This is a genomic window from Actinacidiphila glaucinigra (assembly GCF_900188405.1).
GTDB classification, from domain to species: Bacteria; Actinomycetota; Actinomycetes; order Streptomycetales; family Streptomycetaceae; genus Actinacidiphila; species Actinacidiphila glaucinigra.
In genome coordinates this window covers 1-56,869 of sequence record NZ_FZOF01000035.1, presented here as the reverse complement: position 1 = coordinate 56,869, position 56,869 = coordinate 1, and the positions used below count along the sequence as shown (strand labels likewise).

General features: G+C 69.2%; 54 protein-coding genes, 1 tRNA gene and 2 pseudogenes (1 of these 57 cut by a window edge). 27 read left to right on the top strand and 30 right to left on the bottom strand.

What is annotated here, in order from left to right:
• Positions 1-19: the 5' portion of a type II toxin -antitoxin system TacA 1-like antitoxin gene (locus CHF15_RS39040; protein ID WP_245939297.1), read on the bottom strand. It extends 305 nt beyond the left edge of the window; only the first 19 of its 324 coding nucleotides appear in the window; the start codon lies at positions 17-19; its stop codon lies off the left edge, out of view.
• 1,023 nt (positions 20-1,042) lie between these two features.
• On the opposite strand from CHF15_RS39040, the gene CHF15_RS39035 reads away from it, so the two are divergent.
• The 6 genes from CHF15_RS39035 to alsS all read left to right on the top strand — a co-directional run bounded on the left by CHF15_RS39035 (position 1,043) and on the right by alsS (position 6,059).
• Positions 1,043-1,120 (top strand) — tRNA-Met (locus tag CHF15_RS39035).
• Positions 1,121-1,600: 480 nt separating this feature from the next.
• Positions 1,601-1,789: a hypothetical protein gene (locus CHF15_RS44585; RefSeq protein WP_143681737.1), complete on the top strand. Its 189-nt coding sequence runs from the start codon at positions 1,601-1,603 to the stop codon at positions 1,787-1,789.
• Positions 1,789-2,370 (top strand): RNA polymerase sigma factor, encoded by a 582-nt coding sequence (locus CHF15_RS39030; protein WP_089228677.1) that lies wholly within the window; start codon positions 1,789-1,791, stop codon positions 2,368-2,370. The genes CHF15_RS44585 and CHF15_RS39030 overlap by 1 nt, the downstream gene beginning before the upstream one ends.
• Positions 2,370-3,188 (top strand): hypothetical protein, encoded by an 819-nt coding sequence (locus CHF15_RS39025; protein ID WP_089228676.1) that lies wholly within the window; start codon positions 2,370-2,372, stop codon positions 3,186-3,188. The genes CHF15_RS39030 and CHF15_RS39025 overlap by 1 nt, the downstream gene beginning before the upstream one ends.
• Positions 3,189-3,563: 375 nt before the next feature.
• Positions 3,564-4,331: an acetolactate decarboxylase gene (budA, locus tag CHF15_RS39020; protein WP_220093386.1), complete on the top strand. Its 768-nt coding sequence runs from the start codon at positions 3,564-3,566 to the stop codon at positions 4,329-4,331.
• A 42-nt stretch (positions 4,332-4,373) separates the two neighbouring features.
• Positions 4,374-6,059, top strand: a complete 1,686-nt coding sequence (gene alsS, locus CHF15_RS39015; RefSeq protein WP_089228674.1) for an acetolactate synthase AlsS — start codon at positions 4,374-4,376, stop codon at positions 6,057-6,059.
• Between the two features lie 122 nt (positions 6,060-6,181).
• On the opposite strand, the gene CHF15_RS44580 is transcribed toward alsS, so the two are convergent.
• From CHF15_RS44580 to CHF15_RS39005, 3 genes are all read right to left on the bottom strand, one after another.
• Complete coding sequence (locus CHF15_RS44580; protein WP_143681736.1) at positions 6,182-6,448, bottom strand: hypothetical protein; 267 nt, start codon at positions 6,446-6,448, stop codon at positions 6,182-6,184.
• Positions 6,449-6,694: 246 nt separating this feature from the next.
• Positions 6,695-7,186: a peptidoglycan-binding domain-containing protein gene (locus CHF15_RS39010; protein WP_089228673.1), complete on the bottom strand. Its 492-nt coding sequence runs from the start codon at positions 7,184-7,186 to the stop codon at positions 6,695-6,697.
• Between the two features lie 47 nt (positions 7,187-7,233).
• Positions 7,234-7,668, bottom strand: a complete 435-nt coding sequence (locus CHF15_RS39005; RefSeq protein ID WP_179280169.1) for a peptidoglycan-binding domain-containing protein — start codon at positions 7,666-7,668, stop codon at positions 7,234-7,236.
• Between the two features lie 340 nt (positions 7,669-8,008).
• On the opposite strand from CHF15_RS39005, the gene CHF15_RS39000 reads away from it, so the two are divergent.
• From CHF15_RS39000 to CHF15_RS46145, 7 genes are all read left to right on the top strand, one after another.
• Complete coding sequence (locus tag CHF15_RS39000) at positions 8,009-8,980, top strand: AraC-like ligand-binding domain-containing protein (RefSeq protein ID WP_089228672.1); 972 nt, start codon at positions 8,009-8,011, stop codon at positions 8,978-8,980.
• Between the two features lie 784 nt (positions 8,981-9,764).
• Positions 9,765-9,968, top strand: a complete 204-nt coding sequence (locus CHF15_RS38995) for a cold-shock protein (protein WP_004986771.1) — start codon at positions 9,765-9,767, stop codon at positions 9,966-9,968.
• A 382-nt stretch (positions 9,969-10,350) separates the two neighbouring features.
• Positions 10,351-11,850 (top strand): DEAD/DEAH box helicase, encoded by a 1,500-nt coding sequence (locus tag CHF15_RS38990; protein WP_089228671.1) that lies wholly within the window; start codon positions 10,351-10,353, stop codon positions 11,848-11,850.
• Positions 11,851-11,895: 45 nt separating this feature from the next.
• The gene (locus tag CHF15_RS38985) at positions 11,896-12,294 is read left to right on the top strand and encodes a CBS domain-containing protein (RefSeq protein WP_375816730.1); all 399 of its coding nucleotides are present in this window, start codon (positions 11,896-11,898) and stop codon (positions 12,292-12,294) included.
• A gap of 47 nt (positions 12,295-12,341) precedes the next feature.
• Positions 12,342-12,650 (top strand): SCO5918 family protein, encoded by a 309-nt coding sequence (locus CHF15_RS38980; protein ID WP_089228670.1) that lies wholly within the window; start codon positions 12,342-12,344, stop codon positions 12,648-12,650.
• A 161-nt stretch (positions 12,651-12,811) separates the two neighbouring features.
• Positions 12,812-13,018, top strand: a complete 207-nt coding sequence (locus CHF15_RS46155) for a hypothetical protein (RefSeq protein ID WP_245939296.1) — start codon at positions 12,812-12,814, stop codon at positions 13,016-13,018.
• Positions 13,019-13,353: 335 nt separating this feature from the next.
• Complete coding sequence (locus CHF15_RS46145) at positions 13,354-13,812, top strand: hypothetical protein (RefSeq protein ID WP_245939295.1); 459 nt, start codon at positions 13,354-13,356, stop codon at positions 13,810-13,812.
• A gap of 981 nt (positions 13,813-14,793) precedes the next feature.
• On the opposite strand, the gene CHF15_RS38965 is transcribed toward CHF15_RS46145, so the two are convergent.
• From CHF15_RS38965 to CHF15_RS38930, 8 genes are all read right to left on the bottom strand, one after another.
• A complete protein-coding gene (locus tag CHF15_RS38965; RefSeq protein WP_089228669.1) occupies positions 14,794-17,163 on the bottom strand; it encodes a discoidin domain-containing protein in 2,370 nt (789 codons plus the stop codon).
• The gene (locus CHF15_RS38960) at positions 17,160-18,188 is read right to left on the bottom strand and encodes a peptidylprolyl isomerase (RefSeq protein ID WP_143681735.1); all 1,029 of its coding nucleotides are present in this window, start codon (positions 18,186-18,188) and stop codon (positions 17,160-17,162) included. Before CHF15_RS38960 ends, CHF15_RS38965 begins: the two co-directional genes overlap by 4 nt.
• A gap of 128 nt (positions 18,189-18,316) precedes the next feature.
• A complete protein-coding gene (locus CHF15_RS38955) occupies positions 18,317-19,735 on the bottom strand; it encodes an alpha-L-fucosidase (protein ID WP_245939294.1) in 1,419 nt (472 codons plus the stop codon).
• Positions 19,732-19,911 carry a DUF6903 family protein gene (locus tag CHF15_RS38950; protein ID WP_089228667.1) on the bottom strand — a complete coding sequence of 60 codons (180 nt, stop codon included), beginning with the start codon at positions 19,909-19,911 and terminating at the stop codon, positions 19,732-19,734. The genes CHF15_RS38955 and CHF15_RS38950 overlap by 4 nt, the downstream gene beginning before the upstream one ends.
• Positions 19,912-19,953: 42 nt before the next feature.
• Positions 19,954-20,892 carry a carbohydrate ABC transporter permease gene (locus CHF15_RS38945; RefSeq protein ID WP_245939293.1) on the bottom strand — a complete coding sequence of 313 codons (939 nt, stop codon included), beginning with the start codon at positions 20,890-20,892 and terminating at the stop codon, positions 19,954-19,956.
• 1 nt (position 20,893) lies between these two features.
• The gene (locus CHF15_RS38940) at positions 20,894-21,880 is read right to left on the bottom strand and encodes a carbohydrate ABC transporter permease (protein WP_220093385.1); all 987 of its coding nucleotides are present in this window, start codon (positions 21,878-21,880) and stop codon (positions 20,894-20,896) included.
• A 107-nt stretch (positions 21,881-21,987) separates the two neighbouring features.
• Complete coding sequence (locus CHF15_RS38935; protein ID WP_089228666.1) at positions 21,988-23,313, bottom strand: carbohydrate ABC transporter substrate-binding protein; 1,326 nt, start codon at positions 23,311-23,313, stop codon at positions 21,988-21,990.
• Between the two features lie 263 nt (positions 23,314-23,576).
• Positions 23,577-24,593, bottom strand: coding sequence for a LacI family DNA-binding transcriptional regulator (locus CHF15_RS38930; protein ID WP_089228665.1), 1,017 nt, complete (start codon positions 24,591-24,593; stop codon positions 23,577-23,579).
• A 49-nt stretch (positions 24,594-24,642) separates the two neighbouring features.
• On the opposite strand from CHF15_RS38930, the gene CHF15_RS38925 reads away from it, so the two are divergent.
• Positions 24,643-26,568, top strand: coding sequence for a glycoside hydrolase family 35 protein (locus tag CHF15_RS38925; protein ID WP_089228664.1), 1,926 nt, complete (start codon positions 24,643-24,645; stop codon positions 26,566-26,568).
• Between the two features lie 281 nt (positions 26,569-26,849).
• Here CHF15_RS38925 and CHF15_RS38920 read toward each other — a convergent pair whose 3' ends face one another.
• The 3 genes from CHF15_RS38920 to CHF15_RS38905 all read right to left on the bottom strand — a co-directional run bounded on the left by CHF15_RS38920 (position 26,850) and on the right by CHF15_RS38905 (position 28,413).
• Positions 26,850-27,122, bottom strand: coding sequence for a hypothetical protein (locus CHF15_RS38920; protein ID WP_179280168.1), 273 nt, complete (start codon positions 27,120-27,122; stop codon positions 26,850-26,852).
• Between the two features lie 683 nt (positions 27,123-27,805).
• Positions 27,806-28,102, bottom strand: a complete 297-nt coding sequence (locus CHF15_RS38910) for a DUF7336 domain-containing protein (RefSeq protein WP_089228662.1) — start codon at positions 28,100-28,102, stop codon at positions 27,806-27,808.
• Entirely contained in the window at positions 28,102-28,413 is a 312-nt protein-coding gene (locus CHF15_RS38905) for a hypothetical protein (RefSeq protein ID WP_089228661.1), read from the bottom strand. Before CHF15_RS38905 ends, CHF15_RS38910 begins: the two co-directional genes overlap by 1 nt.
• A gap of 442 nt (positions 28,414-28,855) precedes the next feature.
• Here CHF15_RS38905 and CHF15_RS38900 point away from each other — a divergent pair, with 442 nt between their 5' ends.
• The gene (locus CHF15_RS38900; RefSeq protein ID WP_089228660.1) at positions 28,856-30,445 is read left to right on the top strand and encodes an MFS transporter; all 1,590 of its coding nucleotides are present in this window, start codon (positions 28,856-28,858) and stop codon (positions 30,443-30,445) included.
• A 392-nt stretch (positions 30,446-30,837) separates the two neighbouring features.
• Here the strand turns inward: CHF15_RS38900 and pdxR are convergent, their stop codons facing one another.
• Positions 30,838-32,397, bottom strand: a complete 1,560-nt coding sequence (gene pdxR, locus CHF15_RS38895; protein WP_410169687.1) for a MocR-like pyridoxine biosynthesis transcription factor PdxR — start codon at positions 32,395-32,397, stop codon at positions 30,838-30,840.
• A 30-nt stretch (positions 32,398-32,427) separates the two neighbouring features.
• Between pdxR and CHF15_RS38890 the strand changes: the two genes are divergently transcribed.
• The 3 genes from CHF15_RS38890 (at position 32,428) to CHF15_RS38880 (ending at position 35,503) form a co-directional block, all read left to right on the top strand.
• Positions 32,428-33,354 carry a DMT family transporter gene (locus tag CHF15_RS38890; RefSeq protein ID WP_089228658.1) on the top strand — a complete coding sequence of 309 codons (927 nt, stop codon included), beginning with the start codon at positions 32,428-32,430 and terminating at the stop codon, positions 33,352-33,354.
• Between the two features lie 648 nt (positions 33,355-34,002).
• The gene (locus tag CHF15_RS38885; protein WP_245939292.1) at positions 34,003-34,941 is read left to right on the top strand and encodes a hypothetical protein; all 939 of its coding nucleotides are present in this window, start codon (positions 34,003-34,005) and stop codon (positions 34,939-34,941) included.
• Positions 34,942-35,056: 115 nt separating this feature from the next.
• Positions 35,057-35,503: a hypothetical protein gene (locus CHF15_RS38880; protein WP_089228656.1), complete on the top strand. Its 447-nt coding sequence runs from the start codon at positions 35,057-35,059 to the stop codon at positions 35,501-35,503.
• A 113-nt stretch (positions 35,504-35,616) separates the two neighbouring features.
• Here the strand turns inward: CHF15_RS38880 and CHF15_RS46510 are convergent, their stop codons facing one another.
• Together CHF15_RS46510 and CHF15_RS45300 are read right to left on the bottom strand one after the other, a co-directional pair.
• On the bottom strand, positions 35,617-35,748 hold the full coding sequence (locus CHF15_RS46510; protein WP_265737426.1) for a hypothetical protein: 132 nt from the start codon (positions 35,746-35,748) through the stop codon (positions 35,617-35,619).
• 327 nt (positions 35,749-36,075) lie between these two features.
• Positions 36,076-36,384, bottom strand: a complete 309-nt coding sequence (locus CHF15_RS45300; RefSeq protein ID WP_179280166.1) for a hypothetical protein — start codon at positions 36,382-36,384, stop codon at positions 36,076-36,078.
• 221 nt (positions 36,385-36,605) lie between these two features.
• Between CHF15_RS45300 and CHF15_RS45295 the strand changes: the two genes are divergently transcribed.
• Complete coding sequence (locus CHF15_RS45295; protein ID WP_179280165.1) at positions 36,606-36,746, top strand: hypothetical protein; 141 nt, start codon at positions 36,606-36,608, stop codon at positions 36,744-36,746.
• 153 nt (positions 36,747-36,899) lie between these two features.
• Entirely contained in the window at positions 36,900-37,784 is an 885-nt protein-coding gene (locus CHF15_RS38870; protein ID WP_089228655.1) for a C40 family peptidase, read from the top strand.
• Between the two features lie 335 nt (positions 37,785-38,119).
• Here CHF15_RS38870 and CHF15_RS46140 read toward each other — a convergent pair whose 3' ends face one another.
• The 5 genes and pseudogenes from CHF15_RS46140 to CHF15_RS38850 all read right to left on the bottom strand — a co-directional run bounded on the left by CHF15_RS46140 (position 38,120) and on the right by CHF15_RS38850 (position 41,602).
• Entirely contained in the window at positions 38,120-38,455 is a 336-nt protein-coding gene (locus tag CHF15_RS46140; protein ID WP_245939291.1) for a BBE domain-containing protein, read from the bottom strand.
• A 2-nt stretch (positions 38,456-38,457) separates the two neighbouring features.
• The gene (locus CHF15_RS38865; protein WP_245939290.1) at positions 38,458-39,402 is read right to left on the bottom strand and encodes an FAD-binding oxidoreductase; all 945 of its coding nucleotides are present in this window, start codon (positions 39,400-39,402) and stop codon (positions 38,458-38,460) included.
• Between the two features lie 762 nt (positions 39,403-40,164).
• Complete coding sequence (locus CHF15_RS38860) at positions 40,165-40,602, bottom strand: HflX-like GTP-binding protein (protein WP_245939289.1); 438 nt, start codon at positions 40,600-40,602, stop codon at positions 40,165-40,167.
• Between the two features lie 3 nt (positions 40,603-40,605).
• Positions 40,606-40,884 (bottom strand): annotated as a pseudogene (locus CHF15_RS38855) (hypothetical protein); the annotation flags it as partial.
• Between the two features lies 1 nt (position 40,885).
• Positions 40,886-41,602 carry a hypothetical protein gene (locus CHF15_RS38850; protein WP_089228654.1) on the bottom strand — a complete coding sequence of 239 codons (717 nt, stop codon included), beginning with the start codon at positions 41,600-41,602 and terminating at the stop codon, positions 40,886-40,888.
• 648 nt (positions 41,603-42,250) lie between these two features.
• Between CHF15_RS38850 and CHF15_RS38845 the strand changes: the two genes are divergently transcribed.
• Complete coding sequence (locus CHF15_RS38845) at positions 42,251-42,985, top strand: D-Ala-D-Ala carboxypeptidase family metallohydrolase (RefSeq protein ID WP_089228653.1); 735 nt, start codon at positions 42,251-42,253, stop codon at positions 42,983-42,985.
• A 213-nt stretch (positions 42,986-43,198) separates the two neighbouring features.
• Here the strand turns inward: CHF15_RS38845 and CHF15_RS38840 are convergent, their stop codons facing one another.
• A complete protein-coding gene (locus tag CHF15_RS38840; protein ID WP_089228652.1) occupies positions 43,199-43,867 on the bottom strand; it encodes a Type 1 glutamine amidotransferase-like domain-containing protein in 669 nt (222 codons plus the stop codon).
• A gap of 309 nt (positions 43,868-44,176) precedes the next feature.
• On the opposite strand from CHF15_RS38840, the gene CHF15_RS38835 reads away from it, so the two are divergent.
• The 4 genes from CHF15_RS38835 to CHF15_RS38820 all read left to right on the top strand — a co-directional run bounded on the left by CHF15_RS38835 (position 44,177) and on the right by CHF15_RS38820 (position 49,781).
• Positions 44,177-44,911 carry a polyamine aminopropyltransferase gene (locus tag CHF15_RS38835; protein WP_089228651.1) on the top strand — a complete coding sequence of 245 codons (735 nt, stop codon included), beginning with the start codon at positions 44,177-44,179 and terminating at the stop codon, positions 44,909-44,911.
• A 542-nt stretch (positions 44,912-45,453) separates the two neighbouring features.
• Positions 45,454-46,083, top strand: a complete 630-nt coding sequence (locus CHF15_RS38830; RefSeq protein WP_089228650.1) for a PadR family transcriptional regulator — start codon at positions 45,454-45,456, stop codon at positions 46,081-46,083.
• A gap of 99 nt (positions 46,084-46,182) precedes the next feature.
• On the top strand, positions 46,183-46,920 hold the full coding sequence (locus CHF15_RS38825; protein ID WP_089228649.1) for an ABC transporter ATP-binding protein: 738 nt from the start codon (positions 46,183-46,185) through the stop codon (positions 46,918-46,920).
• A complete protein-coding gene (locus CHF15_RS38820; RefSeq protein WP_089228648.1) occupies positions 46,917-49,781 on the top strand; it encodes an FtsX-like permease family protein in 2,865 nt (954 codons plus the stop codon). The genes CHF15_RS38825 and CHF15_RS38820 overlap by 4 nt, the downstream gene beginning before the upstream one ends.
• A 260-nt stretch (positions 49,782-50,041) precedes the next feature.
• Here CHF15_RS38820 and CHF15_RS38815 read toward each other — a convergent pair whose 3' ends face one another.
• The 4 genes from CHF15_RS38815 to CHF15_RS38800 all read right to left on the bottom strand — a co-directional run bounded on the left by CHF15_RS38815 (position 50,042) and on the right by CHF15_RS38800 (position 53,197).
• On the bottom strand, positions 50,042-50,497 hold the full coding sequence (locus CHF15_RS38815) for an NUDIX domain-containing protein (RefSeq protein WP_089228647.1): 456 nt from the start codon (positions 50,495-50,497) through the stop codon (positions 50,042-50,044).
• A gap of 278 nt (positions 50,498-50,775) precedes the next feature.
• Complete coding sequence (locus tag CHF15_RS38810) at positions 50,776-51,219, bottom strand: transposase (RefSeq protein WP_245939302.1); 444 nt, start codon at positions 51,217-51,219, stop codon at positions 50,776-50,778.
• A 162-nt stretch (positions 51,220-51,381) separates the two neighbouring features.
• Positions 51,382-51,927 carry a hypothetical protein gene (locus CHF15_RS45290; protein WP_089228706.1) on the bottom strand — a complete coding sequence of 182 codons (546 nt, stop codon included), beginning with the start codon at positions 51,925-51,927 and terminating at the stop codon, positions 51,382-51,384.
• Between the two features lie 748 nt (positions 51,928-52,675).
• On the bottom strand, positions 52,676-53,197 hold the full coding sequence (locus CHF15_RS38800; RefSeq protein ID WP_089228646.1) for a serine hydrolase family protein: 522 nt from the start codon (positions 53,195-53,197) through the stop codon (positions 52,676-52,678).
• 235 nt (positions 53,198-53,432) lie between these two features.
• Here CHF15_RS38800 and CHF15_RS38795 point away from each other — a divergent pair, with 235 nt between their 5' ends.
• Both CHF15_RS38795 and CHF15_RS38785 read left to right on the top strand, forming a co-directional pair.
• The gene (locus CHF15_RS38795; protein WP_089228645.1) at positions 53,433-54,821 is read left to right on the top strand and encodes a helix-turn-helix domain-containing protein; all 1,389 of its coding nucleotides are present in this window, start codon (positions 53,433-53,435) and stop codon (positions 54,819-54,821) included.
• Between the two features lie 773 nt (positions 54,822-55,594).
• Positions 55,595-55,735 (top strand): annotated as a pseudogene (locus CHF15_RS38785) (IS5/IS1182 family transposase); the annotation flags it as partial.
• On the opposite strand, the gene CHF15_RS44570 reads toward CHF15_RS38785, so the two are convergent.
• A complete protein-coding gene (locus CHF15_RS44570; protein ID WP_143681734.1) occupies positions 55,736-56,341 on the bottom strand; it encodes a hypothetical protein in 606 nt (201 codons plus the stop codon).
• Between the two features lie 254 nt (positions 56,342-56,595).
• The coding region (locus tag CHF15_RS38780) for a zinc ribbon domain-containing protein (RefSeq protein ID WP_143681733.1) at positions 56,596-56,869 on the bottom strand (274 nt) is incomplete at its 5' end.

Here is a 56,869-nt window from a genome sequence, read left to right as displayed (position 1 = left end):
TCTTCTCAGATGCCTTCATGGTGGCAACGGTACCACTGGTGTCATCCATCTGGAGAGGGAATCCGGCGGACCGACTTGCCGGTCCCGTTTCGCGCCCCGGCCGCCACCGGGCCGCACCCGTCCGCCGGCACCCGCCGCCCAGTGCGGTTGATGTTCGTTAGTTGAAGTTCTTCTAGTTACTGCGCTACAGGTCAGTCGAGACTTGCGCTCTACCGCAAGTCGCCCTCGCTTCCGGGCGGCAAAACCGCAGGTAACAGGGCTTTCGTCAGGTCACCGGAAGACAAACGCGCGTCGGCCGACAGCTCGCGGGAGCCCGGCCTGTCCTCACCGCGGGACAAGCCCAGGCCGGCTGGCGATGCCCCGGCACAGGCCCCCACGGCGCGGCATGCCGCGGCTCCCACCCGTCTCGAGCAGTGCGAGTGGAGAGGCGCAGCCACCGCGGGTCGCCACCTCGCGGGCATAGCCAGTCCGGACACCAGACGCCGGAACAGCCAGCCGGACGGTCACCCCCAGGCCGACGAAAAGAACTGGGACCGGCTTCCCCGGCTGGCTGCCCGCGGCATGTCCCAGCCCAACGGGCCACTCCTCGGCCCGCGCGCCGCGAGCATCTTGCTGCTCGGAGTCCGGGCCGCACTCGGCGCCGGCATCCGGCGGCAACCCCGCCAGTGCCTTTCTGGCCGACGGTGCGGTCTTCGCCGGAGTCGTGGCCATCTTCAACTCCCTCATCAACTGACGAACCGGCCCAGGCCTGATGGCCGGCCGCCAAGCATCCCCATCCCGAAAGGTCGCTCTCCACGGCCGGACGGTGACGCCGTCCAGCCCGACGCGGGGTGGTCTCGCTCGTCTCGGCCCCCCACCTTGGCGCGGTCGACCGGCGCACTGCTGAGATTGCTGTTCTTGTGAGGCGGACATGGCTTCCCTGTAGGTGACACGACGGGGCTGAAGTGGCTGGCAGTGTCAGCAAAAGCGCGGCGCGCGCTATCGAACGTCCGTGGTAAATGCCTGCGCAGTCAGCCCAAGAGACGTAAGCTGACTGCACCGACGCGGGGTGGAGCAGCTCGGTAGCTCGCTGGGCTCATAACCCAGAGGTCGCGTGGTTCGAATCCCGCCCCCGCTACCAACATCCGGCTTCTGCCCGACGTCCCGTCAGGCAGGGGCCGGAGCCGTATGCATGAGGTATCCCCCTGTCCGACGACCTGAGCGCGGGGTTCCTCGCCTCACGAGCCCCAAAGATCACCAGGTGCTGCCACGGGCGGAGTGGGGACATCGATGAGGACGCGTACCTGCAGCAGGGGAATGTCAGTCGTGGCACCTGACGCCTGACACCTGCGCACGACCTGGACTACAAGTGCGAGCAGTGCGCATAGGCGGCGTGTGACCGGGCAGCAGTCCGTGCCGTTGGCGCTTTGGGAGGCGTCAGGCGCGCGTGGGCGCAGCGGGGGCGCGCGCGTGATCGTGTGCGCACGCCCGGTGAAATTGGTGGGGTTCGGCGTGCACACTTGCGGGTCTCGTTCGCTTGGCTGGGAGCAAGGCAAAAGCGCTCGGTGCCGAGCGGGGGCTGCATCGGCCGACGAAAGGACTCCAGCCAGTGGATCTCGATATGGCTGCTCATGTGATGACGGGGGCGGTCGCGCTCCGGGTCTTCGCGGGAGACATCCGCGCCCTGGGAACACGCCTGCTCAGTGCCGGCGTGCGGGTCGGCGCCGCCCAGCTGGCCTCGCAGCACCGGCGCGGGGAGACAGCTGCCCCGAGCAAGGGCACCGACGTGCTGCCGCTGGAGCGCGACTGATGAGCGGCCACCAACCGAATCCGTGGGCCGACCAGGCCGTGCGCGACGATCTGACCGCGGTACTGCCGGACACCTTCACCGCGTTCTACTGCCTGCACCACCAGGCCTACCTGCGCTACGCGCACCTGCAGCTGGACAGCCGACCCGCAGCCGAACAGGTCGTCGAGGACGTGTTCGTGCAGCTGGCCACGATGTGGCCGCACGTGCTGAAGCAGCCGAACGTGGACACTTACGCCTGGGCGGCACTGAAGGAAGAGGTCGCCCGGCGCCTGGAAATACAAGGGCGCGCCCCCGCCTTGGTGGAGACCGCCGCGTTCGAGCAGATCCGGCGCACGAGCCGCAAATCCTTCGCCGTGCTGGAGTCCAGCCTCGGGCTGTACACGGCGATCGCCCGGCTTCCGGAGCGCCAGTACGACGTGATCGTGCTGCGGTTCGTGCTCGGCTACCCGATGCGGCAGGTGGCCGAACTCATGGGCGTGTCCTATGGGACGGTCCGCAGCCACGTGCGCGGTGCCCGCCGGCGGCTGGCCCGGGATCTGGGGATCGAATGGGCCACCGAAGAGATGAACGAGGAGGATTGATGAACCGGGGGAACAAGCGCACCGATCGCATCGACCAGGTGCTGGCCGGCGCGGAAGTCCTAGCCGACGTGTACACCGACTTCGACGAACGAGCGGCACTGGACCGCATCGCCCGGCGGGTCGTGTGGCACAGGGCCGAGTCGATGGAAAGCCGCGCCCGGTGGATCCGCACCGCATCCGGCGCGTACACCCGCCCGGCCGACGCGCACGACGGCCTCCCGGCCGCCCTGCACGAGCAGGCCGCCACCGAACTGGGCCTGCTGTCCTCACAGGTGGTCCGGGACCCGCAGGCGATCGCGGCCATGGCGCTACTGGTCGACGACCGTGCCACCATCGAACCCACCGGCGCGCTCGCGTTCGCCTGCCTGCTGTACCTGGCAGACCGTCACGAAGCCGCCCAGTTCTGGTGGCAGTTCGCCGCCGGCGCCGACTCCCCCACCGCAGCCCACTGCCTGTCCCTCCACCACCTGCAGCACAGCGAACTACGCGACGCACAGCACTGGCGCAAGCAGGCCCTTCTGCTGCGGCAACTGGGCCAGGACCCCATGGCGCACACCGCGTGGTCGCAGGCGACAACCGATCGGGCCCTGACCCACTGGCTATGGGGACCGTCGGCGTCCCAGGCGGCGACAGTGCCCCAGGTGGTCACGGTCGATATCGTCCACCGGGCATGCCGGCCCGCCTCGTCCCTCCCGCTGTCGAAATCGATCACCAAGGCCGTCCAGCGCCTCGAGGCACAGCCCGACGAGGACTACGGCACCATCCCCAAGCCCGACCCCGAACTCGCGGCCGAGCTCGTGGACTGTGCGGCCTCATGATGATCGTGTACGTCCTCGTGGCAGAAGTGGCGGGAGCCGTTCGCCTCCGAGTCCGCTTGCGCTGAGCGGCGGGCCGGGCTCAAGGATCGCCCCGCGCGCCTTGCGCCGCCGGTGCCGCGCTGGCTCCGCAGGCCCGCACCAGGATTCGATGACCGGTCTCCCACTCCAGCGGCGGCCCCCGGTTGCGCGTCCTACAGGGGGCGACCAGCATGATTCGCGAGGTGGACCATGGTCGCCCGGGTATGCGCGCGCCCGGCGGTGACTACTGCGTCTCTATCTGCGCACACGTCGGATCGAGCGCCGCCCGGCAATGGGAGACGAGGCATGTCCGTAGAGGAAAGCCCTAGGGACGCCTTTCGAAGGTTTGTCCGAACAGTGCTGTCGCACTGGAACGGCAGAAGCGGTTCCCGTCACGACGCTGACCAGGCCAGGGAGGTCTACCAGAGCTCCACCATGGGTGCGCTCATCGACGGCGTGTACGAGGGGGACGTGTCGGTCGGTGAGCTACTCCGGCACGGCGACTTCGGACTCGGCACGTTCAACCAGCTCGACGGCGAGATGCTCGTCCTTGACGGCGTTTGCTATCACCTGCGTGCCGACGGCTCGGTTCAGATCGCCACCCCGGGTGATCTGTCGCCCTTCGCCGCCATGACGTGGTTCGGCCCCGACTCGGTGGATGCGTTGAAGGACGTGACGTCCCCGATGTCCCGGAGCGAAGTGACAACCGCCATCGATGACATGGGGCGCAGTCCCAACCTCCTGTACGCCATCAAGATCACCGGCCACTTCAGCGAGGTCCGGACACGAACCGTACGCAAGCAGGAACCGCCCTACCCGTCGTTGACCGAGGCAGCCGAAGGGCAGGCCGAGACAGCTTTCCACGACATCTCGGGCACGCTGGCGGGCTATCGCACCCCTGACTACGAGCAGGGGATCTCGGTGGCCGGCTATCACCTGCACTTCCTCGACGACACGCACCATCACGGGGGTCACTGTCTCGACTTCCGGCTCGATCACGGCACCATCTCCATCGGCGAGCGGTCCGAACTGCATCTCAGCCTGCCGACGACGCAGCAGTTCCTCAGTTCCGATCTGACCCCCTCCGGCCTTGGAGACCAAATCCGCCAGGCAGAGGGTGGCTGAACACGCTCCCTCCTTCCACAGCAATGAGGAGTTCGAATCCGCATGACCGAGTCAGGAGTGCGTGCCGCCCAGCGAGCGGTGGAGGTGCTGTCGGCGTACGGCGTCAGCCACATCTTCGGAGTCCCCGGCGCGAAGATCGACGCCATCTACGACGCGCTGGTGGACGGCGGCCCCCAACTGGTCGTATGCCGCCACGAGCAGAACGCCGCGTTCATGGCGGCCGCCGTCGGCCGACTGACCGGCGTCCCCGGCGCCATCGTGGTGACCTCGGGACCGGGCACGTCCAACAGCGCGACCGGGCTCCTCACAGCGAACACCGAGCAGGATCCCGTGGTCGCCCTGTGCGGCGCCGTGCCGCGCGCGGACCGCCTCAAGCGCAGCCACCAGTCCATGGACGCCACGGCCGCCCTCAAGCCGTTCACCAAGTACACCGGCGAGGTCAACGACGCCGACAACGTGCCCGAGGCCGTCGCCAATGCCCTTCGAGCGGCTGTCACAGAGCCGCGAGGCGCTGCCGCGGTCGTGCTGCCCTCCGACGTGCTCATGACCCCCACCAGCGCCGACATCTCCGAAGCCGTTCCCGTCCCCGAACAAGGTGCGGCGCCGGGTGACCGCGTGGAGCAGGCGGCCCGGCTCATCCGTGAGGCAAAGCGCCCGGTGCTCTTGGTCGGCCTTCGGGGGGCGGGTACGGAAGCATGTGCCGAACTCCGCGCCCTCCTCGAGGTCACGGACCTGCCGGTGGTGGAAACGTTCCAGGCCGCCGGTGTCGTCTCCCGGAAACTGGAAGACCACTACGTCGGCCGCATCGGCCTGTTCCGCAACCAGCCCGGCGACATCGCCATCTCCCACGCCGACCTGCTCGTGACCGTGGGATTCGACGCCGTCGAGTACGACCCGAAGCTATGGAACACCGATCCGGGCCGCACCGTCGTTCACATCGACGCCCTGCCCGCGGACATCGACAACCACTACCGACCCGCCATCGAACTGCGGGGGGACATCCCGGCAACCCTCCGGGCCCTGACGGGACACCTGTCCGGGCTGAAGCTGGAGACGGAAGTCCTCGCCGAGTTCGCCGAACAGCGACGCGCCCTGAAGGACGCCGACGACGCGGCACGGTCGGCGAACCACACCGAGACCGGCCTCAACCCCGTCGAAGTCATCCTCACGCTGCGCGACATGATCGACGACGACGCCACCGTCACCTGCGACATCGGCTCCCACTACATCTACATGGCGCGTCACTTCCGCGCCTACGAACCGCGGCACCTGCTGTTCTCCAACGGCCAGCAAACGCTCGGCGTGGCCCTGCCGTGGGCCATGGCCGCCTGCATCGTCCGTCCCGGCAAGCAGGTCGTGTCCGTCTCCGGCGACGGCGGCTTCTTGTTCAGCGCCCAGGAACTGGAGACGGCCACACGCCTCGGCCTGCACTTCACCCACGTGATCCTCAGGGACAACAGCTACGACATGGTCCGCTTCCAGGAGAAGCTGAAGTACGGGCGGACCTCCGGCGTCCTGCTCGGCGACTACGACATCGCCCAATACGCCGGCGCATTCGGCGCCCACGGCTACCGGGTCGAGACCGAAGAGCAGTTCGCAAAGGTCCTCGGCGAGGCCCTGTCGCGCGAGGCCCGGGTCCAGCCCGGCGTCACCATCATCGACGTCCCCGTCGACTACACCCGCAACACAGAACTCTTCGCCGAACTCCACGAAGGCGTCCTCGAATAACGCGCACGCCTTGGCGGGATCGCCTGCGCCTCGATGACGGCCAGCAGGTTGTCCGTGAAGCCGACGGGGGCCGGCCCGCAGGTCCAGGGCTCGTCCCCGCTCACCAACCGACGTTGAGGCGCTCATACGGCGACTGAAAGCATACGAATCGCAGACTGCTCGGGTCGGGGCCGGATATCGTCTCGCCGGGTCGTTGGTGTACTCAAGCGGCTGAGATCCTCGTAGAACATCGACGCATCAGACCACCATTGCGGCGGCTGCGGCCAGCGAGTTCCCTGCAACTGGCGGACCGGTGACTGCGGCACGTCGTCTTCACCCGCCTGCGGCAGGCGGATCGAGGAGAGCCGGTCGATGCTGCAGCAGGCCACCCCTTGGATCAGCAGGGGCATCCTCTGTCCCGGGTGCAGATGGACCTGGTGGACGAGGCGCGGCGCTACCTGGACCGCTTCCGGCCGACCAGGCAGGTCACTCGAGCAGGCAAGCGCAAGGGCCGGAGCGCCGCGTCGGGCCGGGAGGCAGGCGCCGCAGGGCGGCAGCGCGACCGCCAGCGGGGACGCGAGGCGTCGCCGCTCCGGCCGGGGGTCCGGCCGGAGCGGCGAGGGACGGCCAGTGCCGTCAGGAGCCGAATCGCGGTGTCACAGGCGGGCGCAGCCCAGCGTGGAACTGTAGTGCTTCATGCTGTCACGGGTGTTCGGGCCGTAGACGCCGTCCGCGCCGAGCCCATAGTCCTCCTGGAGCAACTCGACGGCGGTCATCGTCTCCAGGCCGTAGTAGCCATCGATGGTGAGGTAGCCGTAGCTCTCGCAATTCTTCAGGCTCCGCTGCAGCGCCGTCACGGCCGGGTTTTGTGTGCCCCTGTCGAATACCAGATTGCAGGTCAGGGTCTTGCCGCTGCCGCTGTTGTAGGCGGGAACTGTGACGGAGTGACCCGAGCTGATGGAAACAGCCTTGGTGGTGTTGCAGGTCGGGTATATACCGGCCGCGCTCGCGGAGGGGGAGACGGCGACACCGCAGGCGAGTACCGCTGCCAGGGTGCCCAGGGCAGCAAGGGCGCGCGGCTTGTTGCGGGGCGTGCGTGAAGACATCATGCTCCTCATGGGAAGTATCGGGCAGGCGTGCTTGATCACGCTGTGAGATCAGTAGGTCGGGTGACCTGCGAGGTTGAACGTCGCGCTCAGACGCAGTCGTACTTGGCGCCGGTTTCGTTGCTGTAGCGGGCCCACTTCATCTTGGTCAGGGTCTCCCGGCCGTAGACGCCGTCGACCGCCGCGCCGATCCTGCTCTGGACGTCACGCAGTGCATTCCTGGTGTCCGACCCGAAGATGCCGTCGAGTTCCAGCTTCTTGCCGTAACAGCTGTTCATGTTCTTCTGCAGGGCCCTGACTCCGGGACCAGTGTGCCCGGACTGCAGGTAGCAGTAGATGGTGTTGTTGGCGACGTTGATGGGGTACACGAAGTGCCGGCCCGTCGATCCGTTCGGCACCGAGGCCGCTCCCGTGCACACCCCGTCCGCCGCGTGGGCCGGGACGGCGGCGGACGCCACTCCCATCAGGGCCCCCAGCAAGGTCCCGGTCGCCAGAAGTGCCCTGTTCCTGCCTGTCCTGCGCATGCCTGTCGTTCCTCTCCGTGCGAGAAGCACTGTCGTTTCCGTGGCAGCCCGAGGACGGATCGCAGCGCTGTCCCGGGGCTCGGCCATGGACACTAATGGCGGCGTGGGACCCGGCCTTTGTCATATGTGCAGGGTTCTTTGTCCGTCGTGCACCGTCTCCGGAGAGGGTGTCGGAGGAGGGCGGTGATGCCTTTGTGCGCGCCTGTCGAATTGGCTGCACGTCGTATCACAAGTCCGTCAAACTGAGGTCCGGGGGATCGTGCGAAGGGTGACGCGTGGGGAAACGGGGCAGGCCGGCGTCAGGCCGGCCGGGTGACGGACGCGGGCAGAGGTGCGGCGTATGAGCCCGGTTCTCGACACCGCGTTCACGGCACCGCAGGACCGGGAGGAAGTTGTCCGGAACGCGGTGCGGGATTCCATCGTGGCGGTCGACATCGATCACGGTCCGCCGACCGACGGCATCTCCGTCCGCCTGGGTCTCGGCACGGTCGGCCCCCTCCGGATCTGTTCGGCGCGTGCGACCTCCGTCGCCATCCACCGGACGGAACGGCTGGCCCGGGAGGACAAGGAGCCGGCCGTCTTCCTCGGCGTGCAGATGACGGGGACCAGTCTGGTGGTGCAGAACGGCCGCGAGTGCGTGCTGCGACCGGGCGAGTGCGCCGTCTACGAGTCCGTCGCCCCGTACACACTTCTCTTCGACGAGGGAGTCGACCACCACTTCCTGCGTTTCCCCCGTGCCGCACTGGCGCTGCCCGAGCGGCTGTTGAGGGATGTGGCGGCGGTCGCCCTGGGGCCCGGCAATCCCGTCGCGCGGCTCGCCTTCACCTACTTCTCACAGTTGGCCGTCAGCGACGAGATCCATCAGGGTGATCGGGACGCCGAGTCCGTCGTCACCCCCAGCATCGAACTGCTCCGCGCCGTCCTGGCAACCCAGCACGGCGACTCCGGCCTGGCCAAGGCGCCGTTGGAGGCGACGCTCACCCAGCGGGTCACTCAGTACGTTCAGGCGCATCTGGCTGACCCCGATCTGTCGGCCGCACGGATCGCCGCCGTCCACGGCGTCTCCGTGCGACACCTCTACGCCGTGCTGGCCCGCTCGGGCATCACCCTCGGCGACTGGATCCGTACACGCCGGCTGGCCGAGTGCAAGCGGGATCTGGCCGGCCCGCACGGGCCCCTGCGCACCATCGCGGCGACCGGACGGCGCTGGGGTTTCGTGGACGCGTCCCACTTCAGCAAGGTGTTCAGGCAGACTTACGGAATGTCGCCCCGGGACTGGCGCGACCTGAACCACCCCCGCTCATCCATGTGACAGCCTGCCCGCGGCCGGGTCCCGCGTGGCCGGACGCGGCGAGATCGCGCGTCGGGTCGGCGTCACCGTGCAGCTCTTCTACCCAGGGCAGGGTGCGCGACATCGACGTCGGGTCGAAGTCGTGGCGCATCAAGGCACGTCGCTCCTCGGTGAGGTCGCAGCGCAGCGCCACCGCGAAGCGGATGCCGTCCCTGCGGGTCCGGCGCCAGCACGGCGACACCGTGAGCGCCCAAGCCCCCCGTCACCGGCGACGTCGCCCGCGGCGCTTTCACCGCATTCGGCGCCCGTACACCGTACCTACGCGGCGTCATCCGCGGCTGGCCTTCGGAGCGCTGGCCGCCCCCGTCATCGCGGTTCTGTCCCCATGCCCCCGTCCAGTTCCCATCGGCGCCCGGCGGCGGACGGGTTGCGTCCTGGCCCATGTCGCCGGGGCCGGACGCGGTTGGGCCACGAGGCGCGGCCGACCTCGTCGGCGTCGCACCGGGGGAACGGCGCAGTCCGCGACGCCCGATATTTGGCTCGCGAAGGAAGTGAGATTTAGTGCAACGCGCGATGAGGTATCTCACGTGATGGACGGGGTGTGGTTATCAACCGTGCACGGCCGATCGCGCCGTGCTACTCTCGAATAAGTTGCAGTTGTGGTTCCCAAGAAAATTGCCCCCACTGGCTCATGCCGATGGGAGTATTTCTTGATTCCGGTCATCCACTGGCGGGGTAATCATTGCGGCGACGCGGGGTCCGTACAGTACAGGCTCCGGGCTGTGCCCCGAAGGAGATGCAACACATGGCTACTGGCACCGTGAAGTGGTTCAACGCGGAAAAGGGCTTCGGCTTCATCGAGCAGGACGGTGGCGGCGCTGACGTGTTCGCCCACTACTCGAACATCGCCGCCCAGGGCTTTCGCGAACTGCTCGAGGGCCAAAAGGTGAGCTTCGACATCGCGCAGGGCCAGAAGGGCCCGACGGCCGAGAACATCGTTCCGGCCTGACGCGGACACGCATAGATCGCAGCTGGGGCCCGCACCTTGGGTGCGGGCCCCAGCTTGTGGTACATCAGTACGTACCCTGCCTGGTCACGCCGTGACAATTTCACGGGGCCAGGGTTTTGAGGGTGTCGCGATCCCCCACTGGCAGCAGATATCCGCCTCAGGCTCCGGATACACATCCGTCAGAGCTTCCGAACGTCCGTTAGACCCAGGCATTTGGGACGCGGACCGGATCGCCCCACCCCACCCGTTCAGCGACCCGGCCCACGGGCATCGCCCGCAGGCCCGGCTCGCCATCGCATTTGCGCGGCCCGTCATCGCGATTCCGTGTCCTGCCTCATCGGAGCAGGATCCCCTGATGTGGCCGTTTTGAGGAAGGTTCTGCATGAGCCGCACACCTACGAACGACGGATTCACACCTACTCGCAGCGGAAGTTCCCACGCCGGCAAGAACGGCAGCCACACGAAGACCAGTGACCCCAGCCGCTCCGGCGGCCAACGCCGTTGCCGCACAACACCACAGGGCGAGTTCACCCTGCCGGACACGATGACCCCGGCACTCCCCGCCGCCGAGACGTTCGCCGATCTAGCCATGCCCCGGTCACTGCTGTCGGCGCTCGCCGCGGAGGGCGTGACCGTGCCGTTCCCGATCCAGGCGGCGACCCTGCCCAACACCCTCGCGGGCCGAGACGTCCTGGGCCGCGGACGGATCGGATCCGGTAAGACCCTCGCCTTCGGCCTCGCCCTGCTGGCCCGTACCGCCGGACGGCGCGCCGAGCCCCGGCAACCGCTGGCGCTGGTGCTGGTACCCACCCGGGTGTTGGCCCAGCAGGTCACCTACGCTCTCGCCCCCTACGCCCGCTCGATGAGGCTGCGAATGGCCACCGCCGTCGATGGGATGCCGATCAGCCGTCAGGCCGGCGTGCTCCGCGCCGGCGCGGAAGTCCTCGTAGCGACGCCTGGCCGGTTGAGGGACCTCGTCGAGCGCGGCGACTGCCGACTCGGCCAAGTCGCCGTCACCGTCCTCGACGAGGCCGACCAGATGGCCGACATGGGCTTCATGCCACAGGTCACGGCGTTGCTGGACCAAGTGCACCCCGAAGGACAGCGAATGCTGTTCTCGGCCACCTTGGACCGCAACATCGACCTGCTGGTCCACCGCTACCTGAACGACCCGGTGGTCCACTCCGTGGATCCCTCCGCGGGCGCGGTGAGCACGATGGAGCACCACGTGCTGCACGTGCACGCCGCCGACAAGCGGCGGACGACGACCGAGATCGCGGCGCGGCAGGGCCAGGTGATCATGTTCCTGGACTCCAAGCACGCCGTCGACAGGCTCACCGAGCACCTGCTGAACAGCGGAGTCCGCGCCGCCGCGTTGCACGGCGGCAAGTCGCAGACGCATCGCACCCGGACCCTGGCCCAGTTCAAGGCAGGCCACGTGACGGTGCTGGTGGCAACCAACGTCGCCGCACGCGGGATCCACGTCGACGACCTCGACCTGGTCGTCCACGTAGACCCGCCCAGCGACCACAAGGACTACCTCCACAGGGGCGGCCGCACCGCCCGCGCCGGCCGATCCGGCACCGTGGTCACGCTGGTCACACCCGACCAGCGCCGCGACATGGCCCGCCTCATGCAGCACGCCGGAATCCACCCTCAAACCACGCAGGTTCACCCGGCCGGGGCCGACCTGATCCGCATCACCGGTGCGCAGGCCCCCTCAGGCACCCCGGTCGTCATCACCGCTCCGGAGGCCGGATACGAGGGCGCTGCCCCCGCCTCCCACGGCCGACGCGGCCGTGACACCACCCAGGAGCGCCGCACCATGCGGGCAGCACGCCGCTCGGCCCAGCGTCGGTCCGTCTACAACGCGGCGGCCTAGGACCTTCCCGGCAATGACGCCCATCCACTCCTCCAGGAGGCACTCTTGACCCTGCCACACGACCTGCCACGCCAGGCGGACTCCGCCCACGGCACCGTTGCTGAAGCCATGGACGCGCCCGGACCGCAGGTCTGGGACGACATGACCGTAGAGGTAGCCCTGTCGGTCATGGCCAGTGCACGCACCGGGCATCTGGTCGTCTGTGACGAGGACGGCCGGTGCACGAGTCTGGTCACCCTCGCCCAGCTCACCGCCTTTCGTGACGGCTACGCCTACACCGATCAGGTCCGCCTGCGGGAGGTCGCCGGCAGCGGCGGGCCGTTCGCCTCGCCGGTGACGCAGATGGCCGAGGCGCAGCACACCATGCGCCATCGACGTCTCACGGCCGTGCCCGTCATCGACGAGCACGGCTGCGCCGTAGGTGTTCTCACCCGCTCACACTGATCGTCGGCCACCGGTTCCCTTGCCTTCCCACCTGACTGTGAGGCACCATGCGCTGCGTCATCGCCCGTTTTGCGTTCGACCTGTCCAAGAGTGGGGTCGTGGCGTCGATGAAGGGCGTCACACCCGGGCCGGTCACCGGTGAGACCGTGATCATCGGCCGCCGTCACTACCCCGTCATGCAAGTGGGCGAGGTCATCACCCGGCAGGACCGTCGTGACTTCACCGCCGGCGAAGTCCTCCGGGCGATGATCCGCCTCGGCTTCACCTGCCGCGAACTCCCTGCCGCGGCATCGGCACTCGGGCTCACCCCGCTCCAGGAGGCGTCGGCTCTGCTCGGTGTCCCCACTGCCGGGTAGCCGACGGAAACGGGAGGGCCGGTGAGCTGGTTCGGCTTCGACGGACACCAATGGTGTGGTGGTCAGGCTGCGTGTGCTGTCTCGGCGAATTTCGGCAACGCCATGGGCTCGTCAGGGCTCGGATGTCTGGCTGTCAGCCCCGGCCCTTACGATCCTCGGTCATGACCGGTGTGTTCGACTACTCTCGGCCCGCGCCCTTCACGAGCCTGGATGCGGCACAACTCCCGCTCATCGAAGGGCTGCCAGACGATCCCGTGGGTTTCTGCGCCGCCGTGCAGAGCCTGGTCATCCAGCCCACGGACGCCGCCGCGTCGGGATTTCCTCAGAGCCGGATCGCTGAGAAGAACATCCGGCCGGTCACGAGTTGATCACCGTACTGACTGGCCTTGACCCCGCGCCGCTTCATCAGGCTCGAACGCCTGAGACGCGGGTGGTCGGCACCTGTCGTCACTTCGCCACCATGGCCTGTGCCTTCTTGCGAGCGCGAGGCATGGGCGCTCGTGCCCGGTGCGGTTTTGCCACCTATTTCGTTGAGGGACGCGGCCTCGATCACTGGATCACCGAGTACTGAGAGGCTGGCCGGGGTCGTTGGGTTCGTATCGACTCCGAGATCCTCGGCAACGGACACGTCGACCGCCCGGAGGATCTCGCTCCCGGCGAGTTCCTGACCGGGGGTGAGGCATGGACCCGATATCGCAATGGCTTGATCGACCCGGACACGTTCGGGGTAGCGGTCACCGATCACGCCTGGGGATGGGCCGAAATCAGCGGCAACGCTGTCCGAGACCTCGCCGCGCTCTGCAAGCACGAGATGCTGCCCTGGGACGAATGGGGCCGCATGGCAGCAGCATACGAGGACAAGACAGGACCCGAATACGACCAGCTGATCGACAAGGGTGCCGCTACCTGTGACAAAGACGACCCGCTTGCCTTGACTCGCCTGTTTGTCGGCAAGGACCTGGCAGTTCCCCAGCGCATCGTCGGATTGGAGGGGCAAGGGATCGGCGAGCGCCCCGACGCCAACAGCGCCGCACTCCTATCCCACATCCGCGCCCGGTGCACCGCAGACCGCCGCCGGCTTCCGACGGCTGAGCCCTCTTCGCACTCTGGCGGGCGGCACTTGAGATCGAGGCGTGAGGCGGCCCCTGGCGGCTGGGCATAGCGTGCGGGTCAGGCGAGGCGAGCGGTCCAGTCAATCATCCGTTCGGGATGATCACGGAAATAGTTGTAGCCGTCGAAGCCGCGGGTGGTTCCCTCGATCCATTGCAGTCCTTGTCAGCGGACCGAAGCAGGAGCGAGGGCCTTCGCTTGCGCAGTACTCCGCCATCAGCGCCAGCAGCGTACGTAGCCGCCGCCAACGCCCGCGCTTTGCGGGCTTCCTCCGCCATGGCCTCGACGCGGTGACCTCCGAGCTGACACTGCCCGGGAGCCCCGGCGTCGTGCCCGTCTGCCGCTTCTGCGGGCGGAGATCCGGAGAACGAAGGCGGCGAGGCAGAAGGTTTGGTCCCAGCCGGGTACATGCGCCAGATGAGCGGAGTAGAACTCTCGCGGATACTCGGCGTACGAGCTGTCCACGCCGACGCCTGCCGCCTGCCACCCGCCACCTGTTCCAGTCATCCAGCATTAGCTGGAGCTCCGGGCTCAGGTCCAGGTTGTTGGGGTAGTCGGTGAGCGCTTCGGGTGCCAGCCCGCACGGTTCTGGCACGTAACCCGGATAGTCCGCCTCGTACGGTTCGGGGGTGAGGCGAGGATGTCACCCACCTCGGCGGCAGACCGCCAGAACAGCGCGGTCGACGGCTTGTGGTCCGGATCGTGCTCGTACGGGCACCAGAGAATCTGCAACAGATCGGCCTGCCCGGGGGCCGCAACAGCGGTATGTCGCGCAGGAACAACTGCGCCACGGGCAACATCGGGACCGGACATGCGGCGGGCCGGGGAGGGCCGGCGTCGAACCGTTCAGCGAGCCAGGCCGCGTTGCGCTCCGACCTACGCCGCAGAGAACGCCAGTTGACGATCAGCGGGCAAGAGCAGCCCACCGCCTTCCGACCACCCCCGGTTGCACACTGTCAGCCCACACATCCCGACGGGGTTCAGGCCCGCCCGGCGCCGGTCCCGCGGAATGCCCGCGGGACCGGACGGGGGATCAGGAGACCGAGTTGTAGACCGAGATCTCGGTCAGCGTCGGCGTGTACTGCTCCGTGGCGATCTGGCCGGTGAGGGCCACTCGCAGCTTGGAGGTGGTCAGCGAACCGAAGCCGGTGACGGTCAGGTCGTGACCGATGCCGGTGTCGCGGCTCGCGAAGGTGACCCAGGTGCCGGTGGTGTCGTCCCAGCGCTGCAGGTCGAAGGACTGGACGCGGGGGTTGGTGCCCGAGTCGGTGTACTCGTCCAGGTAGACCTGGTCGAAGGTGGTCGCCGCGCCGAAGTCGACGTCGAGGGTGATCGGGTAGGCGGCGGCGTCGGCGGCGGCCCAGCGGGTGCTGAGGTCGCCATCGGTCAGCTTCTCCGCGCCGAGGGTGCCGTTCGCCCCCGGGTGGGTGGAGCTGGCGGTGACCGTCTTGCCGAGGGCGAGGTCGACGCGGTTGTCGGCCTCCTCCTCGATCGGGTCGTCGTCGACCGGGTGGGCGACCCGCTTGCCCTTGCGGGACTCGGCGATGCCGATGTCGGGCGCGTCACCGAAGTAGAGTTTGGTGCCGAGGAAGTCGGCGGTGCCCAGGTGGGTGTTGTAGCGCCCCGCGTCGATCAGCGGCGAGTTCTTGCTCAGCGAGAAATGCGCTGCCGCGGTACGGATCTTCGCGACGCCGGCGCCGGTCACATAGGTGTCCGCGCTGCCCTTGAACTGCGGGTCCGCGCGCAGGCCGTCGGGGTCGGCCGGCTCCTGAGTCGAGTGCCTTCCGCTCGCTTCGTAGTAGTCGTTGTTCGAGAACACGGCCTGGCGCAGCGCGCCGGTGCGGCGGTACCAGGTCGTCTCGTCGGTCTTCGAGGTGTTGTAGAAGATGTTGTTGAGGAAGTAGACGCGGCTCAGGAACGTCTCGTCGTGTACGTAGTCGAGCTGGGACCCGTCGTACACGAAGGTGTTGTTGACGAAGTACGAGGGCTCGTAGTTCGACGACAGCATGTTCTTCACCAGGACGCCGTTGTCGTTGACGCTCAGGTTGTAACGCGCCACCGAGTTCGAGCTGTTGCCCATGTAGGCCATCCAGCCCGCCGCGTTGTCGTGCGAGTAGTTGTACTGGTACGTGACGTTGAAGTTGGTGTACTCCAGGTCCCAGGGCGTGCCGTCGTACTCGTTGTCCGGGCCGCCGTACACCTCGTTGTACTGCATGGTCGAGTCGGCGCCCGCCCACAGGTACAGGCCGCAGGAGACCGCGTCGTAGCGCTCCAGGAAGCCGTTGACCTCGTTGTACTCGACCGTCATCCGCTCGGTGTCGGCGAGCTGGATGGCACCCTGGCCGATGCTCTCGGCGTAGTTGTGGCCGATGTAGACGTCACGGCTGTACAGGTCGCGGGTACGCACCCACAGCTGCTCCCAGCCCTCGTGGAACTTCCCGCTGTCGTCGTACTGACCCGCAGCGGTGCCGTCCGCGTTGAACCAGTTGAACCCGAACTGCACCGCGTGCAGCTCCACATTGACGAACGTGTTGTTCTCGATCCGGACGTCCTTGAAGTAATGGCCGCCGGTCGCGTAGTCCTTGTAGCTCTTGCTGCCGAAGACCTGGAAGTCCACCGCACCGTAGTGGATCTTCTGCCAGCTGCTCGGCCCGTCGAGGTCGTGGACGAAGATGTCCGAGATCCGGAAGTGGTCCATGATGCTGTCCTCGCCGGCCCCCAGCAGGTCGGCGTTGATCGACACCATGATTCCGTCGCGGACGTACCTGCCCTTGGTGATGTCGGTCGAGAAGTCGTCGTCGTTGGACAGCTCGACGTTGTTGATGTCCCAGTACTGCTGATTGCGCAGCACGATGGCACCGGTGAGACCTACGGTGTCGGGGTTCTTGGTGCCGTCCGCGTTGAAGGGGCTGGGGACGTTGCCATTGGTCGCGATGTACGGGCGGCCGTCGCTCTTGTCGCCGTAGGCCGAGATGGTGATCGGCTTGCCCGCGCTGCCGGAGCCCTTCGGCCACAGCTGCTCGTCCTGCCATTGCTCGCCGGCCTTCAGCAGGATGCGGTCGCCCGGCTTGAAGGTGGTCGCGTTCGCCTTGGCCAGGGTCTTCCAGGCGTGCTGCGCCGAGGTGCCGGACGCGGTGTCGTGACCGTGCGTGGCGTCGATGTAGTAGTCGGTACCGGCCGTCTTGTTGGGGGTGTTGCCCGGCCAGGACTTCGCGGTGGCCGCGGCCTTCGTCACGGAGTTCGCCGCGGCGCCCGGCTCCGCGGCGGCGTACGCGGACGGCGCGAGCGAGCCCACGAGCAGGGCCGCGAGCAAGGAGGTGAGGCCCGTGCGGAGGGTCCGCCCGGTGATTCTCGGGCGCCTCGCCTTCCTGTCCTCGGGTGGGCCGACGTCGGCAGGGCTCATTGGTGCACATCCTTCGCGTTGATGGCGGCCATCGCCGAGTGGTCGACGTGCATCGAGGCGTCGTTGGCCCGGCGCTGGAGGTATCGGTCGTACTTCCCCTCGACCAGCGACTGGCGGATCCGCGACTTGTAGTCGCCGAACGCCTTGTCGTCGTCGGTCTTCTTGCTGTCGAGCTGGTAGTAGGTGATCTGTCCGCCGCCCTTGGCGGGCTCGGAGATCTCGCCCGGCTTCAGGTCTCCGAGCACGGACATCAGGTCCTGGTCGTGGGTGTTCACGCTGGTGGTGCCGTCACCGCCATAGGTGTCGGTGGTGACCTCGGCACCGGCCACCCCGCTCACGTCCGAGAGGTCGCCCGCGGCCTTCACCCGCCGGGCGAGCTTCGCGTCGAAGTCCACGCCCGCCTTCCCCGGCACCTGCAGCACCAGCTGTGTGTACGTGTAGGTGGTGGCGTTGGCGTTCCAGGAGTCCGGGTTGTCGTCGTACGCCTTCCGGACCTCGGCGTCGGTGACGTGCAGCGGGTCGCCCGAGCCCTTGCTCAGCTTCTCCTTGAGGTCGGTGGCGAGCTCGGTCAGCCGGTGGCCGTAGTACTCGTCCAGTGAGTAGTCCGTGACGCCGTACACGGTCTGGCCGGCGGCGACGGCCTCGGCTCGGGACGTGTTCTCGGCGGTGCGCTCGGCTTGAAGGTCCGCGAAGTCGACGGAGTCGACGAGGCCCTGCTGCCGCGCGAGCAGCAATGTGGTCTTGTCTTCGCGGATCTCGGCGAGCGCCCGCGTCTGAAGACGCTGCAGCGCGGTCCGGTTCCCGGCCTTGGCGTTCCAGGAGAACGATGCCTTCAGGCCGGCGTACTTGTTGCGCAGCTCGTTCTGCACGGTCGGCGCGAGGCGGTCCATGTGGAAGAGGAGCTCCTCCCGGGTGACGGGGTGGCCGTCCAGCGAGGCGACCTCGTCGCCGTGGTCCTGCCCTCCGAACGCGGTGACCGTGCCGGCGACCAGCGCGGCGACCGCCAGGCAGGCGGCGCCGGACACGGCGGCCACCCGCCGCGACAGCCATCCGCGGCCCGCCGCCGTGGGCGGGGGCGCAACCGGCCGCCGGGCGGCGGAGGCCTTGCGCGCGCCAGGTTTGCGCGAACCGGCCTGCTGGCGGCCGCCCGCGCTCATGAAGACGCCCCGATCGCCGCCACGCGGGCGAGGACCGGGGTGTCCCGGGCCGCGGTGATCTGGAAGGCGATGGTGTCCACCTCGGTGGGCGGGAAGGTGAGGATGCGCTGGTAGCCGACGGCGCCGGTCTCGGCGAGCGTCGTCCAGACGCCGTCCAGGGCTCCCCGGACGACGACGTGTTCGACGCGCTGGCCCTGGGTGATGTCCTCGCCGACGACGACCGCCTCGACCGGGCTGGGGCGGCCGAAGGCGAGCGTCACGCAGGGGTGTGTGTCGTCCTCGCCGGCACGCCAGGAGGACTTGGCCCGGCCGGGCCAGACGGTGGCGATGTCGCCCGGGGTGCCGGAGCTGACCGTGGCGGTGGCGTCGATCCGGCGGGCGCGGAAGTCCGTGATCCGCCGGCCCAGTCCCGCCAAGGCGTCCACGTCCGCCTGGTGGAGCCGGCCGTCGGCGGCCGGTGGCACGTTGAGCAGGAAGCAGGAGTTGCCGCCGACCGAGCGGAGGTAGAGCGTGAACAGCTCATCCACCGACCGGACCTGGGAGTCCTCGGCCTCATGGTGGAACCAGCCGGGCCGGATCGAGGTGTTGACCTCGGCCGGGAACCAGACCAGGTCGTCCTCGTGCCCGGTGAGCGCCGCCCGGCTGCCGAGGTCCTGGTCGTCGCTGCGCACCAGCCGGGCGAAGGTGCCGTTGTCGGCCTGCTGCGAGCGGGACGCGGTCCGCTCGGCGTCCTGGAGGGCGCGCGGTACGACGCTCCACTCGTCGGGCCGGGTCTCGCCGGCCTCGTTGCCGCACCAGCGGACGTCGGGGCCGCAGACGTTGATGACCGCGTCCGGCTGGAGTTCGCGGACCACCGCGTAGTACCGCTCCCAGTCGTAGGTCTGGCGCTTGCCGTTGGGGCCCTCGCCGTTGGCGCCGTCGAGCCACACCGAGAACACCGGACCGTAGCGGGTGAGGAGTTCGGTGAGCTGGGCGACGTAGAAGTCGTCGTAGCCGGTGCCGGAGCCGTAGGAGGCCTCGGTGCGGTCCCAGGGGGAGAGGTAGACGCCGAACTTCAGGCCGTGCCGGCGGGCGGCGTCGGCCACCTCGGCGACCACGTCGCCCTTGCCGTCCTTCCACGGGGACGCCGCCACCGAGTATGCGGTGGCGTCGCTCGGCCACATGCAGAAGCCGTCGTGGTGCTTGCAGGTGAGGATGACACCGCTCATCCCGGCCGCCTTCAGCGCCCGCACCCACTGGTCGGCGTCCAGGTCGCGCGGGTCGAACAGGGCCGGGTCGTCGTGTCCCTCGCCCCATTCACGGCCGGTCATGGTGTTCATACCGAAGTGGATGAAGCCGTAGAACTCCATCTCCTGCCAGATCAGTTGCCGCTCGCTCGGCCGGACGGCGGCCAGCGCGGACGCCGCGGCGGTCACCGGAACGTCCGGTTGTACGAGGCGAGAAGGGCGAGCAGTCCGCCCAGCGCGACAAGCATCACCGCGAGGTGGCCCCAGCCGACCGTCGTCCGCTCCACCACCACGAGCGCCACCAGGGCAGCCGCGATCAGGGTGCGCACGACGACGAGCAGGCCGGCACGCGTCGAGTCCTTCATCTCGATTTGGGTCCTTCCGACTTGGGTCCATGTGGGGGGACGTCAGCCCTTGACGCCGCCGGACGCCATCCCCTCGATGAGCCGCTTCTGAATGAGCGCGTAGACGAGCAGCACGGGCACGATGACGATGACCATGCCGGCGTACAGACGGCCGTAGTCGGCCGCCGCCTTCTGTGCGGTGAACAGGTTGAGCAGGCCGACCTGGACGGTCTTGCCCTCGCCGGGCAGCAGGGTCAGCGAGATGATGAAGTCGTTCCAGTAGGCGAGGAAGTTGAAGAGGATCACGGTGGTCACCGCCGGGCGGGCCATCGGCAGCATGATCGTGGTCATGATCCGGAAGCGGGACGCCCCGTCCAGAGCCGCCGCATCCTCGTACTCGACCGGGATGGACCGGAAGTACGCGGTCAGCAGGTAAATCGTGAACGGGATCGAGGTGGCCGCGTACACCAGCGACAGCACGGTGGGGTTGTCGAGGAAGAAGCCGTCCGGGAAGGCGTCGACCAGCGCCTTGTCCCAGTCGACCAGCATCAGGAAAATCGGGACGACGATGTAGTTGACGTTCACGAACAGTCCGGCGAGCAGGGCTGTCTCGACGGCGCCCTTGCCCGGGAAGTCGTAGCGGGCGATGACGTAGGCGGCCGGCACCGACACCGCGAGCACGAAGACCAGACCGAGGACGGTGACGAGGACCGAGGTCAGGAAGTACGAGCCGAGGTGGGCGTCGGTGAACGCGTCGACGTAGTTCTCCCAGCGCAGGGCCTCCGGGAGGGTCCAGGGGCTGCCGAAGAACTCGCTCTTCGCCTTCAGTGAGGCCGTCAGTACCCAGGCGACCGGTACGGCGATCGCCAGCGCGAGGGCGGTGACCAGGGTGTAGGTGACCGCGCGGCCAGCGCGGGCGCGGCGGCCGCCGGGACGGGCGGAGCCGGTGGAGGGCGCGCCGAGGCTGGGTGAGTCGATCATGGTCATGGTGTTGGGTTCCACCTCAGAACTGGAGGGGCTCGCGCCGCGTCGCGCGGCTCACCAGCAGCGACACGAGGAACGAGAACGCGAAGATGACGACACCGATGGCCATGCCGTAGCCGTACGACGAGTTGGTGTACGCCTGCTTGTACATGTAGCTGAGCAGCACCTCGGAGGAGCCGTCCGGTCCGCCGCCGGTCATCGCGCGGACCAGTACGAAGCTGAGGTTGACCGCGCTCATCACGAAGAAGGTCAGCGAGGTCCGCAGGTTCTGCCAGATCAGCGGCAGGGTGAGCGAGAAGAACTGACGTACGGCGGAGGCCCCGTCGAGGGAGCTCGCCTCGTACAGTTCCTCGGGGATGCTCGCCATGGACGACATGTACAGGACCATGTAGTAGCCCAGCGACTGCCAGACCATGGCCATCCCGACCGAGTAGAGCACCAGCTTCTGGTCGCCCAGCCAGACCTGCTGCCAGGTGTCCAGGGACACCGCTCGCAGGCTGCCGTTCAGCAGGCCGTTGTTCTGGTCGTAGACGGCGGAGAAGATCGCCGCGATCACGACCACGGAGAGGATGTTGGGGATGTAGAGGACGAACCGGAGGAGGTTGCCGCCCCGCAGCTTCTGCCGGGTCATGATCGCGGCGAGGAACAGGGCCATGCCCATGGTGGCCACGGTCACCACGACCAGCAGGGCGACGGTGTTCTGGAAGGCCCGCACGAACTGCCGGTCGTCCAGCAGATGCCGGAAGTTGTCCAGCCCCACGAACTTCATGTCCGGGGAGAAGCCGCTCCAGGTGTAGAGCGACATCCGGAACACGTTGACGGTCGGGTACACCATGAAGACCGCGAACAGGACCAGCGCGGGAAGCAGGCAGGCCAGCACGAAGCGGGTATCGCCCCGCTTGCGGGTCCGGTCGGGGGCGCCCGGCCGGGTGCGGCGGAAGGTCGCACCGGTCTTCTTCACGGGGCGTGCCGCCGGTTGTCGGGGTGGGGTGGAGAGGGTCGTCACCGTGCCGGTCCTCCGGTCGTACGAAGTGGTGCTGGCAAACCCGCAGGTTCACCGGATGGGGAAGGCTCCGGCGGCGGCCCGGCCGGACCACGCCGCCGCCGGGCCGGTCAGTTGCCCGCCTGGCGCAGTTTCTCGCTGGCCTCGTCCAGCGCCGCCTGCCACTTGGCCTCGGTGGTGTCGCCGCTGATGATGCTGTTGGCGGTGTCGAACAGGGTCGACTTGATGTCGACACCCTCGACCGGGTTCGTCGAGGCGAAGCCGCCGACCAGCGCGGAGACAGACGTGTCGTCATAGAGCGAGTAGAACTCGGTGCTCTCACCGGTCAGGCTGTCCGAGAGGCCCTTGACGGGCTGGATCGCGTTCGACGTGGCGAAGATCTTCGCGGCCTCGTCCGAGTACAGGAAGGCGATGAACTTCTGCGCCTCGTCCTTGTTCTTGGCGGCACTGGGCACCCAGACCGACTCGACCGAGGTGGTCAGGTAGCGGGTGCCGCCCTCGTTCACCGAGGGCAGCGGGGTCAGGCCCCACTCGAAGCCGTCCGAACGGGGCGCGTCGGCCATCTCGCCGGTGATCCAGGTGCCGTTCGGCATGAACAGCGCCTTGTTGTCGAGGATCGACTGCTGGTTCTTGGTGAAGTCCTGCTCGTTGGCGTAGCCGACGGTGGACTTCTCGGCGTAGCCGAGCAGCTTGGTGGTGATGTCGAGGACCTTCTTGGCGTTCGCCGTCTTCCAGACGCCCTGCTTGTACGTCATAACGTCCTGGTAGAACTGCTCCCCGCCGACGTCGGCGAGCAGGGCGTAGAAGTACGAGTCGAGGTAGCCGGCGGTCGGATAGGTGAAGAGGGCGATGCCCTCCTTCTTCGCCTTGTCGCCCAGCTCGAACATCTCGTCCCAGGTGGCCGGGACGTCCCAGCCCTTCTCCTTGAACAGGCCCTTGTTGTAGAAGAGGCCGGTCGGGGAGTAGTACATCGGCATCAGGTACGTCTTGTCCGTGCCGTACGGGTTGGTATTGAGGTTGCCGACGATGCCGTCGGTCAGCTTCTCGCCCACCGTCTGCTTGCCGCCGGGGACCTTGGCGTCCAGGACCGGGGTGAGGTCCTCCAGCGCCTTGTCCTTGATCAGGGTCTCGGTGAGACCAGCCTCGCGCCCTTGGCCGAGCACGACGACGTCCGGGTACTTGCCGGCCTTCATGTTCGGCGTGATCTCGTCCTCGATGCTCTTCGAGATCTGGAGCTGGACGTCGACCTCCGGGTGCGAGGACTCGTAGGCCTCGATGACCTTGTTGTACATGTCCTTGCCGTAGCCGCCCTCGAGAGCGGCAACCTTGAGGGTCGTCCTGCCCGAGCCGGAGTCCGAGTCACCGGCGGACGAGCAGCCGACGAGCAGCGAGAGCGCCATGACCGTGGTGCCGGCGAAGGCGAACGATCTCCTCATTTGGGGTCCTTCCCATGGACGTACGCCCACCTGACTTGAGCGGCGGTGCGGGCCCGCCACGGACGCCCTCCGGGCTCCTCCGCGTCGCGGGCACCACGCCACCGCACCCCGGGTCCGGTGGACGTACGACCCGGCGTTGTTACGGTGGCACCGATAACATGTTGGGTACCATGGCACCGATCACATGACGGGCGCAAGGGGTTGGATGCCGTCGGATCAGCTCACAGCCGAAACAGGGCTCTTGAGCGCCCCGTGGGCGCCCCTCAGACGACGCGCGGCGGCGCCGTGGAGTCCCGCACGGAGAGCGCGGGGGTACCCACGACCTCCTCCGGACCCGCGTCCGCGTCCAGCAGCAGCCGTACGGCCGCGGCGCCGTAGCCGAAGAAGTCCTGCCGTACGGCGGTCAGCGGCGGCGCGCAGAACGCGGCCAGGGCGATGTCGTCGACGCTCACGATGGACACGTCCTCCGGCACCGAACGGCCCCGCTCGCGCAGCGCCTTGATCACCCCGAAGGCCATCTCGTCGCTGGCCACGAACACCGCCGTGACCTCGGGGATCATGGCGATGATCTGCCCCTGCCGGTAACCGGAGACGGGCGACCAGTCGCCCTCGAGCGGCGGCGGAGCCTCGATCCCGGCCTGCTCCAGGCACTCCCGCCAGCCCTCGCGGCGCTGCCGGGCCTCGATCCACTCGTCCGGCCCGGAGACATGCCAGACCTGACGGTGCCCGAGGTCGAGGAGGTGCTGGGTGGCGATCCGGCCGGCCTCGCGCTGGTCGATGCCGAGCACCCGGGCACCGGCGGTCCGCGACCCGTCCAGGGTGACGGTCGGAATGTCCCGGGTGATCTCCTCCATCTTGCGGGTCACCGAGATCAGCGGCACCGCGATCACAAAGCCGTCGACGTTCTGGTCGGCGAGCTTGGACAGGGAACGCTCCATCAGGCCCACGTCCAGCGCGGAGATGGTCGCGATGCTCACCGCGTACCCGGCCTCGCCGGCCGCCGACTCCACACCGGCGGTCACCGCCGAACGCGAGTAGTAGCCGCCGGAGGCCAGCAGGACCAGGCCGATGGTGTGGCTGCGGCCCGAGGACAGGGCCCGCGCGGCACTGTTGAAGCGGTAGCCGATCTGCTCCACGGCGGCCAGTACCCGCCGGGACGTCTCAGGACTGACGTTCGGTGAGCCGCGCAGGACTCGGGAGACGGTCTGGGCCGACACTCCGGCGATCCCGGCCACGTCGGCCATGCTCGGCTGCCGCGGCCGCGAGGCGTCCTCGTTCATGGTGATCCCTCCCCCGATTGGTTGGAGGACCTTAGCAGGCTTGTTACTGATGTCATCGATAACATACGCTCCCCTGGTGAACGAGTCGCCCACGACGAACATCGACCCGCCGCGGCGCCCGGCCGAAGCCGCGGAGACCGCCCTCGCCGCGCCCTCGGGCGCAGCGGCGACGGCCGCCTCCCCCGCACTTCTCTCCTGGCGAGACGGCCGCCTCTACCGCGACGGGATCCCCCACCGCATCCTGTCCGGGGCACTGCACTACTTCCGGGTCCACCCCGATCTCTGGCGCGACCGCGTCCGCCGGATCGCCGACCTCGGCCTGAACACCGTCGACACCTATGTGGCCTGGAATTTCCACCAGCCCCGGGAGGACCGTGCACCGCGCTTCGACGGCTGGCGAGACCTGGAGCGGTTCATTCGCACCGTGGGAGCGGAAGGCTTGGACGTCGTGGTCCGGCCCGGTCCCTACATCTGCGCCGAGTGGTCCAACGGCGGCCTGCCCAGCTGGCTGACCGGCCGGGACCTCGCGATCCGCAGCTCCGACCCGGAGTTCACCTCGGCCGTCGACGGCTGGTTCACAGAACTGGTCCCGCGCCTGGCCGCGTTGCAGGCGTCCCAGGGCGGACCGGTCGTCGCCGTCCAAGTGGAGAACGAGTTCGGCTCCTACGGCGACGACCACGCCTACCTGCGCTGGAACCGCCAGGCCCTCATCGAACGGGGCATCACGGAACTGCTGTTCACCGCCGACGGCCCCACCGAGCTGATGCTGGACGGCGGCACGCTGCCCGGCACCCTCACCGCCGCCACCCTGGGCTCCAAGCCGATGGCGGCCCGCGAGCTGCTGACCAGCCGCCGGCCACAGGAGCCCTTCGTCGTCGCCGAGTTCTGGAACGGCTGGTTCGACCACTGGGGCAAGCGGCATCACGTCCGGAGTGTCGACAGCGCCGTCCACACCCTGAGCGGCATCCTCGACGCCCACGGCAGCGTCAGCATTTATATGGCGCACGGCGGCACCAACTTCGGTCTGTGGGCCGGTGCCAACGAGACCGAGGGCCGGCTCGAGCCCGTCGTCACCAGTTACGACTCCGACGCGCCGATCGCCGAGGACGGTCGCTTCACGCCGAAGTTCCACGCGATGCGCGAGGTGCTGGGCGCGACCGGGCCGCTGCGTTCCCCCGAGCGGCTTCCCGTCCTCCCGCCGGCCCGGGTCGCGCTGGTCCGCCGGGCCGGCCTGCTCGACGGCCTCGACGCCGCGCTCCGAACCGCGCCGGTGGACACCTCGGCCGCGCCGCGGCCCGCCACCTTCGAACGGCTCGGCCTGGACGCGGGCCTGGTGCGCTGCACCGCCCGCCCGCGCATCCCCGCCGGCGAACACCGGCTGGTCTTCACGGACGTCCGCGACCGCGCCCTGGTCTTCGCCGACGGCGTCTACCTCGGCGTCGCCGACGCGGACTCCCCCGAGCTGAAGATCACTGGCACCGGGGAGACCGTCCGTCTGGACGTCCTCGTCGAAAGCCTCGGCAGAATCAACTACGGTCCGAACGTGGGCCGTCCGAAGGGGCTACTCGGTCCCGTCCTGGTCGACCGGCGCATGGTCCAGGGCTGGGAGAGCACGCCGGTGGCACTGCCCGAGTGGTCCGAGCGGGAGCTGTCCGCGGCGCTCGACGCGGGCGCCGCCTCGGTCACCGGTACGGGTGCCGGGTTCGCCGTCGCCGAGTTCCACGCCGACGAACCCGCCGACACGTTCCTGGCGCTGCCGGGATCGGTGCACGGACTGGTCTGGGTGAACGGCTTCCTGCTCGGCCGCCACTGGGACATCGGCCCCCAGGTCACCCTGTACTGCCCGGCGCCGCTGCTGCACGCGGGCGTCAACACCGTCACCGTCCTCGAACTCGAGGGCCTCGGGGACACCCTGGAACTCCGGGACGAGCCCGAACTGGGCCCGACCGAGGAGTACGTCGAAGAGTTCGACTGACCGGGCCGGGGCGCCCCCTTCCGCTCACCCGGCCGCGCCCCGCCTCCACATGCCCCGGCCCGGGTCGGTGCACGGGCCGGGAGAGGAAGGGAGCGCCAGGCAGGGGCAGCCGGGGCCCTCGGGAGCGACGCCGGTGTCCTTGGCGAGGGTGCATTCGAGGAGGACGGCGTCGGGATCCGATGGCTCCAGATCTTCAGCAAGCACCTGGGGGCGGCGAACAGGGCCGGTGACGGCGGTTACAAAGGCGTGCGCGGTGCAGCGTCAAAGACGCTGATCAAGTGTCACTCGTAGCCGAGATCTTCTTCGGAGTGCAGGTGCCACCCGCCGTCCTGCTTGACCAGGACGAAGGCAGTGCGCTCAAAAACGTCGTAGTACCCGGAATACCGGTCGTGGCCATATGAGAACCACAGCGCCTCGATCCGTGCCGTCTGCGTGGTCTCGCTGACGACGGTCACCTCTTGTAGCGTGGTCACGGCGCCGGATCCATCGGTTTTGTCGCGGTTGTGCGCTCTGGCGTACTTGGCGCAGAAGTCGGCGGGGCTCTGATAGAGCATCTGAACCTCTTGGGTGCAGGTCGCGGCCGGATCGTATGAGCAAACTGTAAGGGGAGAGTCTCCGCCTGGTCCTGCTGACTCGGTTGCAGGTGCCGAGGCCGTTCGGCTGGCAGGGTGTCCAGGGCCTTGTCGGCTTGCTCGTGCGGCTGGGTGAGCCAGACATACGAGAAGCCGAGCGGATTGCCGTCGTGCTCGCTGATCGCGAAGCTGAAGCCTCTCAGCCGGAACAGAACAATGTCGAGGTCATCCAGCCCGTCCCAAGACCGTTCCACGTGCAGACGTAGCCGCTGAGCCACGGGCTGCACCGGCAGCTTCAACACTCCGATCATCCGGAAGAGCGGAGCGTGGTGGTCCCAGGCGCTGTACTGGTAGGCGGGGTTCTTGCCGGTGTAATAGGGCAGTTGCGTAGCCGGCTGTCAGTCGGGGTCAGGCCCCGGAACCTCTATCTCTGTCACAGCCGCTCCTCCCGCCGGCCTCCAGCCAACTGGTGATCAATCTACCTTCACCGGGTTGGGCGCCTTGTCCTGTGGCTCGCTTCCGGCGGCGTCTGGCGAGGAAGGCGCGCTCAGGAAGCAGAGCGCAAGCGCATCCGGTAGGTGAGGATGGCGGCCTGCCCTGCCGGCCTTGCGGATATAGCCGTGAGTCCAGGTGTATGCAACGGCGGTTGCCACTGATGCCCGTGCTCAGCCTTCCGTTTGTTCGCCGACGCGGAATCCTTCGGCCCAGTAGGTCTGACCCACGGTGTACTCGTGCACGTGGAAGCCGTCGGGATGGTCCTTGAATCCGGGCACGGTGCGCGCCTGCTCGATGCGTTCTTCAGCCCGTCGCCGGCTGGAGTACAGGCCGACGAACGTGAAGCTGTCCTCGCTGTCGTCCCAGAAGAGCGGTTCGCCGTCCTCCATGAAGTCGACGGTGGTGGGAGCGCCCGGCTCGTCCGCGAAGTGATGCCTGTGCACGAGAAAGTAGAGAGTCCGGTTCATCAGTCTCGCCTCCGCCCTTCGGGGTACACCGTGACGAACCCCTCGTTCCACAAATCCTCGTCCACCGTCACGGGTACGATCTCGAAACAGTCAGGTTCGTCCCGGAACCCTGGAAGCTTCCTGGAGATCTCCCGCTGCTCCTCCGCGGCCGCCTGGTCCGGATAGATGCCGATGATCCTCCACTCCTCCTCGTCCAGGTGGACGGTGCCGTCCGCGTCAAGGTGGATGATCCGGTCGTCGTCCTCCACAGCGAGATGGCGCGCGTGCCACAGCGCGTAGAGATCGCTGCCAGGTTCGTGTTCCTCTGTCATCGCGGGAGTCTTCCCTTGCTGGAGTGACGCTCGGGCGGGCCGTGAGAGTTCACGCCCCGTACTAAATCTGCGTGCCGCTGACTTTCGTTCTGTGCGATCGATGCCCACACGCCCCTGCATCCGCTGACCGTTGGTGCGTCTGACATGCGGGCCTTCATCACTGCGCCGTCACATATCCTTCTGTCCACTGATTGCGCTGCCGCACGCGAGGTGCCAGACGGCTATCAGGCCGATCGCAGGCTTCGCGGTCAGCGACTTGAGCCGACGGCTTCCGGTCGGTGCAGGCCCTACGCTCCACTTCCGTCCCGAATTCCCCCAGAGGATCGGTACAGCGCGTTTTCGGCAACGGATATACCTAGAGCGGGGATATGCCTGCTTTATGGTGATCTGAAGTCGTGTGCACAAGCCGTGACGCACACCGGAAGCTCTGGAGGTGCAAGCGGTGAGGCGATGGCGGGCTCTGATCATCCTCGGTACCGCCCAGTTTTTGATGGTGCTCGACACCTCGGTCATGAACGTCTCGATCAGCCAGTTGGTAGAGGACTTCGACACCGAGGTCACCTCGATTCAGGCCGTCATCACCCTCTACACCCTGGTCATGGCAGCCCTCATGATCACGGGTGGGAAACTCGGGGACATGCTCGGACGCCGCAAGGTGTTCGGCATCGGACTGATCGTGTACGCCACGGGCTCCGCCCTCACCGCTGTGGCCCCGGTCCTATGGGTGCTCACCGTCGGCTGGTCCGTGATCGAAGGACTCGGCGCGGCGCTGGTCCTCCCCGCGCTTGCCGCCCTCGTGGCCGGAACCTACCAGGGCCGGGACCGGGCCGTCGCCTACGGGGTCATCGGCGGCCTGGCCGGAGCCGGCATCGCAGTCGGCCCCTTGGTCGGTGGCTGGGTCACCACCTACCTGACCTGGCGTCTGGTCTTCGCTGCCGAGGTCGTACTGGTGGCGGCCATCCTCTTGGGCATGCGCTGGATCGAGGAACAGCCCCATCGCGGCTCCAGACCGCATCTCGACAAAGTCGGGGCCGTGCTGTCCGCCGTCGGCCTGGCCTTGGTGGTGCTGGGTGTCCTGCAGAGCAGCAACTGGGGCTGGCTGCGGCCCCGCAACTCCCCCGTGACCGTCTTCGGCTTCTCCCTCACCCTCTTCGTCATCGCTGCCGGCGCCGTCGTGCTGTGGTTGTTCCGGTTGTGGGAGCGACGGCAGGAGGCTCGGAAGCGTGAGCCCCTCGTACGCTTCTCGTTGTTCGGCGTGCCCGCTCTGCGGGCCGGCCTTGCCACGCTGCTCAGTCAGAACCTCATCCTGCTGGGCCTGTTCTTCGTCATCCCTCTGTACCTCCAGGTCGTGCAGGGCCTCAGTGCCTTCGAGACCGGGCTGCGGCTGCTACCGGTGTCGATCAGCATGCTCGTGGTCTCCATGAGCGGCCCCCTTCTCGGCCGGTTCGCCTCGCCCCGCACAGTGGTCCGTACAGCCCTGCTGATTCTCATCGCGTCGATTCTCTGGCTGCTGGCCACCATCACTCCGTCCCTCAACGATCTTTCGTTCGCCTGGGCTATGGCCCTGCTGGGAACAGGCATGGGCCTGCTCGCCTCCCAGCTCGGCAACGTCGTCCAATCCAGCGTCGGCGAGTCGGAACGCAGCGAGGTCGGCGGTCTCCAGTACACCGCGCAAAACCTGGGATCCTCCCTGGGAACCGCCCTCATCGGCTCGCTTCTCATCGGAGCACTCGTGCACGTGTTCACGACCCAGATCGAAGACAACCCGCAGATCTCCAGCGCAGCGCGTCAACAGGTCGGCATCACCATCGAGGCGGGCGTCAGCTTCGTCGGCACCGAGCAGGTACGAGCCGCGGCAGAGCGCACCGGCCTGCCCAAGCCCGAGGCCGACGCCCTCGTGACCGAATACGCCGACGCACAGCTCGGCAGCCTCAAAGCCGCCGTCCTCGCCACCGCCGGCATCGCGCTCGCCAGTTTCCCGTCTACCCGTCACCTGCCGACAGCCCGGCTCCGCAAGCCCTCGCCCAGCTGAGGGCTTCGATCCATGACGGGTCACAACAAGGACCCCGGCCAGGCCACGCCCGCTCGATCCTCGCTGATGGCCTCGTGTCGTTGGATGATCCCGCACGGCTGGCCCTGCTTCACCCTGCTGCGCACGGTACTCGTCAGCGGCCCTGGAAGCGATGCCGGAGCACGTCGTACAGGAGCCAGTGGTACGGCGAGCTCTCGTCCGAGCCGGTCAGGGTGGTAGACCGTCGCCGTGTGGGTCGTCGCGCAGGGCGCGGCTTGGCGGGAGGGCGCGTGGCATCTGCGTTGTCCATCGGCCCCGTACCCAAGCCGACGGGTACGGGGCCGGCATGTTGGCGCCCAGTCCGGTTATGCAGGGCCGACTGACCGTCCTCTGATGCTTGTGTTGCACAGGCGTCAGGGAAGGAGCCCGCGCAGGGCGGCACCAATGGTGGCGATGCCCTGCTCGATGTCGTGAGCGGGTCCCGCCGCGTAGCCGAGTACCAGGCCGGGCGGCCCGGGGCCGATGCGGTGCCAGGAGAGCGGATGTACCTTCACACCCCGGTCGAGGGCTGCCGCGGCGAGGGCACCGTCGCACAGGCCGCGGTCGTGGGCGCCGTCGGGCGGGTCGCCGAAGGTGACCATGAGGTGCAGGCCGGCGGCTGCCCCGTGCACACGGGCACCGGGAAGGTGCTCCTCGATGGCCTTCAGCATCACGTCACGGCGCCGGCGGTGGCGCCTCCGGACATGGCGCAGATGCCGCTCCAGCTCACCGGAGTCCATCAGCCGGGCGAGGACCAGCTGAGTGAGGACGCCGTTGCCCAGGTCGGCGTACCGCTTGGCCCTGACGACGGCGTCCAGCCGGTCCGGCGGTACGAGGAGCCATCCGATGCGGAGTGCGGGCGCGAGCAGTTTGGAGACGCTGCCCGCGTAGCAGACCCCCTCGGGCATCAGCGAGCGCAGCGCCGGCACGGGCGGCCGGTCGTAGCGGTGCTCGGCGTCGTAGTCGTCCTCGATCACCACCCCGCCCTCGGCGGCCCAGCCCAGCAGCTCTCGGCGGCGTTCCCCGTCGAGGACAACACCGGTCGGGAACTGGTGGGCCGGGGTCAGCAGCACCGCCCGGGCGCCACTGGCACGCAGCGCACCAACGTCGAGGCCACCCGCGTCCACACGGATGGGCACGATCGAGTGGCCCCCGTACTCCAACTGCTGGCGCGCCCCGAGGGACCCGGGATCCTCGACGGCGACACGGCGGATACCGTCCTCCAGCAGAAGCCGCGCGAGCAGGCTCAGAGCCTGCGCCACACCCGCGACCACCACGACCTCGTCGGGGTCGGCGAGGATGCCCCGGTTGCGCGCAAGCCAGCCCACGACCGCTCGCCGCAGAGCGGGCGCGCCCCTCGGATCGCCGTAGCCGAAGTCGGCCGGGGCGGCGGCCGCGAGAATGGCACGCTCGGCGCGCAGCCACGCGGCGCGCGGGAAGGCGGCCAAGTCGGGGACACCCGGTGACAGGTCGATCCGGCAGGGCATGGCCCGCAGCACGTCGACGACTCCATCGCGGTCACCCGCGCTGAAGATCGCGGCCCTGGATCCGGCTCCGGTCCCCGGCATGTCGTATGCGTGTCCGGGCGGAGCGGCGGGAGCCGCCACAACCACCGTCCCGAGTCGGCCGCGACCGGCGATCTGTCCCGACTCGGCGAGCCGCCGGTAAGCCTCGGTGACCACGCCCCTGGTGACGTGCAGCTCCTCCGCCAGGGCCCGGCTGGCGGGCAGCCTCGCTCCGACATGCAGCCGGCCGTCGGCGATGGCGGACCGCAGTTGCTCCGTGAGCCAGGCGGTGCGCCCGCCTGCGGGCACCTGCCCGATCTCCAGCTGCAGGAAGTCCGAGCCCAGAGACGTACCGCGGTCCGGCACCTTGTCCGTTGGACCCTCCGTGTGTTTGGACCCCTCCAACGACGCCTTCGTGGACCTGTCCATGACGTCCATTGTCCCGGCAGCGTGAGCGGTATGCACACACCTTCCGCTCCCCTCGCCCCACTCGTGCCCGGCATGCTCGGGATGGCGCTGGTCGGCAGCAGCGTCACCGTTTCGCACACCCTCGTAGGGGCCTCGCTGTTCACCCCGCAGGCGATTCGCTATGCGATCGCCACGGTGATCCTGCTGGTCGTCGCCCGGCTCGCCGGAACACGGCTGGTGTGGCCACGAGGGCGGGAGTGGCTGTGGCTCGCCGGGATCGCCGTCACCGGTCTGCTGCTGTTCAACGTGGCCGTGATCCGGGCCGTCGAACATGCCGAGCCCGCGGCGGTTGCCGTCGCGGTCGCGTGCGTACCAGTGGTCCTCGCGGTGGTGGGTCCGGCACTGGAACGGCGCCGGCCCAGCCGGCAACTGCTCTTGGCGGCCCCGGTGGTCGTGACGGGAGCGGTACTGGTGGAGGGAACCGGTCGCACCGACGCCGTCGGGGTGGCTTGGGCGGCGCTGGCCCTCGCCTGCGAGGCCGCCTTCACCCTGCTCGCGGTACCGGTCCTGCGGCGGCACTCCCCGTGGGGGGTGTCCTTGCACGCGATGTGGATGGCAGCTGCGCTACTGGCCGTTCTCGCTGCGACCGTCGAAGGCCCCACAGCGGCATGGGAGTTGTCTGGAATCGAGTGGGCCGCCATCGGCTACCTGGCGTTGATGGTGACGGCGGTCGCCTTCGTCCTGTGGTACTCGACGGTTCGCGCCGTCGGATCCGGGCGGGCCGGACTGCTCACCGGCATCGCGCCGCTCGCCGCGGCGGCCGTCGGCAGCGTCTCGGGCAGCGGCGCGCCCAGCCCGTCGGTATGGCTGGGTATCACCGTGCTGATCCTGGGCCTTGTCCTGGGTCTGCGCCCGCACCACGTCTCTGCCGCGGAGGTCGTACGAGCGGACCCGCCCACCTCCGCGCGCTCCAAGTAACGGCTGACAACGGCCTGTCGGGAGCGCCTCGCAGCCTGGAGGCCGAGGCGTCATTCCCATCGGACTGCGAGGCGCTTGACCTGGTGCAGTAGGGCGAAGGTCCGCTCTACGCCGAATCGCTCGGTATCGTCAAGCAGTACATCGAGCAGCAGAACCGGCCGCTCCGACTCCGGCCGAGGCCAACCGAGCGGACCCCTGCCCACAGCCGAGGTCCGAGCAGGCCAAAGATTCGCTTCACCACCGGGCCGAAGCCCGGTGCACTGCGAATAGACCCGGAAGCGACTCAGACGGTGCGCGCAGTCGTCCGGAGTCCGGTTCAGGCGCGGAGGCCCGCCTTCGAATCCCCGTCAGTCGGTTGCGCCGCCTACGGATTCCCGTCGGGGTGTTCGTTGGTCCATTCCACTCAGCAGACGTTGCCTCCCCCGCCCCGTTCCCCCACCTCGCCCCCGGTTTCCCGGTCCGGCAGCAGGTGGGCAACGGGAAACCCGTCGACCCCGGCCGGGCGGCGCCACAAGTCTGTGTCCCGTCGGTACACGGCACGACCGTGGCCGGCGGCAACCGAAGGGGGCCGCCCTCCGCGGTGCCGCACGGGGGACCGGGCGGCACCGGGGATCCAGGGCCATGAGGCGGCAGGGGGAATCGGGGTCCATGAGACGTGCGCTCATGTCGTTGTGTGCGGTGACCGCGCTCGTCACCGCCGTGGTGACCGGTTGCGGTGACGGCGGTGACGGCGCCGGCGACGCCCAGGGACGGACCCGCCAGGACACCGGCGTGCGCACACCGGCGCTGACCTGGCGGCAGGAGGTCCGCGTCAACGACGCCCTCCAGCGGCTGACCAGCCGGTGCATGGGGCGCCAGGGCTTCATCTACCAGGAGGAGCGCGAGTTGACGCTCCAGGAGAGCCGGCCCGTGCGCTTCGTCCAGGACGACCTGGCCTGGGCGAGGACCTACGGCTACGGCAGCCGCGTCGAGGCGAAGAGCGCGCGGCTGCGCGAGCGCAACGCCAACGGGACCTACCGCCAGGACCTGCCCGCCACGCGCCGCGCCCTGTTCGACGAGGCCCTGGACGGCGGCGACGGCGCCCGCATGCTCGCCGCCCCGATGCCGAACGGCGGCGAGATCCGCAAGCGCATCGGCGGCTGCACCGAGGAGGCCGAGCGCACGCTCTACGGCGATCCCGCCGAGTGGTTCCGCACCAGCAAGATCGCGCTGAGCGCCAACTCCCTCTACGCCGGGCCGCTGATGAAGGACCCGCAGCTCACCGCGGCCGTCCGGGCCTGGTCGGCGTGCATGCGCGAGGAGGGCGAACCCTACCCCGACCCCCGGGCCGCCCAGAACGGCGTGCGGGCCGCGGCCGTGCGGCTGGGCGCGGCACGCGCCGACGAGGCCTTCGCCGCCGAGCGCAGGACCGCCGTCGCGGACGCCGACTGCGCGCGCCGCACCTCCCTGCGGGCCGTGGCCACGGCCCGGGAGAAGCACTACCTGGACCGCCTGCCCGACCGGTACGTCAAGGACATCGACACCTACCGCAGTCTCGGCCGGCAGGCCTACGACCGGGCGGTGCGCATCGTTCCGGAGCGTGACTGACCATCTCGCGCACGGAAGCGCCCCGTCCACCGGCGCGGGCACACCACGGGCACCCGACGCCCCGCCCCGCCGGCGCACCACCACCGGGCACCATCGAGAAACGAGGGAAACCATCATGCGCAAGCTCACCGTCTCCGCAGCGCTCATCGGGCTCACCGCCCTGGGCGTGGCCGTCCCGGCCGCCACCTCGCAGGCCGCTGAGAGCAGCGCCGCCGGCGCCGTGTGCGACAGCAAGTGGGGGGCGCGCAACGGCAACATGTACGCCTGGGACGGCTACGACTGCAACGGCAGCCCGATCATGGTCGCCTCCGGCGACAGCTCCAACTGGGGAGCCGCGAACGACCGGGCGTCCTCAGTGATGAACCGGGGCTTCACGGGCAACCTGTCCATCGTGAAGTTCTTCTACTGGCAGGACCACCAGCTCGGCCACACCTGCCTGTACCCGGGCGAGCTGTACGCCGACAACCTGTCGGACAACTACTTCACCGACGGCAACGTCGTGGACAACAACATCCGGTCGCACCAGTGGGTCAACGGCGGCTGTGGGGCAACCCTGACCTGATCCGCCCGGCCGACGCGCGGGCCCACCGCCCTCGCCTGAGGGCACGCCCCGCCCGGGCACCGTAGGACGCACGTCCGGAGCCATCGGCTCGGCTTCGGACGTGCGTCTTTGCGTCACAGCGAAGAAACGCCGGGCAGTTCGCGGGTGCGGAGGGGCCAGCCGCCGCGCCCGACGCATTCGTTCCAGCCCGGCTGATCGCCCTCGCCCGCGACACCGTAGAGATCACGCACGAAGCGCTGCTGCACGCCTGGCCGCCTGCGCGACTGCATCCACACCGACCGCGCCGGACTGCTGCCGCACCAGCACACCGGCCCACGCCGCCGCCCCGTGGGAGAGCGAGGGCCGCGACCCTCCGCGCCGTACGGCGCGACCCGGCTGGACGTCGTGCAACCTGGTCCGACGAACTGGACGGATGGAGCCGCCTGAATCCGGGCGAGGAGGAGTCCCTGCGGGCGAGCCAGGCCACCGAGGACGGCCACCGCCCGCAGCTCCGGCGCCAGGCCCGACTGCGGCAGTACCTACCAGCCACTCTCGCCGTCCTGCTCGGGCTCACGGTCACCCGGAGGGCTCGGCTACCAGGAACGCGTCGCGCACCCCCAGGCCCTCGCCGACGGCCGCCCGGAGGCGTCGATGCTGCCGGCGGAGCAGGCCTTCCGCGCCCACGACACCCCCGAGGCGCGCGGCGCCCCGCTGAGCACCCAGTCCGAGCCGTTCGCCGCCCGGCTCGACGAACACCGCGCCCCCGTCCACACGGTGGCCTTCGCCCCGGGCGACAGCAAGCTGCTGGCGACGGGGAGTGCGGACGGCGCGGTGATCCTGCGCAGCATGCCCGGACACCGCACGGTCGCCGTGTTCCCGGTGCGCGGGCTGGTGCGGTCCATCGCTTTCAGCCTCGACGGTCGCACCCGCACGGTGGCGCTCGCCCCCCCACGGGCGCGAGGTGGCCGTCGCCACCGCGGGCGGCACGATCGAGGTACGCGAGAGCACGGGCGCGCACCGCGTCATCGCCGCGCTGACCGGTCACCGGGGGCCGTGCACGCGCTCGCCTACGCCCCGACGGCCGCACCCTCGCCTCCGCCGTGGCCGACCGCACCGTACGCCTGTGGGACCCGACCCGCAGGTCCGGCTGGCTGCGATCTGCCGGCTGCGGGCGGGCCTGGACGCCCCCCAGCTCGCCGCCCTGCTGCCCGGCGTCCGCACGTCCGAGCTGCCGCGGGCGGCCGCCTGCGCCCGCCGGGGGTGACGGCCGCGCTCCCGGGTGGGCGCGGGTTTCCCGAGGGTTTCCCGTTGCCCACCGCAGCGGGGCGACGCCCCGCACCTCGACGGGCCGGGGGCGCGGCCCCCAGGCTGCTGTCCGACCAGTTCCGCACACCACCAGAAAACGGGGGTCCCTGGCATGACCTGCCGGACCAGAGTCGTCCACACACTGATCGCTTTACTCGCCCTTCTCCTCGCCGCGCCGGCCGCGACAGCCGCCGCGGCCCCGCCGCACGCTCCGCTACGGGACGCCGCCGCGTGCGGCGCTCTCGCCCCGGGGGCCTCCGCGGCCGCCGAAGCCGCCATCGCCGCCGCCTGCGCCGAGGTGACGGCCGGCACCTGGTACACCTGGGGCGGCGGCCACGGCGCCCAACCCGGCGCCACCTACGGCCAGATCGACCCGACCGACCCCGACAGCGCGCACGACCCCGAGCGGCTCGGCTTCGACTGCTCCGGCCTCGTCCGCCACGCCTACGCCCGTGCCGCCGGCTCGGACATCCTCAACGGCACCGCCAGCACGCAGTACTACACCCACCGGGCGGCGAACCGCTTCACCGCCGCCCAGGGCCTGGCGCCGCTGCTCCCCGGCGACCTGCTGGCCTGGGGCCGCTCCGACGACCTGCACCACATCGCCATCTACCTCGGCGCGGGCAAGATGGTGGAGGCCAAGGAGTCCGGCACCCGCCTCATGGTCAGCGACGTCCGCCTGGGCGGCGACTACTACGGCGCCGTCCGCGTCAACACCGGTGCGGTGACCGGCAACATCCACCGCACCTGGGGCAGCGGCGTGTGGACCAAGCAAGCGCCCTCGCTCGGCGCCGGCCGCGTCTACGCCTTCCCCGGCCCGACCACCATCCGCGTGCAGTGCCAGAAGCACGCCGAACTCGTGGAGGCCGAGGGCTACTCCAACGACGTCTGGGCCTACCTGCCCGACTACAAGGCCTGGATGACCAACATCTACATCCAGGGACCCGCCTGGCTCGACGGGGTCCCCGACTGCAACACCGTGCCGCCCAAGCCGTGACGCACCGGGGCGCCGGTCGCCGCCGCGCGCGGCCACCGGCGCCCACACCGTCGTGCGCCCTGTCGTGCGCCCGTTCGTGGTCTCAGCGACGCAGCGCCTCGAGCTCGTGCGTCGTCAGCGTGCCGCGCTCGTCGAATCGTGGAAACCGCACCGCTTCTCCCCCACCCCGGGTCCGGATCCCTGCCCGGCACGCTGAACCGCCGTCCGCGACGGCGACGCACACGTCCCTCACCAGCCACAAAACCTACGTCGGCAACTCCCCCATCGCCCACGTACGCGGCGTCATCGCCCGCACCGGCCACGCCGATGAGCTGTGGGACCTCTTCAGTGCCTGATCAGGCGGCCGGCGCCACGTTGTGGTTGATCCGGAACATGTTGGCCGGGTCGTAGGTCTTCTTGACGGCCGCCAGGCGCTCGTAGCGCTCCTGTCCGTAGATCGCCGCGGCGTCGGCAGCCTCGTCCGCCGCGAGATTGTTCACCATCCGCCGGTCGCCCTGCCAGGTCTCCATGCCGTCAAGCAGCGTCGAGACGGACTCCTTGAGTCGCTGCTCCTGGGAGACCGGACCGCCGGCGACGCCCAGCAGGACGTACGGCAGGCCCCTGGTCGCGACGGCGTTGGGCACGGCCGGTTCCCGGTCCCACGCCCCGCCCAGGGCGCGCAGTTCGACCATCGTCAGGTGCTTGCGGAGTCCGGGCCGGCGAGGTCGACGACCTTGTCCTGAGCCTGGGAGGGGAACTCCTTGAGCATGACGCTGCGTTCGTAGTAGGGCACTGGTTCGGCCGGCTCATTGTGGATCGTCGCAATCTTCGTGTACGGCATGTCCGCAACCGTGTCCAGGACTGCCGGGGCTGCCGCCCGCAGCGGCGCCACCATCCGCTCGCCGTCCGAGGCCGTGCCGCTGTAGGCGATCCGGACGGACACCAGGAACTCGTTGTGCAGGGGTATGGGCAGTTCGGCTTGCCCTGCCAGTCGCAGTACGGCGAACGACGAGATCATGGTCTCGGGTGTGCCCGGATGCCATCCGGTCCAGACTCGCAACACGTCGGCCATCCGCTCGCCGGGGAAGTAGATGGCACCGCCGTACAGGCGGGTTACCGGGAACAGGTCGAATTCCAGGGCGGTGACGACTCCGAAGTTGCCCTTGCCGCCGCGCAGTGCCCAGAAGAGGTCGGGTTCGGACTGCGCGTCGGCATGACGCAGTTCGCCGTCGGCGGTCACCACGTCGAGTGAGCGGACGTGGTCGGCAGCGTAGCCGTGGGACCGGCCGAGGGTCGGGCTGAGTCCGCCGCCCAGGGTGTAACCGGAGACGCCCACGGTGGGGTTGGACCCGTTGAGCGGGGCCAGTCCGGCCGCAGCGGTCTCCTTGACGACCTCGGACCACACCGCACCGGCTCCGACTCGGGCTGTGCGGCCGGCCGCGTCGATGGTCACGTCGTTCATCCGGTGGGTGGCGATCACGACGGCGCCGTGAGCCGGGCCGACCATCTGGTGGCCGGTGGTCCTCACCACAACCGGCCGGTGCTGTGACGCCGCGAACATGACGGCTGCCTGGACATCGACCGCGCTCTCCGCCACCACGATCACCGCGGGAAGCAACTCGTGATTCAGGTTGAACACAGCGCGTTCGTCGTCGTATCCGCAATCGCCGGGCAGCAGAACCGAACCTGTCACCGCGGCCGTGAGGACTGCGGCGTCCTTTGGCAGGACCGGCGGAAGGAATGAATCGCCGAAGATCATGACATACATCCCGTTTCTCGCGTGTACATTCCGCATCCTGGACAGTTGGACATGCCCGTAAGATTCATATTTGCTCCAGCCTGACTTAACTTGCCACGTCAATTAAGACCAGAACCACTTCAATCGGGACATAAGGCAACTCGTCTTCCGCAATCGAGTCGGCACCCTGTTCAAGGTGTGCGCGAAGACGCTTCGGGCGGAGCGATGGCGTGCACCCGGTCATCGGTCGCATCGAGACGGACCAGTGGCACATCGTGCGGCAGCTCAGGCCTGAAGCTCAGGCGGTCCGAGAATGAACGAACCCGAGCGAGTCGTGGACGATCAACGGCTGCGGCCATCCTTCGTGGTTCCCATGAACGGGACGACCGTCACGGTGACTCGGACCTGCCTCACGCGGTCGCGCCAAGCACCTTGCCCCGCCGCGGGCCGCTGAGGATCAGCGCTTGGTCGCACGAACACCGGTGGTCGATCTGGGGCACAGAGCAGGTCCAGGGCCGGCCCGCTCCTCATCAAGTGCGGGACAGAGGATCTGGCGGACGTTGCCCGTGACCTGGGCCCCTGCAGCGGCCGCCGCCGCACAGGCGAAGGCGGTGATCGGCGGGGTGAACCAGGGCCTGTTTCAAGGCCGCTTCGCGTGCGCAGTCAGGGGGTGGCGAGGATGTCGGCGAGACTCACAGCGGGGCGGCCAAGCAGCTCCGTCAGCGTACGCTGCTGTCGCTCGGTCAAGGTGCCGATGAAGATCACCACGTCGGCGTTGGCCTGGTCGCAGGCCTGAGCTACCTCACGGACTTTGCCGTGGCTCAGCAGAGTCCGCGAGGAGTAGGGCTGGCTCATCTTCTGGACCCCGCCATCCGAGACGCCTCGTCGTTGCACGATCTGCACGATGACCCGAGCCCCGCGGGCTGCCAGTTCTGTCGCTGCCGAGGCCATCAGCGTTTCGAAGTTCTTCTGCTTGGCAGAGAAGTAGCCGACCAGGACAACATCAACGCCCACGCCCGTGAGGCGGAACGGCTGGCGCCCGGCCGGCCTGGATGGCGCGCGACGAGCCGGGCGCCGGTCCCGCCTTCGTGGCTGATGCATGCGTCACAGGCTAAGCGCCTGGCTACCTGCAGCGATACCGAGTTTCTCGCGGACCGAAGCTGGTGGGCAAGAGACGGCGAGCTTGTCATGTCTCGTGGCCACGGCCCGGTGGCGCTTGAGGCGGTTGATCCCGCACTCGGCCGCGTGGCGCTCGCGGTAGTCGGCCTCGTCGAACTTTTGAGGACGGCCACCGCGGGCACCGAGCTTCTTGCGGTTGCGCACCTGGTCGGCATTCCCCGGAATCGTGCGGCGGATCCCGCGTCTGCGCAGGTAATACCCGCACCTACGGCTGCCACCACCACGCCTCGAGGTCCTGGTCGTCGGCGAAATCCACGGGGACCGCGTAGGGGAACCGTTGTGCGATGGCCAGGGCGCCCGTGCGGCGGACGACGGCGCGCAAGTCCCGCACAGCCGGCATCTCCGCGAGCTCGTCGATGTCGTAGGGGCAGCCCGCGGGGCCGCCGAGGAGGGCACTGCAGCCGAACGCGTACCACAGGCCGATGAGTTCGCGGTCCTGCTCCTTCTCGGCAGCGACAGCGACCTCGCGGAGCACCTCGATCAGGGGAGTACGACGAGGCGCAGCGGTGTCGTCGGGACCGTGAAGTTCACCGACCGCGACCATGCGCCGCCACAATGCGCCTCCGGCCTCGCAGTACAGGAACGGCGGATCGACGTATCCGTCCTCAAGCCAGGACTCGTAGCCGTCGAAGTCCGGAGCGTCCTCGTCCAACGTGCGCAGAGCCGTGAACTCCGTGAGCGCGTCGAAGTACGCGGACCGCTCCCCGTAGTCGGGATGCCGGTCCACCGGGAATCGGTACGCGTACCCGCGGCGCAGCAGGATGTCCATGACGCGAAACCGCGTGAACGAGCAGTCGAAACCGCTCTCGAAGCCGTACAGGGCCGCGAACCAGTCCCGGACCCGCCGGTCACCCGCCTCAGTGTGCGCGTCCAGAACACGAACCGAGTCCGCGACCAGGTCCTCGATCATGTGCTCGGACATCAGCTTCCCCCTCTCTGCGCACCCACAACGCGTCACCACGTGCCCGCCACGATGGGTGTCGAGCCACCGTAGCCCCTCCTCGCGTACTCCACGCCGGCACCGGCACCCGTTCGCCGCAGGCCGACGGAAGACCGGGACGTCCCTGGTCACCCGGAACGCGGGCCAGGCCACAGGCGACGTGATCTGCCCCCTCACCGGGGCCACGCTCGGCCTGACAACCTCGGCCGTCCTGGGCCGGCTGTACTTGGGCAATCAGTCAGGTCAGCCCATTGACACCAACCGCGGCGGGTTCAGGCCGACGGCTCCAGTTCCGCAGCCGCCACGAGCCCGCGCCGCTCCCCTTCTCTTCGCTCACCAACCTCCACGTCGTGGCCAACTGCCCTTAACGGGCCGTGCAGAGACCCGCACCGCACCTTTGATTCGATGGGCATGGCAATGGGGCCGTCCATTGCGGCAAGCGGATGGATGTCCGCAGCTCAGGGCGTCTTCCGAATCGTGCGGGGCAAGGCCCGCACGGCGCACGGCGTGGCAACTTTGCGTTCCGCAGGCACAGTTGACGCGCGTAGCACAGGGGCGACACCCTGGGTGCGCCCGCGATTCGCGCGGGGGCGACACCCACCATTCGAGTCCGACGGTCGGGAGGCCGAAATGCTCAGACGCACGGTACGAACACTGCTCACGCTTGTCATGATCATGGCTGGTGCCATCGTCGGAGTGGGCGCCACCTCGGGAACCGCGCATGCCGACGAGTGCTACACCTGGAGCCGCACCCTCACCCAGGGCTCCTCCGGCGCCGATGTGACACAGCTGCAGATCCGCGTCGCCGGCTGGGTGACCTCGGGCGAGCGGCTGTCGTACGACGGCGTCTACGGCGCGCGGACCACCGCAGCGGTCAAGAAGTTCCAGTCCGCGTACGGCCTGCCGGCCGACGGCGTCGCAGGCTCACAGACCTTCAGCAAGATCTACGCGCTCCAGGACGCGGACTGCACGCCGGTCCACTTCGCCTACTCCGAGCTGAACAAGTGCAACTCCGACTGGTCCGGCGGTGCGGTCTCGGCTGCCACGGCCAAGGCGAACGCCCTCAAAACGATGTGGAAGCTGGAAGCGATGCGGCACGCCCTCGGTGACGTACCCATCACCATCTCCAGCGGCTTCCGCTCCTACGCCTGCAACAGCGCGGTGGGCGGCGCGTCCACCAGCCGCCACCTGTACGGCGACGCCGCCGACCTGACCGGCTCACCGAGCCTGTGCACGCTCGCCAAGCAGGCACGGGTCCACGGCTTCTCGGAGATCCTCGGTCCGGGTTATCCCGACCACAACGACCACGCCCACGTAGCCCTCGACCCGTCTCCGTACTGGTCCGCCCCCAACTGCGGGATCTGACACCCGCAACCGGCCGGTACAACCTGCCGTACCCGGCGCCCCGTCAACGAACCGCGCCACGTGGGGTGGGGGGAAAGCGCGTACTGATGCATGTCAGGACGCGCTCCTCCCCCACCCGCTTGAGGTGCGCCGCGGCGGCGGTGTGGCAGTTCCTGCCGCTGCCGGCCGTCCGCAACCTGCTGTCCTGCCCGGGGCTCCTCACCGAGCGTTGCATCACGGATGGAGCCGCCACCGGCCTTCCGAAACGACATCCACCTTGCCGTCCCTCACGCGAACGGCCGTATCGTCATCGATGAAGTAGATCGGGAAGTCCGCCCGCGCAGCGATGTCGTCAGCCCAAGCGTCGTCCCGCTCGGGAAAATCCGGCGAGTACAGGTGGGGCTTGAGATACCAGTCGAAGAGACCGAACGGCGGCTCCACGGTCGTCGCGCCGAGTACGTGGAGGTCCGTGGCATCCCCGATGACGTCGGCGGAGTGCCCGGTGAGATTCCGGCTGAAGATCATCGATCCGGCGCTCATCCCCACATAGACCCGGCTTTCCAGCGCCTCCTGGAAGCCGTCGGCCAGGTCGTTGCCCGTGATGCTGCGCGCGAGGTGGTAGTGATTGCCGCCCGCGACATAGATGACGTCGGCGTGGAGCAGCCGGTCGAGCACCATCTGCCGGGGCAGGCCGTTCAGCTCCAGGACATCGAACTCACGCCAGCCGAGTCCGTGCAGTCGGTTCATGTCCGCGACGAACCACCCGTGGTCCCCGGGCTCGGCTACTGACGCCGTGGGAACGTACACGAGGTTCGCCGATCCGAAAGGCTTTGCCAGCATGTCCCGCAGTGCATCCCGCAGTGTCTCGTTGCGCAGGCCAGCTGCCGTCAACAGAAGCTCCATCGGGCGAGCCAATCACGGCTGTCGGACGCACGCAACGAACCCGGGATCACCACCGTCATCATGTCTGGCTACTGGCAGGTTGCGGGAGCGGCAGACCCATTGCCGGCTGGATACCGACCCAAGGCGGCGATCCCGGCCACACGCTGCAGCGACACGCCACCTTCCCACAGGCCTTCACCACGGCAGCGGTTTCACCGTGCGGCATAGGCTGCGGCGTGTTCCGTTCGATGCATCACAAGAATCGTCACCGCGGCCTGGTAGCACCCGGCTGCGCAACTCACCGGCACCGGTGATGAGGAAGGTCAACCGATGAGCGCGCGTTTCGAGGAGATCGACTGGCGCCCGACGCCCATGGGCGACATCAGCCTGCGCCGTCGGAGGGACCCGGAGACCGGCGACGACGTGTACGAAGTGAAACTCGGTGACGAGTTCTTGATGTCCAGCCTCTTCACCGCAGGCGAGATCGCGCTCACCCGACTCGGCCTGGCCAAAGCGCCGGGTACCGAACTGGACGTCGCCGTGGGCGGGCTCGGCCTCGGCTACACGGCAAAGGCGGCGCTGGACGACCCGCAGGTACGGTCGCTGATCGTGGTCGAGGCACTCGCCGAGGTCATCCAATGGCATCAACGCGGCATGGTGCCCCTCGGCGCCCAGTTGGCCTCGGACCCCCGCTGCCGACTGGTCCAGGGCGACTTCTTCGCGATGGCGGGCGACCCGCACGGCCTGGACCCCCAGACACCGGGCCGTCTCTTCCACGCCATCCTGCTCGACATCGACCACTCGCCACGTCACGTACTCCACCCCCGCCACGCCGCGCTCTACCAGCCCACGGGACTGCGCGCACTCGCCGAACACCTCCACGCGGGCGGAATCTTCGCCCTGTGGTCCAACGACGCACCGGACAACGACTTCACGGCCGTACTCGCACAGGTCTTCGCGGAACCGGAAGCCCACGTCGTCGAATTCGACAACCCACTCCAATCAGGAACAGCGGCCAACACCATCTACGTGGCGAAGAAGGCAGCGGGAGCACACCTCACCTGAGGCAGGCTGCCACCAGCAATCCCTGACCTGCCTGTCCTCTCGAAGGCACGACGCAGTAGCCGACAGGCGGCGTCACGATGCGGCGTCGGCGCTGTGTCAGGTAACGCCCGCGCTGTTGATCAGGGCGCGCAGTGCCGGGCAACGCCCGCACCCCAACGCCCAAACCCGGATCCGACAGCGGCGAAGGCAGTCCTCGCCTCGCGGGGGAAGCGTGCGCACCACCACCCTGCACCAACCGCTGAAAGCCGGGCTGTACCTCCTGGCCTCGCCCACCAGGTCCGCCCTGTTCCCCGCGCCGGACCACCCACCGCACCGGCGACCCTCCCCTCCGGTCGCCCTCCACTCGGCAGGCAGCATCCCCTCCTGACCGGTCCCAGAACCTCCGCTGCCCCGCCCGGCCGCCCTGCCACCGCGTCGCCTCCTGCGAGCCCGGTCGGCCGCCAGCGGTAGCGAACAGACCCCACGGCATGCCCAATTGACCTGTCTCTCTTGATCTGCGCCAAGCATCGCCGACACGAACATACCTGGTATACATACTCGGTATGTCGATCCGTCACGGGCTGCTCGCCCTGCTTGAACACGGACCCCGGTACGGGGCTCGGCTGCGCTCAGAGCTCGAGAGCCGCACCGGCGCAACCTGGTCGCTCAACGTCGGGCAGGTCTACACGACCTTGAACCGGCTGGAGCGTGACGGGCTGGTCGTACAGGACGGGGAGGACAGCTCAGGGCACGCGCTCTACCGCATCACCGAGGAAGGGCGGTCCGAACTCGACTCCTGGTTCCGCAGCCCCGTCGACCGCAGCAACCCGCCGCGCGACGAACTCGCGATCAAACTCGCCATGGCGGTGAACGCGCCGGGGGTCGACGTACGAGACGTCATCCAGCTGCAGCGGCACCACACCCTGCGGGCGATGCAGGACTACACCCGGCTCAAGGCCGGGACCCCGGAGCCGCCGCCGGACCGGCCGGAGGAGATGGCCTGGGTGCTCGTCCTCGAACAGCTCATCTTCCAGACCGAGGCCGAGGTGCGCTGGCTCGACCACTGCGAGGCACGGCTGGTCAGGATGGCAGCCGCCGCCGGAACTCGGCAGGCGGAGGCCGGCACCCGGCAGGATCCCGCGGACGACGGCACGCCCCGGGGCCGGAGCCGCCGCGCATCGCGTTCCCGGTAGCGCCCCCGGCCGACCGCCCGGCCACACCTCCCCGGCCACCACACCCCCGTACGCCCCCACAGCCTTCCGAGGCCCGTACATCTTCCGAAGAGGACTGTCTTGTCCCCACTCACCACCGAACCCGTCCTGCGCATACGCGACCTGACACGGACACACGGCAACGGCGCCACCGAGGTGCACGCCCTGCGCGGCGTCGACCTCGACGTCCACGCGGGCGAACTCGTCGCCGTCATGGGGCCGTCCGGCTCCGGCAAATCCACGTTGCTCGCGATCGCCGGCGGTCTGGACACCCCGACGTCCGGCACTGTGACGGTCGAGGACACCGAACTCACCACCGCGAGCCGCAGAGAACTCGCGGCACTGCGCCGACGCCGCATCGGATACGTCTTCCAGGACTACAACCTCATCCCCGCCCTCACCGCCGCCGAGAACATAGCCCTCCCCCGCGAACTGGACGGCGTCCCGGTGCGCCGGGCGCGCAAGGAGGCCGTCGAGGCGCTGGGCGACGTCGGACTGGAGCACCTGGCGGATCGTTTCCCCGACGAGATGTCCGGCGGCCAGCAACAGCGCGTCGCCATCGCCAGGGCGCTCGTCGGCGAGCGCCGTCTGCTGCTCGCCGACGAGCCGACGGGCGCGCTCGACTCGGAGACCGGCGAGTCCGTGCTCGCGCTGCTGCGCAGGAGGTGCGAGGCCGGGGCCGCCGGCGTGCTGGTGACCCACGAACCGCGGCTCGCCGCCTGGGCGGACCGGATGGTCTTCCTGCGCGACGGCAGTGTCGTCGACGAGAGCCGGAGGACTCCCGTGGAGGCGCTGCTCACCGGGACGGCAGGCCGGTGACCGCCCGCTTCCACGCCTGGCGGGCGGCGCTGCGGATCGCCGGCCGGGACGCCCGGCGGGCCCCCGGCCGCACCCTGCTCGTCATCGGCATGCTCGCCCTGCCCGTGCTGGGGGCGTCGGCGGCCGATGTGACGCTGCGCAGCGCACAACTCTCCCCGGAGCAGCAACTGGAGCGCACCCTCGGACAGGCGGACGCAGAACTCGACTACCGCGGTTTCGGCCGCATCCTCCAAGAGCCGGACGCCTCGCAGGTCTACGTCGACCACACCCCCGCCGAGGGGCAGGCGGACAACACCGATGAGACGAACGGCCCACCGGCCCCGTCGTCCGCCGCGGCCGTCCTCGCGCAGGCGATGCCCCCGCACGCCCGGAAGCTCGAACGTCTCGCCGGCACGGCCGAAGTGCGGACCCGCCACGGCGCGCTCGACGCAGACGTCCTCGAACTCGCAACCGCCGACCCGATGGCCCGCGGCATCACCACGCTCAAGCAGGGCCGTCACCCGGTCCGCCGGGACGAAGTGGCCGTGACCACGCACTTCCTGACGGCGAGCGGCCTGCGGGTGGGATCACAGCTCACCGTGCGCGACCTCGACCGCTCCTACCGCATCGTCGGCACCTACGAGCGCCCCGGGGAGCTGACGGCGGACGAGGTCAACGCGCTGCCGGGCACGCTCCTTGCGCCCTACGGCCGGGCGCTCGCGGCCGCCGGCAGGACGCCGTCCGAGCCGGCGACCGAGACGTTCCTGGTGTCGGTGCCGGGCGGCTTCGGCTGGCTCATGGTGGTGGAGGCGAACACCCTGGGCGTGGCGGTCGTCTCGCGTGATGTGACGCTGCATCCGCCGGCCCGCTCCGACGTGCCGCTGTACCGGGAGCACCCGGACCTGCCCCTGCTCCGGCCGGTGTCCGCGCGGGCCACGACGGCGGTGACCGTCGTCGTCCTGGCGCTCGCGGAGGTCTGTCTGCTGGCGGGGCCCGCGTTCGCCGTCGGGGCCCAGCGCTCGCGCCGGCAGTTCGGCCTCATCGGCGCGGGCGGCGGCGAGGGCAGAGACATCAGGGCCGTCGTCCTCGCCGGAGGTCTGATCGCCGGGGCCGTCGCGGCCGCGGTGGGAACCGTCCTCGGCATCGGCCTGTCCGCGGCGCTGCGTCCGCTGTTCGAGGAGCGGAGCGGGGCGCGGTTCGGAGGTCTCGACCTTCACCCGGCGGACCTCCTCGGCATCGCGCTGCTGGCCGTGCTCGCGGGCCTCGCGGCCGCGGCCCTGCCCGCCGTCACCGCGGCCCGGCAGCCGGTCCTGGCCGCGCTCAACGGCCGCAAGGGAGTACGGCGCTCCGGACGGCGACTGACCGTCCTGGGCCTGGCCGCGTTCCTGCTGGGGACCGCGATCGCGGTGTACGGGGCAATGAAGACCGAATGGAAGGTCGTCGTCGCGGCCGGCAGCGTCATCGCCGAGATCGGCGTCGTCGCGATGACCCCGGCGTTCATGGGGATCGCCGGCCGCCTCGGGCGCCGGTGGGGCCTGTCGCCGCGCCTGGCCCTGCGGGACGCCGCGCGCAACCGCGCCCGTACCGCCCCCGCCGTGGCGGCCGTGCTCGCCGCCGTCGCCGGCACCGTGACCGTCGCGGCCTACACCGGCAGCACAGCCGCCCAGGAGCGCGAACGGTACGTGGCATCACTGCCCAATGGCGCCGTCTCCGTGGTGCTGGACGACGACCGCGGCCGCGACGCCCCCGCTGCCAGAACAGCCGTCGCCCGCAACCTGCCCGTCGGAGTCGAGGCGGACGTAGACCAGGTGTTCGCCAGCTACGCCGACTGCGACCTGAACACGATGTGCGGTTACGTGGAGGTCGTGCGGCCTCCCGCCAAGGCCTGCCCACTGGATGACACGGGTCCCTCGAACCCGCTGTCCTCGATGCCGCGTGCCGAGCTGAGGGCGCTGGCCCATGACTGGCGCTGCACATACGAGCGGGTGGGCGGGATGACGGCCCCCAGCGGTGTACTGGTCGGCGACGCGAAACTGCTGAAGGTGCTCGGCATCGACGACCCCGGGGCGGTGGCTGCCCTGGCGCACGGCCGGGCCGTCTCCCTCGACCGCCGCAACATGGACGCCCACGGCCGCGTCACCGTCCGGTTGATCTCCGGGGAGCCGCACGAGCCCTCCGACGTGGGACCGGGGAAGGAACTACCGGGCAGCAAGCTGGTCGGCTTCTCCGCCTACCAAGTTCCCGGCAGCCCGCGCCACTACGGCGTGGTCGTGGTCGTACCCCGGGCGGCGGTCAGATCGGCGCACGTCCAGACGGTGCCGCTCGGCGCGTACTTCACCACCACGCACCCGCCGACCGACGCGCAGCGGCAGAAGACGCAGCAGGCCCTCGACAACACCGGCGCCGACGTCCGCTTCCACCTGGAGGAGGGACCCCAGGACCCGGACGATGTCGTGCCGCTCGCACTGGCGATCTTCGCGGCGGTGGTCACACTCGGCGCCGCCGGGACCGCAACCGGTCTGGCACGCTCGGACGCCGAGACCGACCTCGCCACCCTCGCCGCGATCGGCGCGCCGCCCGGTACCCGCCGGCTGCTCAGCGCGTTCCAGTGCGCCGTGGTGGCCGCCACCGGCGTGGTGCTGGGTGCCGTGACCGGGATCATCCCCGCCATCGCGCTGCGTCTGGTCGACCGGCGCATCGCCGAGGCCTTCAACCAGCGGCAACTCGACGAGGGCAGTGCCGGCCGGATCATCGAGCACGTGCCGATCGTGCTGCCCTGGGGACTGCTGGCCGTCCTGCTGATCGCGGTGCCGGTGGGAGCCGCCTGCCTGGCGGCCCTGACCACCTCGTCGAGACCGACGACCACATATCGGGCCATGTGAGGCACCGCCTCCGACAGGGCCGGGGTCGCTTCGCGGGCGAACCCGGCCCACGGAGTAACCACAGCGAAAAGCCGCCCGTCCCGCGGCCTCTGCCCCGCGTTCGGCGCGGGTATCGGTGACCTCGACGCGTACCGTCCCGCCGTCCGGGGCCAGAGCGAGGCGTAAGTCAGGTCGGCGACTTGAGCCATCGGGCCACGTCACTCGTGCCAACCCCGTGTTCGTGCGGGGCGAGCATCCATGCGCTGCGCCCGACCGGGCGGTCAGCCGTGTGAGCTGCCCTGGATCAGGAGTCGGTGCGATTCCTGCAATCCCGGCGGCAGGTCGTTCGGCGATACCCACGTGGCCTCCAGGATCTCGAACGAGTCGATCTTCAGTGAGCCGCCGACGAGCTTGGCGGCGTACGCCACCTCGACGCGCAGCCTGTAGCCGCTCTTGAGGTGGACCAACTCGCCTGCCTCGACGTCAAGGCCGGTCTCCTCGCGTACCTCGCGGGCGACGGTGTCACGGAAGTCCTCGCCCGCCTTGGCATAGCCGGTAGGCAGGCCCCACGGGCGGTCTTCGGGCCACAACCGGTGGCGCAGCAGCAGCACGCGCCCCTCGCCGTCACGGACAACGCCCGTCACGCCCACCATGTATTTGCTGTTCGACAGCCACAGCACCCGCCACTGCAAGGGCCCCCGGATCATCCGCCACAGTCCAGCGATGATGCGCTTCATGCCATGCCCTTCGGGAAATGGGCCGCCCGTGCGTCCCGCGCAAGAGCCACAATCGCGCACCAGAGGGCAGCCTTACCAAACACGCTGAACGAACGAATCACGGCCGGTCGCCGGATGTGCCCCGGCCCGGCCTCGCCGATGCGCTTCATACGGGACGTCAGGTCTCCTGAATCCGGGTTGACGGCTCGTTCGATGGCGTCGCATGCGAATGCCCCGGCCGCACCGGGCCGGGGCATATCGGCGATGTCGGGGCTCACGGTCGCCCGCACGCCGGGGGCTCAGGTCGAGAAGGGGAAACCCTCTCCGGACAACCCGAGCCAGTCACCGTCCAGAACCTGCTCCTTCCACGTGTCGAACACCTTCTCGGGCACCTTGTACTTCTCGGCGACCTCTGCGCGGGTGGCATGGCCGGACGTGACGGTCAGAACGATCCGCACCTTGTCCACCGCCGACAGCTTCTCCTCGGGTTTGTCCGGCAGGTCTGCGAGCCGCAGGCACGCCGCCCCTCCCGGCTCGCCCGGACGGCCCGGTTGCCCCGGCTCGCCGGGCCGTCCGCCCTGGCCGCCTTCCCCGCCACGGGCGCAGCCCGCCAAGAGATCGGTGACGGAGTCGGTTCCGCGAGAACCGTCGGCGGCTCGGCTGCCGTCGTGGCGGGTCTGTGTGGCCGAGGCTCCTGCGGACGTGCAGGCGCCGCCAGCGGCGATCGCGGCCGCCATCACCACCAGGGCCAAAGGACGCTTCCAAACACGATGTGATTTCACTGGATTCTCCACATCCGCGGCCAGATCCGCGAGAAAGGGGTCCCGGGTCCCGCGCCGGCCTCAGGGGCCGGGACGGGACCTGGGGGTGGATGCCCGCACCTCACGGAGGGTGCGGGCCGGTGCTCAGAAGATGCTGATCCCGCCGGCACCACCGACACCGCCGGCGCCACCGGGGCCGAAGATGCTGCCGCCACCGCCTCCGGCCTTTCCGCCGTTGCCGCCATCGCCGAAGACGCTGTTCCCGCCGGAGCCTCCGTTGCCGCCGCCACCGCCGGCGCCGAAGACGCTGTCCCCGCCGGAACCCGCGCCGCCGCCGTTGCCGGCGTTGCCGAAGATGCTGCCGCCTCCGGAACCACCGTTGCCGCCCCTGCCTCCGTTGCCGAAGACGCTTTCCCCGCCCCCGCCACCGCCACCGCCGCCACCGGCGGGGCCGAAGACGCTGTCACCGCCCGCCCCACCGGACCCACCCGCCCCACCGTTGCCGAAGACGCTGCCGCCTCCGGAACCACCGGAACCACCGGAGCCGCCGGGACCGAAGACGCTGCTGCCCCCCGCGCCGCCCTCGCCGCCCTTTCCGCCGTCGGTCACCACACCTGCCGTGGCGGTGGTGCTCCTGCTCACCTCCACCGTCGCCGCCGAGGCCGGCAGGGCGATGGCTCCGGAGATCAAACCAGCCGACGCGAAGAGCACCACCGCTCGAAGCCCACGCCGCGGGGAACGAACCTGACCAGAAATCTGAGTGCTGTGAAACATGACCGAACTCCTCAGAAAGAGAATTTCAATGGGAATGCCGGATAAATGTCCGGACCAACGACGGGAACACCCGGGAGGGATTTCCTGCTGTTGGGGCCGGCCTCGTATTTCCTGTCCGTCGAGGCCTGCATCTCCATTAGGCCCGGCCACAGTGCCGGGGTCACGTTCCGACAACACGGGACTTGACGTGGGCGAAAAGAGCGTTCAAACTCCGCGCGGCGATGCGGCAGCGTCGTACCGCCCCGTCGTCACGGCGCGGGTTGCGGCAGATCTCCCTGGTCACGGGAAGCGAGGCAGGGCCCGGCCCGCAGCAGCGTGGCGACGGCGCACCGGAAAGCCCCACCGGCGAGGGGCCCGGCCGCGCTGCGGTCGGGCCCCTCGTGTTCGTCCGGCTCATTGTCCCGACAGAGGGTGTCTGCCGGCCGTGCCACCGTTCACGGTGTCGCACCGATGCCGGACGCCGATCACGTCACGACGCGTTCGAGCAGTGGGTGGGTCCTGCGTGCGCAGGCCGGCTGCCCTGTCTTCCGGCAGGGGTCCGCCGGGGACAGGCGCCCCCCGCAGGTGGAGAACGGGGGCGATACCCGGACCCCGGAGGGCATCCGTCCTCCAACCCCGGGGCCCGGCCCCGGGGTGGGACGCACCGGGCGGCGCGGCTGTACCGTCAGCGGTTGCTCGTGGTGCCGATGTCGACGATGTGGTCGTAGCGCTCCAGCAGCACGAAGAGCTTGATCTTCTGCGTCGTGTCCCCGCTGCCGAAGGTCAGCGTGACGATGACCTCATGGCCGTGCCCCACGGCGCCGTTGTCGGTCACCGTCCAGCGCGCCGGGACGTTCTGGGCACGCAGGACGCCGTCCACCCCGTTCTCCTCCTCCCAGGCCGCCAGCCGCAGGGCGAAGTCGGGCGTCAGGTAGTGCTTGCGAAGCGCCGTGGCCAGGGTGGCGTCCGGGTCCTCGTAGTCGCCCTTCGCGTCGATGTACGCGCCGTAGAAGTCGGCGACCCGGGTCATCGCTTGGCCCGGCGTGCCGCTGACCGACCGCGGCGCGACTGCGGACACCTTGGCGGGGGCAGGGGCGGACGCCTGCGCCGACGCGTTGAGCCCCAGCGGGAGAGCCACGGCGGCGACAACACCGGCGATCAAGGCGGTGCGGCGGAGGTGCTTGCGGGCGGTCGTGTTGCTTTTCATGAGTGTGCTTCCCCGATTCGATGGGTTGGGATGTGCGTCGCTGTTCGCGGGGCGGTCTCCTCGACCCAAGTGGTGCGGGGGCGGCTCCGGCGACACCACGAGCGTCGGCGGCGGCACGGGCCGGGCACAATGCACGGAGCCCCATCCGCAACGGTGGAACCGTCCCAGGCCTGTTGACCTCTCCTTATAGGGAGTGCCTGGGATGCCGTCCTGGGACGCGAGACAGGGGGAAGCGGTGCCGTCCGAGGACGAGGTGGAGGAATTCGCGGCGCTGCTGCGGCATCTGAAGGCCCGCACCGACCGCAGTTACGCGGCACTCGCGCGCCGCCTGAACATGAACGCCTCCACGCTGCACCGGTACTGCGCGGGGGACGCCGTGCCGCTCGGCTTCGCACCCGTCGAACGGTTCGCCGCGATGTGCCAGGCCAGTGCCGCCGAACGGACCGAGCTGCACCGGCGGTGGGTCCTGGCAGTGGCGGCACGGCAACGGGCGCGCACGGCAACCAAATCCGTGCCGCAAGACGCCGGAACCCGCCCGGACGACAACCAAAGCCCCTCGGCCGGCGAGGCGGACCAGCCCGCCCCAACGGCAGCCGCCGACCCTGTGCCCGCGGCGGCGTCCGGTCCCCCGCCCGGCCCCCGGCAGACCCCCGCACAGAGCCTTGCCGACTCGCCGCACGACCAAGACCCAGCGTCGCTCCCCGCCTCGCGACAGCCCCGGCGCAGGCGCCGCACGGCGGTCACCGCAGCTGTCGTGACCGCGCTGATCGCCACCCTGGGCAGCCTGGCCGCCCTGCCGTCCGGGCTCTCCTGGACCACCGGTGACAACCGAGCGTCCGATACGGCGACCGCGAAGACCGCGGGCGCCCGGCACAACTCCACGACACCGTCGCTACCCGCCTCCGCCACGCGCCGCCGACCGCCCGGCACGCCCTCGCCGAAGACACCCGCCGCGGGCAACCCATCGCCGGGCCCGTCCATGAACTCCTCCGCCACGGGCGTCCCCGCCGCCCCGCCCCTCACCTGGACCGCGAACTCCCAGCTCTGGGAACTCGGTTGCCAGCACGACTACGTCATCGACAAGACACCCCAGCAGGTGCCGCCACCCCCGGCCCCACAGGACGCCGCCCCATGGGCGCGTACGCAAGGCGCGGTGCACGGCGGCCACACACTCGTGGGCATCTCCGTACAGGGGCGCACCGAAGCAGCCGTCGTCCTGGAAGCGCTGCGGGTCCGCGTCGTGGGACGGGCCGCCCCGGTGAAGGGCACCGTCTACTCCACGGCCCAGGGCTGCGGCAGCGACATCAACCCCCGCTCGTTCACCGTGAATCTGGACATGAACCGACCGATCGCCCACCCGACCCAGGGCAGTGAGCACGCGACAAGCACCCCGGCACTGCGCATGCCCTACCGGGTGTCCTCAAAAGACCCCGAGGTACTGCTGGTCGACGCCCGAACGGCACACTGCGACTGCCGCTGGTACCTGGAACTCGACTGGTCCTCACAAGGCCGCACCGGCACCGAACGCATCGACGACCACGGACTCGCATTCCGCACCAGCAGCATCAAGGGCCTGCCGCGCTACTGGTACGCACGCGACGGCTGGACCCCCCTCACGAACTGAGCAGAACCGACCACACACGCCCCCGCCCCGAACCAAAGCCACGACGCCATCCAGCACAGGGCAATCGACGCCGAACGCCGCCAAGGCCAGCAGACTGGGCGTTGCCCCCGCCTGCCGTAGCGGGCCAGTACGAAAGCGTGCTCCGGGAGGTCGCGATGAGCTCCCGCGACCGCAGCCCAGCGCCGTGCCGAGATTGCGCGGCAACAAGCCTGCCCGCCGGCCGGCTCACCAACTGCTCGGCCGTGACGGTCAAGCCGAACCTGACCAGGTGGTAAATGCGCTGCTGCTCCGCCGCAACCGCACTCAACCGGTCCCGCTGACCACCGGTGAAGGTCGCCGGAACCAGATGGCGAGTGGAAGAAGCCTTACAAAGCGAGAAGGGGCCGGCCTCGACGAGCACCGCGCCCGCCGCTACCCCTCCTGGATCCGCCGGGTCACCCTTGCGATGCTCACCTACGCCTTCATGAGCGCGGTCCGCGCCGACGCACACGCCGGCGCCCGGACAGAACGACCTGATCCCGCTGTCCTGCGACGAGATCGTGCGCCTGTTCATCACGCTCGTCGTCCAGCCGATCCACGACGCAGCCCATGGGATCGGCAGGTCCGATAGGCGACGCCGCCACCTGGCGATCTGTGTCTGGAGTACTAGCCAGCCGCCGCTACCCCCGATCAGGAACGCCGGCTTCTCCCCCGCCATTGGGCGTTCCACCCTTCTCGTACGCCCTCTTTCCCATGCCGGCAAGGGTGACGGGACCGGGTTCAGAGGTGGATATCGTAACGTGGTCGAGCGATGCTTCGCCCGCCTCAAGCAGTTCCGCTCGATCGCCACACGCTTCGACAAACTCGCCGACCGCTACCGTGCCGGAGTCGTCCTGGCCTCCCTGATCCTCTGGCTCCGGGAACCAGCCGGGTGATTATCCGCTGAACCGGCCTGATCGGGTGCAGTTGGCCAGGTGTGCCCGGCACTCGCCAAGGACCTGCGCCACGGTCCCATGATCGTTCCCGGTCACTGGTTCGAGGAGTTCTCCAGCACTCACAAGGGCTTCCCAAAATTTTGCAGGCCGCCCCCGGGTGGGACGTGGACCGCTGCGCGCAAGTGAGCAGAACACGCGTACCAACTCGCCTACGACTAACCAGCGCGAGAGGCCCAGCGCGCGACCGCTTGCTACGCCACCCATGGCACCAATCGCGGTCCGCAGATGTTCCGCGATCAGCAGCTCGCGTTCGTCGAACTGCCTGGCAACGTCGAACACACCATGCATCTCCATAAGTTCGCCGTACAGCTCCTCCTCGCCTGGGTGCAACTCACCCTGCACCCGCTCTGGATCACTATGGAGACGGCGCAGCAACTCCGATTCTGGGATACCCAGCGCCTGCCCGACGGCCAGCACTGCGTCCCACCACCACCGCGTCCGCGCGGCAAGTTCGCTGCAGACCGCGGCCGGCGTTGCCCCCGCCCGCAGTCGTTCCCTAGCCGCCACGCTCAAGGCCTCGATGACATCGGTTCCGCCGCTCGACATTGCGCCACCCCCTCTGGCCCGCCAAGCCGACCGCCCGACCTGGTGGCAGTCATTCTTCCGCGCGGACCGGGAAAGGATTGAACCAGGGCAGCGAGAATTGTCAGACAGGGCCTAGCACCGAGGGTGGGGGTAGGAATCCGGGATGCCGAGCCATGTGATCAGGAACCACGTCAACTTGACCCGGCCCTGAGGGACCGGGCTTGCAGGTAGGTACACGACTGGGTGTCGTGTGCTCTCCCGCATCTGAGCCCCTGCTAGGCAGGGGCTGGGACGCGTGACGCACGCCCCGCAGTCCACGCAGCCTCGCCCTTACGGGCGATGTTGCGGGAAGCATTCAGGTCAGCGTGCGCAACGACGCCGCACGACCTGCACTCGAACCGGGCCTGTGAGGCCCGGTTCTTCTTGTCTGTGTACTGGCACTGTGAGCACTGCTGGCTGGTGTACGCGGGATCCACGTACACCAGGGGCACGCCGTGCCGGCGTGCCTTGTACTCCAGAAACTGCCCGAGCTGGGCGAACGCCCAGGAG

Bases quoted from the DNA above. Each gene is read 5' to 3' on its own strand.
- CHF15_RS38950 (WP_089228667.1), bottom strand. From the start codon at position 19,911: ATGAAGGACTCGACGCGTGCCGGCCTGCTCGTCGTCGTGCGCACCCTG.
- CHF15_RS38920 (WP_179280168.1), bottom strand. From the start codon at position 27,122: ATGCTCTATCAGAGCCCCGCCGACTTCTGCGCCAAGTACGCCAGAGCG.
- CHF15_RS39005 (WP_179280169.1), bottom strand. From the start codon at position 7,668: ATGCGCAGGACAGGCAGGAACAGGGCACTTCTGGCGACCGGGACCTTG.
- CHF15_RS38925 (WP_089228664.1), top strand. From the start codon at position 24,643: ATGTCATCGATAACATACGCTCCCCTGGTGAACGAGTCGCCCACGACG.
- CHF15_RS38965 (WP_089228669.1), bottom strand. From the start codon at position 17,163: ATGAGCCCTGCCGACGTCGGCCCACCCGAGGACAGGAAGGCGAGGCGC.
- CHF15_RS38870 (WP_089228655.1), top strand. From the start codon at position 36,900: ATGACCTGCCGGACCAGAGTCGTCCACACACTGATCGCTTTACTCGCC.
- CHF15_RS38800 (WP_089228646.1), bottom strand. From the start codon at position 53,197: ATGAAAAGCAACACGACCGCCCGCAAGCACCTCCGCCGCACCGCCTTG.
- pdxR (WP_410169687.1), bottom strand. From the start codon at position 32,397: ATGGACAGGTCCACGAAGGCGTCGTTGGAGGGGTCCAAACACACGGAG.
- CHF15_RS38905 (WP_089228661.1), bottom strand. From the start codon at position 28,413: ATGACAGAGGAACACGAACCTGGCAGCGATCTCTACGCGCTGTGGCAC.
- CHF15_RS44570 (WP_143681734.1), bottom strand. From the start codon at position 56,341: ATGTCGAGCGGCGGAACCGATGTCATCGAGGCCTTGAGCGTGGCGGCT.
- CHF15_RS38980 (WP_089228670.1), top strand. From the start codon at position 12,342: ATGCGCTGCGTCATCGCCCGTTTTGCGTTCGACCTGTCCAAGAGTGGG.
- CHF15_RS38840 (WP_089228652.1), bottom strand. From the start codon at position 43,867: ATGGAGCTTCTGTTGACGGCAGCTGGCCTGCGCAACGAGACACTGCGG.
- CHF15_RS38830 (WP_089228650.1), top strand. From the start codon at position 45,454: ATGTCGATCCGTCACGGGCTGCTCGCCCTGCTTGAACACGGACCCCGG.
- CHF15_RS39000 (WP_089228672.1), top strand. From the start codon at position 8,009: ATGAGCCCGGTTCTCGACACCGCGTTCACGGCACCGCAGGACCGGGAG.
- CHF15_RS38910 (WP_089228662.1), bottom strand. From the start codon at position 28,102: ATGAACCGGACTCTCTACTTTCTCGTGCACAGGCATCACTTCGCGGAC.
- CHF15_RS38990 (WP_089228671.1), top strand. From the start codon at position 10,351: ATGAGCCGCACACCTACGAACGACGGATTCACACCTACTCGCAGCGGA.
- CHF15_RS38850 (WP_089228654.1), bottom strand. From the start codon at position 41,602: ATGTCCGAGCACATGATCGAGGACCTGGTCGCGGACTCGGTTCGTGTT.
- CHF15_RS38885 (WP_245939292.1), top strand. From the start codon at position 34,003: ATGAGACGTGCGCTCATGTCGTTGTGTGCGGTGACCGCGCTCGTCACC.
- CHF15_RS38815 (WP_089228647.1), bottom strand. From the start codon at position 50,497: ATGAAGCGCATCATCGCTGGACTGTGGCGGATGATCCGGGGGCCCTTG.
- CHF15_RS38845 (WP_089228653.1), top strand. From the start codon at position 42,251: ATGCTCAGACGCACGGTACGAACACTGCTCACGCTTGTCATGATCATG.
- CHF15_RS38935 (WP_089228666.1), bottom strand. From the start codon at position 23,313: ATGAGGAGATCGTTCGCCTTCGCCGGCACCACGGTCATGGCGCTCTCG.
- CHF15_RS38835 (WP_089228651.1), top strand. From the start codon at position 44,177: ATGAGCGCGCGTTTCGAGGAGATCGACTGGCGCCCGACGCCCATGGGC.
- CHF15_RS38880 (WP_089228656.1), top strand. From the start codon at position 35,057: ATGCGCAAGCTCACCGTCTCCGCAGCGCTCATCGGGCTCACCGCCCTG.
- CHF15_RS38890 (WP_089228658.1), top strand. From the start codon at position 32,428: ATGCACACACCTTCCGCTCCCCTCGCCCCACTCGTGCCCGGCATGCTC.
- CHF15_RS39030 (WP_089228677.1), top strand. From the start codon at position 1,789: ATGAGCGGCCACCAACCGAATCCGTGGGCCGACCAGGCCGTGCGCGAC.
- CHF15_RS45300 (WP_179280166.1), bottom strand. From the start codon at position 36,384: ATGGACCGCACCAGCCCGCGCACCGGGAACACGGCGACCGTGCGGTGT.
- alsS (WP_089228674.1), top strand. From the start codon at position 4,374: ATGACCGAGTCAGGAGTGCGTGCCGCCCAGCGAGCGGTGGAGGTGCTG.
- CHF15_RS39025 (WP_089228676.1), top strand. From the start codon at position 2,370: ATGAACCGGGGGAACAAGCGCACCGATCGCATCGACCAGGTGCTGGCC.
- CHF15_RS46140 (WP_245939291.1), bottom strand. From the start codon at position 38,455: ATGGTCGAACTGCGCGCCCTGGGCGGGGCGTGGGACCGGGAACCGGCC.
- CHF15_RS46155 (WP_245939296.1), top strand. From the start codon at position 12,812: ATGACCGGTGTGTTCGACTACTCTCGGCCCGCGCCCTTCACGAGCCTG.
- CHF15_RS38995 (WP_004986771.1), top strand. From the start codon at position 9,765: ATGGCTACTGGCACCGTGAAGTGGTTCAACGCGGAAAAGGGCTTCGGC.
- CHF15_RS44585 (WP_143681737.1), top strand. From the start codon at position 1,601: ATGGCTGCTCATGTGATGACGGGGGCGGTCGCGCTCCGGGTCTTCGCG.
- CHF15_RS38930 (WP_089228665.1), bottom strand. From the start codon at position 24,593: ATGAACGAGGACGCCTCGCGGCCGCGGCAGCCGAGCATGGCCGACGTG.
- CHF15_RS38860 (WP_245939289.1), bottom strand. From the start codon at position 40,602: ATGCATCAGCCACGAAGGCGGGACCGGCGCCCGGCTCGTCGCGCGCCA.
- CHF15_RS44580 (WP_143681736.1), bottom strand. From the start codon at position 6,448: ATGCCCCTGCTGATCCAAGGGGTGGCCTGCTGCAGCATCGACCGGCTC.